The organism is Gemmobacter sp. LW-1 (assembly GCF_001303875.1).
Taxonomy (GTDB): domain Bacteria; phylum Pseudomonadota; class Alphaproteobacteria; order Rhodobacterales; family Rhodobacteraceae; genus Gemmobacter; species Gemmobacter caeni.
In genome coordinates this window covers 130,064-187,007 of record NZ_LJSC01000034.1, presented here as the reverse complement: position 1 = coordinate 187,007, position 56,944 = coordinate 130,064, and the positions used below count along the sequence as shown (strand labels likewise).

The following is a 56,944-nucleotide window of genomic DNA, read 5'->3' as shown; positions in this document are numbered from 1 at the left end:
CGCCGGTTTCCGTGATGTAAAGGCCAAAGCGGCGCGCATCCTGCGGGTCGTTGCGGCGTTCGACATGCCCGCCGCGCACAAGGCTCTGGATCAGCCGCGAGGCAAGGCTGCGTTCCAGCGCGCCATAGGTGGCGATTTCGGCAAAGCCGATGCCGGGGTTGTCGCCGATCAGCCGCAGCACCCGCACAGTTCGCACATCAAGCCCCACCAGGGCGACGAAACGATCATCAAGCGCCCTGACAGCAGCCGTACCCAGCATGTTCAGCTTGTAGACCGCGTTTCCCTGCCGAAACGCCTTTGACCAGTTCCTGTACATCGCGGCCTTTCCATCGCGTTTCGGCATGCGACCCCTGTGCAATACCGGCCCTGATCCATCAAGGCGCAAATATTCGTTAGGCACAATAGTATCAATATGAGACTATTTTAAAATGAAACAATATAGACTGATTCGGGAGGAACAGGATGGGGATGATCGAAAGCATCGTTGCGGCGCAGGACGAATTCGCCCGCATGCGCCGGGCCATGCACGAAAATCCGGGGCTCGGCTTTCAGGAGACCTTCGCAGCTGAACTGGTGGCGACCAAGCTGCGCGAATATGGGCTGGACGAGGTGCATACCGGCATCGGCGGCACTGGTATCGTGGGCGTGTTGCACGGCACGCGGCCTTCAAACCGTACCATCGGCCTGCGCGCCGATATGGATGCGCTGCCGATCACCGAGGAAACCGGCAAGCCCTACAGTTCCAAAGTGCCCGGGGTGATGCATGCCTGTGGCCATGACGGCCACACCGCCACCCTGCTGGCGACCGCCTGGCATCTGTCGCGCGACCGAGATTTCGCGGGCAAGGTGCATTTCATCTTTCAGCCGGCAGAAGAGGGCCTGGGCGGAGCACTGGCCATGCTGAAGGACGGGTTGCTGGAGCGGTTTCCCTGTGACCGGATCTATGCCTATCACAACGCGCCAGGCTATGCGAAGGACCACATCTTCACCCGCAGCGGGCGGATGATGGCGGGCAGTCGCTTCTTCACCATCCGGGTGCAGGGCCGCGGCGGCCATGCCGCCCTGCCCCAGACCACCATCGACGCCACGCAGATCGCCGCGAACATCGTGATGACGGCGCAAAGCATCGTCGCGCGCAACGTCGATCCCATCGAATCCGGCATCGTATCCTTCACCGATGTCTATGCCGGGACCAACAGCTTCAACGTGATCCCCGACAAGGCGTCGCTGAAGGGCTGCCTGCGCTATTTCAACAAGGCGGTGGGCGACCAGATGACCCAGCGCCTGACCGAGGTGGCACAGAGCGTGGCTGCCACCTATGGCGGCAGCGCCGAAATCATGTTCGAGGATATCTTCGTGCCGCTGGTCAACGACCCGGATGCGACCGCGATCGCGCTTGCCGTCGCCGCCGAAACGGTCGGCACCGAGAATGTGCATGGCGATGTGGCCCCCTTCACCGGCAGCGAGGATTTCGCCTTCATGGTCGAGGATGTGCCCGGCAATTACGTCATGGTCGGCGCCGGTCCCGGTGCCATGCCGCATAATCCGGGCTTCGATTTCAACGATGACATCCTGCCCACGGCAGCGAGCTATTTCTGCCGCCTGATCGCGGCGGAACTGGCCTGAACGAATAATCACCAACAGGGAAATCGAAATGGAACAGGTTCTTCAGGTCGCAAATGGCCCGGTCTTGTGGCTTTTTGCAACACTCGTGATCGGCGTCGTGGTGGTGCAGTCGCTGCTCTATCTGCGCATGACGCTGGATTTCTCGGACCGCTACGCCATCCTGACGGCGGAGGAACGGCGGGTGGTGTACAAGACCGCCGCGATCAATTCGGTCGGCCCCGCCATCGCGATCTTCTTCGTCGCGGTTTCGCTGATGGCCATGGTAGGCGGGCCGGTCACGCTGATGCGGGTGGGTGTCATCGGCTCGGCAGTGTTCGAGTTCCTCGCCGCCGATCAGGGCGCCAAGGCGCTTGGCGCGAAGCTGGGCGCCGACAGCTATACGCTTCAGGCCCTCGCGGCCTCAGTCTGGGTCATGACGCTGGGCGGCATGGGCTGGCTGCTTTCCGCCTTCCTGCTGACCAAGGGGCTGGACCGCGCGCAGGACAAGATGGCGGTCAGCAACCCCGGACTGATCCGCGCGGTCGGCACCGCCACCCCCATCGCCATCTTCGGTCTTCTGGGAGTCAATGCCGTGGTCGACAAGGCCTGGCTCAGCAATTTCAGTATCGAGCCGGATGACATGGCCGCCGTCATCGCCGCCGCCGTGTGCATGGTTCTGCTGCATCTGGCAGGCAAGCACCGCGCCTGGCTGCGCGAATGGGCCGTGGGCCTTTCGCTGATCGTCGGACTCGTCGCCGGTTCCGTCACCGGGCATCTGCTGGCCTGATCACAATAACATACGGGGAGACAAAACATGCCTGAACAAAACATGGAAGGTTTCTACAGAAGCAGCTTCATCCCGCGCGCCCATCGCATCGGTCGGCTGACGCTGGCTATTGCCATGGTGCTGTGCCTGATGCCCGCACTTTACCTGTCGTTCGTGCTGGGCGCCTTTCCGGGCGTCGGCCCGATCCTGACGGGCCTTCTGGCCATCGCCACCATCGTCGGCATCATGTGGGTGGTGGAGCCGGTTTCCTATTTCCCGGTTCTGGGGGTCTGCGGCACCTATATCAGCTTCCTGTCGGGCAACATCGGCAACATGCGCATGCCGGTGGTGATCTCTTGTCAAAGCGCCATCGAGGCCGAGGCGGGTACCCGCAAGGCCGAGGTCGCGGCGGTGCTGGGCATCGTGGTCTCCGTTCTGGTGAACCTTGTGTTCCTGATTGCGCTGGTGCTGATCGGCAGCGCCCTGATCGCGGTCCTGCCCGCCCCGGTGGCGGAGGCGATCAAGGCCTATACGTTGCCCGCCCTCTATGGCGCGGTCGTGATCATGTTCATCAACAGCGCCACGCGCCGCAATGCGCTGACCGGGGCTGCGGCGGGGCTCGCCATCTTCCTGTCGCCGCTGTCCGAGATCTACAGCTCTGCCGCTGCGGGTATCCTCGCCATCGTGCTGGCGGTTGCGCTGAACTGGGGCAACCGCGCCGCTGTCCCGAAAGCGGCCTGAGCCCCCTGCCCTGCCTGCGGGCCGTCCCGGTTCGGGGCGGCCCTTTCGTCATTCCCCGCCCGCCCGCAGCGCCGCGATGAGTTCGTGAAAACGGCTGCCCTGAATGACGACATGTGCATTCATTTCGGCCGCTGCCCGCACCGCCTCTCCGGCCTCAATTGCCGCGACGATGCGGCGATGTTCGTCCAGCGAACGCGTCATCCGTCCACGGAGCGTCAGCTGCCGGCGGCGATAGGGTTGCAGTATGGTTTGCAGCCGCAGAGCTTCGGCTTCGAGGAAGCGATTGCCCGAGGCGGCATAGATTGCCTGATGGAAGGCCGTATTCCGGCTGTAGTAGGCATCGGTGTCGCCAGTCTGGATCGCCGCTTCGCAGCCCGCCTGCGCGGTACGGATGCGTGCCACTTCGGACGCCGTCGCGCGGCTGGCAGCGAGGCGCGCGCACATCGCCTCCAGCTCTGCCATCACCTCGAATCGTTCGGTCAGTTCGACGAGGCCAAGCTCGGTCACGAATGTGCCGCGCTTCGGTTCGATCCGGACAAGTCCCGACGCTTCCAGGGCCTGTAACGCATCGCGGATCGGGGTGCGTGAACAGGCAAACTCAGCCGACAGCGCATCGGGGTCCAGCTTTTCACCCGGCACGAATCGGCCATCGACGATGGCATTTTCCAGCGCCTGCCGGATCTGCGCTGCGTTCATTCGGGCCGGGCGATCCAAGGCGACGTCCTGCTGAAGATTGATAACGGGTTGCAATTTAACCCTTCCTCGAAAGATGTCCAACATTCGTCATGTTATATACAACAATTATCTTAATATGTATAAGATGTCGCAGGAGGATATGCCATGCCACGCCCAAAACTCGCCTTTCTGACCGATCTGGTTCAGGCCATCACTGGCACTGAACGGATCGGACGTAAATCAGCACCACCGGATGAAAATGCCACGCGCAAGGCTCTGGCCCGGCCCGCCCCCGAACGGCTGGCAGCCGCCTGCGAGGTACTGATGGGCCGCATCGGCGATGCCGCGCGTGTCGCGGTGGCGGAACAGGCCCTTGCCGCCTATGCCGAACTGGACGCAACAGGAAAGCGCGGCTTCTTCGATCTGCTGCGTAACCGCTTTGACGCTGACCCCACCCTGATCCGTCGCGCCTTCGCGGCTTATGATGCGGCCCCTTCAGCCGCGACTCTGGTGCCGCTGTTTGACGCTGTGGAGCCGCCACGCCAGACCCTGCTCCGCCGTCTGAACACAGCGCCGGGCGCGACACGAAAGCTGGTCGATATGCGGGCCGACCTGTTGATCGCGATGCGCAACGATGCGTCCCTGCGGCCGCTGGATGCCGATTTCGCGCATCTTTTTGCCTCATGGTTCAACAGGGGTTTCCTGCGGATGGAACGGATCGACTGGTCCACTCCGGCTTCCGTCCTTGAAAAGATCATGGCCTACGAATCTGTCCACCCGATGCAGGGATGGGAGGATCTGCGCCGCAGGCTCGATCCTGCCGACCGGCGGGTCTATGCCTTCTTCCATCCCGCGACCGGGGATGAGCCACTGATCTTCGTCGAGGTGGCGCTGACCCGCGATACCCCCGACCGCATCGCCCCGATCCTGACCGCGCCCGTCGCACCTGAGGCGGAGGAAGCTACGACTGCGGTGTTCTATTCAATCAACAACACGCTGGCCGGGCTGAAGGGCGTCTCTTTCGGTAATTTTCTGATCAAGCAGGTGGTGGCCGAACTTGCCGCAGAGCTTCCCGCGCTGCGCAGGTTCGTGACCCTCTCCCCTGCCCCGGATTTTGCGGCCTGGCTTGCCAGCGGCGAAGACGCGCGCGGTCCGGCCCTGGCAAAGCGGCTGGCTGTCGACGGATGGCAGAACGATACTGCCGAAGCAGCCCGGCTGAAACCCGAGGTCGAGGCACTTGCGGCCCGCTACCTCACCGGCGCCCGCAACCGCTCCGGTGCGCCCCGCGATCCGGTGGCGCGGTTTCATCTGGGGAATGGAGCTGCCGCCTGGCGGGTGAACTGGCCTGCCGATCTGTCCGAAGGCGCACTGACGCGCGGCCATGGGCTGATGGTCAATTACCTCTACGAACCCGCCGCCATCGAAGCCCAGCATGAGGCTTTCGTACGCGATGGCACCATCGCCACCGGCGCGCCCCTCGCCGCCGCCCTGACACGCTGATTTCAGCCGGAGACATCCATGCAGACGATCTATGAAAGCTTCCTTGCCTCGACCGAAGGCGCCCCCCAAAAGACGCTGTTCGAAAGGCCGGGCGCGCCCGATATCACCTATGCGCAGGCGCGCGATCTGGTGCATCGTCTGGCCACCGTCCTGACCGGCTTTGGTGTGCAACCCGGTGATCGAGTCGCGGCGCAGACCGAAAAGAGCCCTGAGGCGATCTGCCTTTACCTTGCCACGCTTCAGGTCGGCGCGGTCTATCTGCCGCTCAACACGGCTTATACCGGCGCAGAGATCGACTATTTCCTGGAAGACGCCGCCCCGCGCCTGTTCTTATGCAGCCCTGCAACGCTGTCAGAGCACCGGAGTCACCAGTCAGCGGTGCTGCACGTCGAAAGTCTGGGCACCAAGGCGGATGGCACGCTGATGGATCAGGTCCGTATGGTCCACCCGATGACAAACCATGTTGCGCGGAAGATGGAGGATGCAGCCGCCATCCTTTACACATCTGGCACTACCGGCCGGTCAAAGGGCGCGGTGTTGACCCATGGCAATCTTGCGTCCAACACCGCCGCCTTGTCGCAGATCTGGCGCTATACCGCTGATGACCGCCTGATCCATGCGCTGCCGATCTTCCACACCCACGGCCTGTTTGTGGCCGTTAACATGACGCTAGCGGCTGGTGCCGCGATGATCTGGCTGACACGGTTTGAGACGGAGGAGGTGATCGGCCTGATGAGCCGGGCAACAGTATTGATGGGTGTGCCCACCTTCTACACACGGCTGCTGAAATCCGGCCGTCTTGATCATGCAGCGACCTCAAACATGCGGCTTTTCGTTTCCGGTTCGGCCCCGCTGCTGCCGGAAGATCACCGTGACTTCGAGGCACAGACCGGCCACGCTATTCTTGAACGCTACGGGATGACCGAAACCTGTATGATCGCATCCAACCCTTATGACGGTTCCCGCAAGCCCGGTGCGGTTGGCATGGCCTTACCCGGGGTGGAAATCCGCATCACTGATCGCGAAACCGCAGGACCTCTGCCACGAGGCGAGATAGGCGCTATTGAGGTCCGGGGGCCGAATGTTTTTGCCGGTTACTGGAACATGCCGGAAAAGACAGCGGCGGAATTTCGCGCGGATGGTTTCTTTATTACCGGCGATCTGGGGCAGATCGGCGAGGATGGCTACCTGCGCATTGTCGGGCGTGACAAGGATCTGGTGATCTCGGGCGGCTACAATGTCTACCCCAGGGAGATCGAAGCGCTGATTGATGAGATTTCCGGCGTGGGTGAGAACGCGGTGATCGGGCTGCCGCATCCCGATCTTGGCGAGGGCGTCACCGCCATTGTGGTTGGCGAAACGGAAGGCGTGATTGACGAGGCGGGCATTCTCCGCGCGATTGGCGATCAGCTTGCCCGCTACAAGCAGCCCAAGCGTGTGCTTTTTGTGCCGGAACTGCCGCGGAACGCGATGGGCAAAGTCCAGAAAGCTGAACTGCGGAGACGTTTTGCGCAGCTTTACCAGAAGGGGACGCTGCCAGACGCGTAACCGAAGCAAGGATGGCACGGAAGATGTCATTCTGTCCCGATGCATAAAATGCTGTGCAGCCAAGCCATGTTTACCCGGGTATACGTCTGATGGCCTCCTCTTGGAGGTACCAATGTTTACCGGGGTAAACATGCTCATGCCGTTTGCGGGCTTCGACGATTAACCAGCGAGCGGAACATACGCACAAGATCGAAGCCCTGTTGCCGTGCCTTGTCGGAAAGCCGGGACAGATAGCCTTGGGGGTTACGAATCCTTCCGAATGCCTCGATCAAACCCAGAACAGCGAGTGCCGCGCCAAGGGGGCCGAGACGGGTTCGGGCTGTCTCAACGACGGTTGGTGACAGACCAATCGCGGGTGCCAGAGCAGCGGAAAGGGCAACAATGTCACGCCAGCAACGTGGCTTCTCCAGCGCCATTTCTGCGGCAGTGGGGGCCAGGGCAAGACATTCATCGATGGAAAGATCAGCTGGGTTCCGATCCTCGTTCTGGGGTAAATCAGGTGTGACAGGCCCCTTGGCTATAAATTCGTCGCAGTATTCAGATTCATAAGATTCTTTTTTTGAACTCTGAATGTGCCGGTCATTTTGACTGTCGCTGGCGGTCAGATGAGATGTTGCTGAAGGCTGATCTACCGACGTTTCATCCACAGTATCGTTGATCTGGGCAAGAAGTTCGCTCAGTTGGTGGCTGTCGACCGAACGGCGCAGGGCGCGACGGGCCTCTTCGCAGGCCGTCGTTTTCGACGGATTGGTCTGGTGATACAATGCGTGGCGGATCATCGCGCGCAGAGCTTTGCGCCGCAGTTCTTCGCGGCGTTGCTCCTCCGCCAGCGCCTCAAGATCCGCGTCAAGGCGGAAGAGGGGGCCAAGGTCGATGCCATAGACCAGTTGCGCATCGCGGATCTGATAGCGCTTTCCGTTCGGGCTGAGTTTGCGGGCCAGCAACCCTTTTGACTGAAGATGAACGATCCGGCGCCGCAGGGTGCGTTCATCAATCCCGTCGCAGCGTTCCATCAGCGCGCGATTGGAGGCAAAGACAACCAGCCTCGTGGGATCGGCTGTATCCGGCACGAAGGACAACAAGCCGCGCAGGACCGTGATATCCCGGTCGCGCAGACCAAGCGGGCTGCGACAGATGCGGACAAGATCAAGCAGCCGCCAGCGCGGATCTTCGGACTTTGCAGCAGCTCGGGCAGGTTGCGGCGGACAAAAAGTACCTGCCCGCCGAACGTGCGCACGCACGGGCGATGACGAAATATGTTCCATGGCATGTTCAGTGGAACGATCCAGGCGGTCCGATGTCTCCGGACGCATACATCAGGCAGGAAAGCGATACTTTTCCCCAGAAAAAAGGACAAAAGATATCGTGTCACCGCGATGCGATGTTGCGTGTGATTCGGGCCTGCGCTAGTTTGCTCTTGCTAGAAGATGAGCATTCTCAGGGTTGGCGCCCTGTGGTTTGCGCGGGCCTTCCGGGTGGGTTCCATTCGGGAGGCCTATCCTTTTCCGGTCCTGCTCCTCTGTTGTTTTCTCTGCTTCAACGTTTGATCACCCTTGTCTTGAACGGGTGACGAACTCCTGGTGAAGTTGCGAGAACACCATTTCCGCATTCTCGTGCAGCCAGGCAGCGAAGGCAGTCTGACCCGCGGAAGGACGAAAGCCGAGCTTCCCCCGGTTCAGTTCGACTTCGCCCAGGTCTGAGCCATCCTTCGCTATGATGCTGACGGCCGTGCGCGGCGCTGCTGGCGCCTTTGGTGGCTCAGGCAGAGCCTTCACCCAGGCGGCAAACCGCTGGTCCGAGTTGGAGCCTTCAGCGAACGGGGCAGGGTGGATCGTTGAGGCGTCGATCCCCTGTTCCAGCACTTTCACCGCCAGCTCATACCAGCGTTTCCAGCCGATCGAGGGCGCGGCCCCGATACGCTCCAGCACATCACGCGGAAAGGCTTCGCGCACCTTGCGCATATGCGACGTATGGCTGCGATTCACGTTCAGCGCATCCTGAACAACCCGCGCATCATAGCCGGCCTCCTCCAGATCACCGGCGAACAGCGCCTTTTCGATGAAGGACGGGTCTTTGCGCAGGTTGTTTTCCTGCCCCTGCGCCAGCACCGCCTCTTCATCAGACAGCGTGCGGATCAGCGCCTTGACCGGCGTCCCAAGTCCCCGGATCGCCGCGAGCCTGCGGCGACCGTAGACCACCTGATAACGCCCGCTGAGCTTGGGATGCGGGCGCAGCAGGATGGGAACCTGCTGGCCATGCCTGGCAATGCTGTCGCGCAGGTCGGTTATATCTTCGTTCAGCGCGCCAATGCGGTCTTTCAGGCCCGTATCCTCGATCAGATCGGGGTCGATATCCTGAATGGACCGGCTGCCGACGCTGCGCAGATCGTTGCGGATGGCGGCAATCGGCCCGGCGCTTTGAAACACCTCGGGCATCTTTGGTGCGGGGCGGGGCAGGGGGTCTTTCCCGCCTTCTTCGGACCGGGCGGCGGGGGCGATGCCCTCGAACATGTTCTTGCGTGCCATGTCAGATCCTCCCCCATGCGTGATGGATGTCTTGCTCCAGCTCGCGCGCGACCGCATTGATCGCTTCCATCGCACGGTCGTAGGTGTTGCGGTTCATGCTGCCCCGGCCAACCTCGAAAAGCGTCTGGTGTGTCAGCCCGGCGTCGGAAATGGCGGTTGATTTCAGGAAGGTTTCGGTCATTACCCGCTTCCCGAAATTCGCTCGCAAAAGCCCGGCAACCTGTGCCTGCGGTCCGTCTGATGGCTCGAAACGCGATACCAGATAGCGCAGGAAATCGTATTCCAGCGTCATGCCTGCGTCGCGGATCGTGTCCAGCAGTGACGAGGTCATGGTCAGGAACTGGGCCAGCGATGCCACATCGATAAAGTTCGGCACGACCGGAATGATGATCGAGGAAGAGGCCACCAGCGCCGAAAGCGTCAGGAAGCCGAGCTGCGGCGGGCAGTCAATGAAAACAAGATCATAGCTTGATTCTACGGACTGGATCGCTTCGCGCAAACGCAGATAGAACGGCGGTTCGGAGCCATGCCGCAGGGCGTAGGGCGTCTCGGTTTCATATTCCGAAAGGATCAGACCGCCCGCCGCGATATCAAGCCCGTGGAAATAGGTCTTTCGCACGACCTCGCTCATCGGCAGCGGGTTTTCGTAGCGTATCGCGTCGTAAATCGTGCCCTTCTGGGTAAAGTCGATCTCGGGGCGAAGCCCGGTCATGGAGGACAGCGAGGCCTGCGGGTCCATGTCGATAATCAGCACGCGATAGCCGTGCAGGGCATACCACTGGCTCAGATAGGCCGCGGTGGTGGTCTTTGCGCTCCCACCCTTGAAAGATACGCAAGAGATGATCTGCAAAGGCTCGGTGCCGACCCGCCCCCGCAGATACAGTGACGGGTCACGCGTGGTGCGCGCCAGCGCCAGCCGGATCTGCGCCAGATCTTCGGCGGAATAGAGCTTGCGCCCGCGTTCATCCAGGGGAACGTCGGGGATCTTGTCTTCGGCATGCAGTTTGCGCAGGTGGCCCGGCGCCAACCCGAGGAATTCTGCCGCTTCGGTCGAGGAAAAGCTTCTGAGGTGCTTGCGGGCATCCGGCGCAAAATTGCGCTCCAGATGCATCCGGATCGATTCATGCAATGTGGATGCATCGCCTTGAAGCTCGGCAAATACCTGCTCTGCTGTCATGCTGCCCTCTCATATCAGGCTGGCGCGGTTGGCCCGCACTCAGCATACTCTTCCGAGCCTTTGGTTCTTTGTAGCGCAGAAATCCGAAATTCTCGCAGTTTTCCGCTACGAACAGAAATGCGCCAAGTCGGTCCGTCACGCAAGGAAATTCTACAACTGGTGTAGGGACGCTGTCGCGGACGGCGCCCCGCAGGGCATGGGTATCAATTAATTTATTGATAAATAAACACAAAGCCGGACCCTTGCGAGGGGCGACCAATCCAGATCTTGTTGGCGCCGCTGTCGCCATCATCCGGGTCGGCGTCAAAAACGGGACTCATTCGAATCGCGGGGCAGGGCGGTCGTGGTGCTAAGGCCTGTCCAAATCCGATATTGGGGCAGGCTCAGCCCAGTCGTGCCACGGTTTCAGCCAGATGCGCCACACCAGCCCTGATCCTGTCTTCGCTGATCGAGGAATAGCCCAGACGGAAGTGACGGCAGATGCCGTCAGGGGCAGCAAAGAACGGATGGCCCGGCTCGATCAGCACGCCTTTTGGCCGCAGCGCTTCGGCGAAACTGGCGCTGTCGATGGTTTCGGGGGCGGCAACCCAGAGGCTCGACCCTCCGTGACGGGCGGCGCCCACCACTTCCAGCGGGGTCTGTGACAGGGCGCTGACAAGCGTTTCGCGGCGGCGGCGGAACACCTCGCGCAGGCGCACCAGATGGGCGTCGTAATGGCCGAGCGCCAGAAAATATCCGGTCACGCGCTGCATATGTCCGGGCGCATGGCGCAGCATCATCGCGCGCAGCGCCCGCGCCTGCCGGATGAACGGCTCGGGCCCGACCAGATAGCCGATACGCAGGCCCGGAAACAAAGATTTGGAAAAACTGCCCAGATAGATCACCCGCCCCGAGGCATCCAGCGACTTGAGCGAAGGGGAGGGGGGTTCGAGAAAACTCATTTCGGTTTCGTAATCATCCTCGACCACCAGAAAGTCATGCCGGTCGGCGGCGGCCAGCAGCGCACGGCGGCGTTCCAGCGTCATGGTGATGCCGACGGGGATGGAGTGGCTGGGCGCAACCAGAACCAGCCCGGTCTGGGGCGGAAGGTCATCGGGGTTCAGCCCCTCCGCATCGGTGGGAACGAACAGCGTGGGCATGCCGTGCAGCCGGAGGCTTTCGGCGAAGTCGGGGAAACCAGGGTCTTCGACCACCGCCAGCCGGTCCGGCAAGGCCAGCAGCCCGACCGCGATCCACAGGGCGTTCTGCGCGCCCAGCGTGATCAGCACCTCTTCCGGCCGGGCGCGGATGCCGCGGCGGGGCAGGGTGTTGCGGCAGATGTAATCCACCAGCACCGGGTCATCCTGCGTCAGGCTGTCATCCGCCAGTTCGGCGAAGTCGCGCGCCCCCAATGCGCGGCGGGCACAATCGCGCCAGGCGGTGTGGTTGAACAGCTTCGGGTCCGCCTGCCCGTAGATGAACGGATAGGGATAGCTGCGCCAGTCCAGCGGCTTCACGATGCGTCGCCGCCGTGTCAGATCAGGCAGGCGCACGGCCCAGTTCACGCGGCTGACCGCTGTCTGGTCAATCGCTTCCAGACGCCGGTGCGGCACTTTCTGCGAAACCGCGAAACCGGACCGCGGCAGGCTTTCAAGATAGCCCTGCGCCACAAGCTCCTGATAAACCAGCGTGACGGTCAGGCGAGACAGGCCAAGATGCGTCGCCAGTGCGCGCGTCGAAGGCATCCGGCTGCCCGGCTGTGCCCGCGTATCCAGAAGGGCCGAGGTGATCGAGGCCGTAAGCTGCATCTGCAACGGCTCGCGCCGGTTGCGATCCACGAAGAACATGTCGGGCGAGATCTGGCCGGTCAGCGGCATGCGAAACTGGACCTAAGTTTGTGCGCATCTGGATATAAACATGCCTGACGTCGCGTGACAACCTGACGCAGCCCGACCGGGAGAGTCGGCTGAACAGGGAGTTCCACCATGACCTTTTCGTCCCGCACGCTGCGCCGTGCGACTGTCCTTGCCATGCTTCTGGCCAGCGCCGTCCCGGCTGCCGCACGCGATTTCCGCATTGCGGTCGGTGACGGGGCAGGCGGCACGCAAGAGGCGCTTGGCCTTGCCTTCATCAAGGCGCTGGAAGAAAAATCCGGCGGTGCGGACAGCGCCAGGCTGTTCCTGAACGGCCAGCTTGGCGATGAACAGGATACGGTGACGGCGGCCGCGACTGGAACGCTGGATTTCTCGATCCTCGCCATCAACAATATCACGCCCTTCTCGCCCTCGGTCGGCACGCTGACCCTGCCCTATGTCATCCTGTCGCTGGAGGATGCCGAGAAGATTACCCAAGGCGAAATCGGTCAGCAGATGGTTGACCGCACGGTCGAGGACGCGGGCGTGCGCATCATCGGCTGGGCCTATTCGGGGTTCCGTGTCCTCACCAATTCCAGGAAGCCTGTGACCACGGTGGCCGATCTTCAGGGTCTCGTCGTGCGGGTGCCGAAGAACGAGATCATGATCGAGACCTACAAGTCCTGGGGCATCAATCCGACGCCGATGGCCTGGTCGGAAACCTTTGCCGCGCTGCAACAGAAGGTCGTGGACGGGCAGGACAACCCCTACATGACCGTGCACGCGATGAAGTTCGACGAGGTGCAGAAATATGTCACCAACATCCGCTACATCTTTTCGATCGAGCCGCTGATCGTCTCGGAACAGCTGTTCCAGTCGCTCAGCCCCGAAGAGCAGGCCAATGTGCTGGCGGCGGGGCAGGAGGCAACGCTGGCCTCGGGGCAGTTCCTGCGTGATCAGGAGGCGCAGATCAAGACGGACCTGGTGGCCAAGGGCATGGAGATCAGCGACCCGGCGGATGGCGAGGCAGAGTTCATCGAACGTGCCACCACGACCGTCTGGCCAAAATTCTATGACAGCATCGGCGGCAAGGAGGTGCTGAACGGCGTCCTCGCCTCGCTCGGTCGCCCGACCGTCGAGTGATCGCCACCGGGGGCCGCCTCCTGTAGCGCGGTCCCACCCCCTGTCGTCTTGCAACAAGGGTCAGCCATGTCTTCCTTCTGGCGCCATCTCGACAAGCTGGAAAGTTATCTTTGCCAGCTTCTGCTCGCCTGCTTCGTCTGCCTGCTTTTCGTGCAGATCGTCGCGCGGTCGGTTTTCGGCAATTCGATCACCTGGATCGAAGAGCTTTCCGTCATCCTGTTCGTCTGGTTCGCCTATTTCGGGGCCAGCTATGCGGCGCGCATGTATGCGCACAACCGCGTGTCCTTCCACATCAACCGGCTGCCGCGGTCCGTGGCGCGCTGGGTCGAGGCGGTGGGGGATCTGGCCTGGATCGGTTTCAATCTGGTCTTCATCCGCTACGCCATCGAATATCTGAGCCTGATGAAGCCTTTCGTGAAGGCGCAAACGCTGGGCTGGCCGATGAAATGGGTCATGCTGGTGCTGCCCGTCGCCTTCACGCTGATGACGCTGCGCATTCTTCAGGTCAACTATCTGAAGCTTGTGCGGGGCCAGGACCCGCGCGACCCCGACGAAGTGGATATGGCCGCTCTTGCCGCCGCAACCAGGGCGGAGGCGGTGTGATGGACGGTCAGATCACGCTGGTCCTTTTTGGCACCTTCTTCTTCCTGATGATCCTCGGGGCACCGATTTCGGTCGGGCTGGGTGTCTCGGCGCTGACGACGATGTGGTTCCTCGGCGACAACCCGATCAAGATGGTACAGATCGCCTTTTCCTCGGTCGGGGCCTTCCCGCTGATGGCGCTGCCGGCCTTCATTCTTGCCGGGGCACTGATGGAGGCGGCAGGCATCTCGCGCCGTCTGATCACTGTCGCGGAAAGCCTGGCCGGCCCGTTCACCGGCGGCATCTCGGCCGCCACGGTGGTGGCCTGCCTGTTCTTCGGCGCGATTTCCGGCTCCGGCCCCGCCACGACAGCGGCGGTGGGGATGCTGATGATCCCTGCCATGGTGCGGGCGGGCTATGCCAAGGGCTATGGCGCCGCCGTCACCGCCGCCTCGGGCGGGCTGGGCATCGTCATCCCGCCGTCCATTCCGATGGTGATTTTCGGGATCTCGGCCATGGGCATGCAGCCCCCCGCCGAGGCGGTGGAGAAATTCGGCGCCTTCCAGACCGTGTCGATTTCCAAGCTGTTCATCGCGGGGTTCCTGCCGGGCTTCCTGATGGCGGCGGGCCTTCTGGTGATGAACTGGCTGCGCTGCCGCGCGGCAGGCTATTGTGGCGGGGCCGACCCGCTGTCGCCCGCCCATATCTTTGACGCCTGCCGCAAGGGATTCTGGGCGCTGATGGCCCCCTTCGTGATCCTCGGCGGCATCTATGCCGGGCTCTTCACCCCGACCGAGGCTGCCATCGTCGCCATTGCCTATACGCTGTTCGTCGGCATCTTCATTTATCGGGAGATCCGCCTGACCGAGGTGATGAAATCGCTTGAGGCGACGACCTGGCTGACGGGGCGTGTGCTGCTGGTGCTGTTCACCGCCACGATCTTCGGCCGCATTCTGGTGGAAAACCAGATCCCCGCGCATATCGCCGATGCGATGCTGGGTCTTACGCAGAATATCGCCGTGATCTGGGCACTGATCATCGTCTTCCTGCTGTTCGTCGGCATGTTCATGGAAACGCTGGCCGCCATCATGATCCTCGTGCCGGTGATGCTGCCGGTGGCCTATTCGGTGGGGATCGACCCGATCCACTTCGGTATCGTGATGATCTGCACTCTTTCGGTCGGGTTCCAGACCCCGCCGCTGGGCGAGAACCTCTTTATCGCCGCCGGGATTTCCAAGGTTTCCATCGAGGAAATTTCGGTGCGCGCCCTGCCATTCGCCGCCGCCAGCACCGCGATGATCGCCGTGATCGCGGCCTTCCCTGAAATCGCGCTCTGGCTGCCCAGGGTGATGGGCTACTGACCTCCGTTTTCCGGCCTGCCCGTTCTGGCCCGGCCACTCTTGAAAGGACCAACCATGACCCTGACCGCCGATGACCTGAAGGCTACGTTCGATGCCTTCAACCGCCATGACATTGACGCCGTGATGACCCATTTCGCCGAAGATTGCGTGTTCACCACCGTCGGCGGTTCCGAAGTGTTCGGCACGCGGATCGAAGGCCGCGACGCTATTGCCCAGGCGTTTGTCGCGGTCTGGACGGCGATGCCCGATGCAGAATGGGCTGATCACCGGCATTTCGTCTGCGGCGACCGCGCCGTGTCGGAATGGACGTTTCGCGGCACCGATGCCGAAGGCCGCCGGACCGAGGCGCAGGGGGTGGACCTGTTCACCCTGCGCGACGGCAAGCTGGTGATGAAGCAGGCTTTCCGCAAACAGCGCCCCGTCATCCAGACGCGCTGATCCCATCCCCACCATAGCAGGAATGCGTCGATGCAAGGCACGACACCAAGACGCGCACGCGCGTCATACAACCAGAAGTATGATCCGGTGACGGATAAATCCATCGGAAGTGGCTGCGACTATGCCCCGACCTACTGGATCGGCACCGCCGGGCCTGCTCCGCAGGATGACGGCCCGGTGACAGGCGACATGGATGTCGATGTCGTTGTGATTGGCTCTGGCTATACCGGGCTGTCCTGCGCGCTGCATCTGGCCAAAGAGTTTGGCATAAAGGCGCATGTGCTGGAGGCCAACGGGGTGGCTTATGGCTGCTCCACCCGCAACGGCGGACAGGCACAGATCTCGTCCGGGCGGCTCAAACGTTCGCAGTGGATCGAGCGCTGGGGCGTGGAAACCGCGAAGGGCCTGCACGCCGAGGTCACCGAAGCCTTCGATCTGTTCCGTGGCCTGATCCGCGATCATGCCATCGACTGTGAACCGCAGGACGGCGGGCATTACTATATCGCCCACAAGGGCTGGATGATGCCGAAGCTGGCGAAGGAAGCGGCTCTTCTGCGCGAAACCTTCGGTTACGGCGCCCGGATACTTAACCGCGAGGAACTGCACGAAACGGCGGTGCGCGATCAGGAAGCCCATGGCGCCATGTGGGAGCCGGACGGCACCGCGATCCATGCCGCGAAACTGGCCTTCGGCTATCTGCGCGTGGCGCGCGAGCTGGGGGCGAAGGTCCATACCGACAGCCCGGTGGAAAGCTGGCAGACGATCAATGGTGTTCACCATCTGCGTACCCCCGGCGGCACGGTGCGGGCGCGGGCGGTGGCGGTGGCAACGGCAGGCTATGCGCCGCGCGGCCTGCATCCGCGCCTGCGTGACCGGATCATGCCGATCATGTCGAACTCCATCGTCACCCGCAAGCTGACGGCGGCCGAGCGTGAGGCCTGTGGCATCAGGGTCGGGTCGCCGCTGACTGACACGCGCACCCTGCGCCATTACTATCGCCTGTTGCCCGACGGGCGGGTGCAGATCGGGTCCCGCGCGGCGATCACCGGGCAGGATGCGGACAATCCGGCGCACCTGGCAGGCCTGCGCGCAGCGCTGGCCCGCAAGTTCCCGGCGTTGCGCGGCATTGATCTGGATTACAGCTGGTGGGGCTGGGTCGATGTCAGCCATGATATGATGCCCCGCATCACCGCCATGCCCGGCCTGCCCAATGCCTTTTACGCCATGGGTTATGGCGGCAATGGTGTCATGTATTCCGCCCAGGCCGGGCGGCGCATGGCCCAGATGGTCGCCGGGCGCGCCTCGGATGTGCCGCGCCTGCCGATCTTCCATCAGGAACTGCCTCACGAGGGCTGGAAGACGCCGTTCCGGCGGCTCGGCCAGTGGGGACTCTACAAACTTTACCACTTTCAGGACGAACGCGGCTGACGGCTGCGCAGAAGGAGACACGCAATGAAAATGACCACCGAAGAAGCCTTCGTGAAAGTGCTTCAGATGCACGGGATCGAACATGCCTTCGGCATTATCGGTTCCGCCATGATGCCGGTTTCTGATCTGTTCCCCAAGGCGGGCATCACCTTCTGGGATGTGGCGCATGAAACCAATGGCGGCCTGATGTGCGACGGCTTCATCCGCGCCACCGGCAAGATGGCCATGGCGATTGCCCAGAACGGGCCGGGCGTCACCGGCTTCGTGACGGCAGTGAAAACCGCCTACTGGAACCATACCCCCATGCTGCTGGTGACGCCGCAGGCCGCCAACAAGACCATCGGTCAGGGCGGTTTTCAGGAGATGGAGCAGATGCGCCTGTTCGCCGACAGCGTCTGCTATCAGGAGGAAGTGCGCGACGCCTCGCGCATCCCCGAGGTGCTGAACCGCGTGATCCTGCGGGCATGGCGCAATTCGGCCCCGGCGCAGATCAACATCCCGCGGGACATGTGGACGCAGGTGATTGACGTCGATCTGCCGCAGATGGTGCATTTCGAACGCCCTGCGGGCGGCGAAGAAGCGGTGGCCGAGGCCGCGCGCCTGGTGTCGGAAGCGCGCTTCCCGGTGATCCTGTCGGGCGCGGGTGTCGTGCTGGGCGGGGCGATCCCCGATGTGGTGGCGCTGGCCGAACGGCTGGATGCGCCGGTCTGCTCCAACTACCAGCATAATGACAGCTTCCCCGGCACGCATCCGCTGGCCATGGGCCCCTTGGGCTACAACGGCTCGAAAGCCGCGATGGAAGTCATCGCCAAGGCCGATGTGGTGCTGGCACTGGGCACGCGGCTCAACCCGTTCTCGACCCTGCCGGGCTATGGCATCGACTATTGGCCGAAAGAGGCCAAGATCATTCAGGTCGATATCAACGCCGACCGGATTGGCCTGACCAAGAAGGTGACTGTCGGCATTCAGGGCGATGCTGGCAAGGTGGCGCGCGGCATCCTCGCGCAGCTTTCGGGCACGGCGGGCGACGAAGGCCGGGCCGATCGCCGCGCGCTGGTTTCGCAGACCAAATCCCGCTGGGCGCAGGAGCTTTCCAGCCTCGATCACGAACAGGATGATCCGGGCACCGTCTGGAACGAGGAGGCCCGCAGCCGCGACGCCGATCTGATGTCGCCGCGTCAGGCCTGGCGCGCCATTCAGGCAGCGATGCCGGACGAGGCCATCATTTCGTCCGACATCGGCAACAACTGCGCCATCGGCAACGCCTATCCCGCTTTCGAAAAGGGCCGCAAATATCTGGCACCCGGCCTGTTCGGCCCCTGCGGCTATGGCTTCCCCGCGATCCTCGGCGCCAAGATCGGCTGCCCCGATACCCCGGTGATCGGTTTTGCCGGTGACGGTGCCTTCGGTATCTCGATGAACGAGATGACGGCCTGTGGCCGCGACGACTGGCCCGCCATCACCATGGTGATCTTCCGCAACTATCAGTGGGGCGCCGAAAAGCGCAACACGACGCTGTGGTATGACAACAACTTCGTCGGCACCGAACTGGACCGCGACACAAGCTATGCCGCGATTGCGCGGGCTTGCGGGGCGCATGGCGTGCAGGTCCGCTCCACCGCCGATCTGACCGAAGAACTGCGCCGCGCGGTGGAGCGTCAGATGAAGGACCGCCAGACCACCTTCATCGAGGTTCTGCTCAATCAGGAACTGGGCGAGCCCTTCCGCCGGGATGCGATGAAAAAGCCCGTGCCGGTGGCGGGGATCAGCCGTGAGGACATGCGCCCGCAACGCGGCGCGGTCTGAGACCTTCGGCGCGGCCCCGATAATGCGGGCCGCGCCGACCCTTTCTCTTGAGGTTCGTCATGCTTGACACCGTTACCCGCGCGCCGTCGCAGATCCGGCTACTGTTTCCCGGCCTCATCACCGCCACGCTGGTGGGCGTGACGGCACAATTCCTGTCGGAACATTACGGCGCGCCCGCCATGCTGATGGCGTTGCTGCTGGGCCTCGCGCTCAATTTCCTGTCCGAAGACGGCAGCCGTACCGCTCCGGGCATCGCCTTCACCGCGCGCACCGTCCTGCGTCTGGGGGTTGCGCTGCTGGGGGTGCGGATCTCGGTCGAGATGTTGGGCGCCCTTGGCCCCGGCCTGATCGCGCTGACCGTGGCGGGGGTGGGGGCAACCATCCTGTGCGGGTTGGCGCTGGCCCGGCTGACCGGACGCGACTGGCGCTTTGGGCTGCTCACCGGCGGGTCGGTGGCGATCTGCGGCGCCTCGGCCGCCATGGCGATTTCGGCGATCCTGCCCCGGCACGAGAAATCGGAACGCGATCTTGTGTTCACCGTGCTGGCAGTGACTGTGCTGTCAACCGTGGCCATGGTGGTTTACCCCATGATTTCCAACGCGCTCGGCTTCACAGCGATCGAAAGCGGCGTGTTTCTGGGCGGCACCATCCATGATGTCGCGCAGGTCGTGGGCGCGGGCTTCTCGGTCGGGCAGGAAGCGGGTGAAACCGCGACGCTGGTCAAGCTGATCCGGGTGTCGATGCTGGCGCCGGTCGTGCTGATCGCCTCGCTCGCGATCCGGGCGAAGGGGCTGGCGGCGACCGAAGGCACGCGTCCGCCGTTGCTGCCGGGCTTCGTTCTGGGCTTCGTGGCCCTGGCCGCCCTCAATTCGATGGGTCTGATCCCGGCAGAGCTGGCCGAGGGCGCGGCACTCCTGTCCCGCTGGGCGCTGCTGATCTCGATTGCGGCGGTCGGCATCAAGACCTCGCTGGCAAAAATGCTGGAGGTCGGTCCTGTCGCCATCGGCCTGCTGGTCGTCGAAACCCTGTTTATCGGCAGCTTCGTGCTGACCGGCCTGCATCTGCTGGATTGAGCCATGAAACCGCTGGACCGCATTCTTGAAGCCTGCCACGCCACGCCGCGCCACATCCTGCTGCCCGAGGGCGAAGACCCTCGCATCCAGGCCGCTGCCGTTCAGGCGGTGGCACGGGGGCTGGCCCGTATCACCCTGTTGGGCGATCCGGCGCGTGTGGGTCCGGCGCTGGTTGCGCTGGGGGCCGCGCCCGGCGCGGTGGCGGTGATCGACCCGGCCCGCGCCCCGGATCTGGAGGCGCTGGCGGCCGAATGTCACCGCCTGCGCGCGGCGCGGGGGGTGACACCGGATCAGGCCCGTGATCTGGTGCGCGAACCACTGGTGCAGGCCGCGCTGCGGGTGCGGCTTGGTCAGGCCGATGGCACCGTGGGCGGGGCGGTCGCCACCACTGCCGATACCGTGCGGGCTGCCTTGCAGTTCATCGGGCGCGCGCCGGGCATCAATACGGTGTCCAGCTTCTTCCTGATGCTGTCCTGTGCCAAGGACGCACCAATCAAGGGCGGCATGGTCTTTGCCGATTGCGGGCTGGTCATCACCCCGACAGCGGCAGAGCTGGCCGACATTGCCCGCGCCTCCGCCGCCTCTGCCCGCGCCCTGCTGAACGAGACGCCCCGCGTGGCGCTGCTGTCCTTTTCCACCGCCGGATCGGCGGAACATGACAGTCTCGCCCGTATCCGCGAGGCGCTGGAGCGGGTGCGGGCAGCCGAGCCGGATCTGGAAATCGACGGCGAGATCCAGTTCGATGCGGCCATCGACGATGCGATCCGCAGCCGCAAGGCACCGGGCAGCCGTCTGTCGGGGCGCCCCAATGTCTTTGTCTTTCCCGATCTGGCATCGGGGAATATCGGCTACAAGATCGCGCAGCGGCTGGGCGGGCTGACCGCCATCGGGCCTGTGCTACAGGGGCTGAACCGTCCGGCAAACGACCTGTCGCGCGGATGCAGCGCCGAGGATGTGCTGGCGGTGATCGCCGTCACATCGGCCCAGTGCGGGGACGCTGCCTGATGAGCACAATGCTGCCCGCCGTGCTCGCGACCATTCTGGTCGCCGGGCTGGCGCGGGCGGTCACAGGCTTTGGCTTCGCGCTGTTGGCGGTCCCGCTGCTCAGCCTGCATCTGAGCGTGCCACAGGCCGTGGCGCTGACCATCGTTCTTCAGGTGGCGATGATGCCGCGCGATCTTCTGGCCTCGTGGCGGCGGCTGGACCGGGGCTATCTTCTGCGGCTGCTGGTCTGGGCGCTGCCTGCCATACCGCTGGGTCAGCTTACACTGCTGTCGGTGTCTGCCGACGCGGCGCGTATGGTACTGGCAGCGCTGGTGCTGACGGGCGTGGGGATGAGGGCCGCCCCGCCGCCGGTGGCCGGACTGCTGCGTCGCATGCCGGTCGGAGTAGCCGGGTTTCTGGCGGGCTTCATGGGCGGGCTGGCCGCAATGCCCGGCCCGCCCGTCGTCCTGCACGCCCTGTCGCGCCCCGACGCGCCTGATCGGACGCGGGCCACCCTGCTGCTGTTCTTCGGGGCGCTTTCCATCTGTGCGCTGCCGGTACTTGTGCAAAGCGGTGCGGCGGATGCGGGTCTTGGCCGGCTGGCGCTGATCGCGCTGCCCGTGTTGCTGCTGGCCGACAGTCTGGGCCGCCGCCTGTCGGGATATATCAGCGTCCCGGCCTATCAGGGCCTTTCCGCCGGGCTGCTGTGCCTGGCGGCCTGCCTGGCGGTTTACCCGGTGCTGCGCTGATAAAGGCCAGACAACGGGGCAGGGGGCTGGCCCCCGGTCAGACAGACCGGGGGCCCTTCCTCAGGCCACGATCACTCGGGTGCCTTTACCAGAATTTTCACCTGCGATTTTTCGGCCACCAGCGCCTCGAACCCCTGCGCGACGATATCGTCAAGCGCGATGCGCTTGGTGACCAGCTTCTCGGCGCTGAAATAGCCCTGCACCATAAGCTCCATCACCGCCGGATAGATGTGGCGATAGGCGATGGTGCCCTGAAGCTGACGCTCTTTCAGCACGACGGTGTTGGGGTGGAAAGCCGCGTCACCCTCCCAGATCGAGACGATCAGCGTCTGGCCCTCATGCCGGGTGCTGTCGATGCACTGCGGCAATACGCGCGGAACTCCGGTCACCTCGAAGGCCACATGAACACCGCCGGTCACTGCGCGGATCATCTCGACCGGATCGGCCGTCATCGGGTCAATCGCGGTGGTCGCACCCAGTTCCAGCGCCTTGCGCCGCCGCTCGGGCGAGGGTTCGACGACGTGGATCTGCGCCGCGCCCGCGACGCGCAGCGCCTCGACCACCAGAAGCCCGATGGGCCCCGCGCCAAAGACGGCAGCGGTATCCCCGGCCCGGATCGCCGACATCCGCACCGCATGCAGCGCCACGGCGGCGGGTTCGACCAGCGCGCCCTGTTCCATAGACAGTTCGTCCGGCATCTTGTGGACCATGCGTGCGGGCACCACCGAGGTTGCGGCAAAACCGCCGTGACCGCCGGAAAGCCCGACGAAACCAAGGCTGTCACAGAGGTTGTATTTCCCCTCGCGGCAGCCCGGACAGGTTCCGCAGGCAAAGATCGGCTCGATGGCCACCCGGTCGCCGGGGCGCAGGCCCGTCACGCCCTCGCCCAGCTCGGTGACGGTGCCGCAATATTCGTGGCCCATGGTGATCGGCGCCTTGTCGCGGCTCAGCGGATGGGCCTCGCTTACCGGAATGAAGATCGGCCCGGCCAGATATTCATGCAGGTCGCTGCCGCAGATCCCGGTCCAGGCAACCTTGATCGCGACCTCTCCGGGGCCGGGGGCAGGGGTGTCGATATCTTCGACGCGAATGTCCTTCACGCCATGCCAACGTGCGGCTTTCATGGAAGTCTCCTTCAGTGCAGGGAAAGGTTCCCGGCCCTCGTGAGGCCGGGGAGGATGGTGCAGTCGCGTCAGGACAGGTGATGCACCTCTTGCAGCCCGTAGACCGGGGTCTCGATCCCCTCCATCCGGGCCTTGAGCTGAAGCGCCAGATACAGCGAATAGTGTCGCGACTGGTGCAGGTTGCCGCCGTGGAACCAAAGCTGCTCCTGCTGCGTCGGCTTCCACATGTTGCGCTGCTCGCCCTCCCACGGGCCGGGGTCTTTCGTGGTGTCGGAGCCAAGTCCCCAGACCTTGCCGACCTTGTCGGCGACCTGCTGGCTGATCAGATCGGCCGCCCAGCCGTTCATCGAGCCATAGCCCGTTGCCAGCACCACCAGATCGGCGGGCAACCGTGTGCCATCGGTCAGCACAACGGCGTCTTCCTCGAAATGATCAATGCCGCCCTTGGCCAGTTTCACCTCGCCGTCGATGATCAGCTGGCTCGCGCCCACGTCGATGTAATAGCCCGAGCCGCGGCGCAGGTATTTCATGAACAGGCCCGAACCATCATCGCCCCAGTCCAGATCGAAACCCGCCTTTTCCAGCCCGGTGTAGAAGGCCGCGTCGCGTTCACGCATCTGGTCGTAAAGCGGGATCTGGAATTCGTGCATGATTTTGTAGGGCAGCGAGGCGAAGATCATGTCCGCCTTTTCGGTCGTCATGCCATTGGCCACCGCCTGTTCGGAATAAAGCGCGCCAAGACCGATCTCCATCAGGCTGTCCGAGCGCACGATATGCGTGGACGAACGCTGCACCATCGTCACATCGGCATTGCCTTCCCAAAGCGCGGCGCAGATGTCATGGGCCGAATTGTTGGAGCCGATGACCACGGCCTTCCTGCCTGCCCAGGCATCCGGCCCCTCATGCTGGGACGAATGCTGGATCGTGCCCCTGAACGTCTCCATGCCGGGGAAACGCGGCATGTTCGGTTTGCCAGACATGCCGGTCGCCAGCACCAGATGTGTGGGTTCCAGCGTAACCGCCTCGCCGTCGCGGTTGACCTCGACCCGCCATTTGCCGGTGGCCGGATCATGGCTGGCGCGCGTCACTTCAGAGCGCGTCCAGTAATTGATCTCCATGACCTTGGTATACATCTCCAGCCAGTCGCCGACCTTGTCCTTGGGCGTGAAAACCGGCCAGTTGTCGGGAAACTTGATGTAGGGCAGGTGGTCGTACCAGATCGGGTCATGCAGGCAGAGCGACTTGTAGCGGCTGCGCCACTGGTCGCCGGGCCGGTCATGCTTGTCCAGCACGATGGCGGGCACGCCAAGCTGGCGCAGCCGCGCACCAAGCGCGATGCCGCCCTGACCGCCGCCGATGATCACGACATAGGGCTGGGTGGTGTAGCCCAGGCTTGCCTCCTCCGCCTCGCGGCGTTCCTTCCAGGAACTGCGGTTCTTCTGCGCGCCGTGTTCGGCCCCCATCGGACGACGGGTGCCGCGGGGTTCCTCGAAGCCCTTCAACTCCTGAAGTGCGGTCAGCAGGGTCCAGATCCGGCCATCGCGCAACCGCATCAGGCCCCAGCCGCGCCCGGCCTTCGTCTCGAAGGTGATCCATGCCGTGATCACACCGCCCTCCTCGGCGGGGGTCTCTCCGGTCTGGATCTGGAAGTTGCCGGGCCGGGTGTGGGCAAGCTGGCTGTGCAGCAGGTCCGCCACCCCCGCAGGCCCCTCGACCGTCTTGAGGTTCCAGCTTACCGCAACTAGGTCGCGCCAGTAGCTGTCGGTCGCAAACAGCGCCGCCGCGCGGTCGACATCGCCGCCCTCCAGTGCGGCGTTGAGGCTGTCCAGCATCTCCTGTGTCTGGCTGACCACTGTCATATCAAGCATCGCGTCTCCTCCTCTGCGCGTGTCTCGCGAGGAAGTATCGGGCGATGAATCGGGCGCGATCCACTTTTGCGAGGGCTGATGCCGGGGAAAAGTGGTCGCTGCGGCGCGGCATGTTGCGCGTGCAACGTCCACGCAACAGATCACGCGGGGGGCTGCAACCCGGCGGCGCGTATCCGGCGCAGGATGGTCGAACGGTTGACCCCGAACCGTCGGGCGGCGCGCGCCATGTTCCAGTCGCAGGCGACCAGAACCTGCTCCAGCGCCGCCCACGGATCGGCTGAGCCTGCGGCGGGCGGTTCGGGTGAAGGCGCAGCCTCGACCGGGCCGGGCAGATCGGGCAGGTCGATGACCGGCCCGATGCAAAGCGCCGCCGCGACATCGAGCACCTGTTCGAGTTCGCGGATATTGCCGGGCCAGCGCCGTCCCATCAGATCGGCACGGGCGGAAGGCGACAGACGGATCGTGTCGGCCGCGTGGCGGCGCAGGTGGCGCGACATCAGCCAGTCGATATCCCGCCGCAGCCGCAAAGGCGGCACTTCCAGCACACAGCCCGCAAGCCGGTGAAACAGAGGGCGCGGCACGCCGATCCGGGCCGGATCAAGACAGGTCGTGGACAGCGGGCGCAGGTTGGGCCTGCGATCCAGCAGCCCGCTCAGCGCGACGGCGGTTTCCGGGGCCAGATCCTCGATCCGGCGCAGGACAAGCGTGGTAGGACCAACGGCCTCCAGACAGGCATCGGCCAGAGCCTCCGGCGTCAGCCCGGCGCATTCGAGGCTGATGAACCCCTGCGCCTTGCCCGTCATGTGGATCGCCCGTGCAAGCTTGGTCTTGCCGGTGCCGGTTTCACCTGTGATCAGCAGCGGCACGGTGCCGGGGGCCAGCCGCTCGGCCTGATCCAGCAGACGCGACATACCGGCGTCCCCGCCGGTCAGCCCGGCCAGCGCCCCGCCGGTGCGCATCCGCTGATGCGGCTGGCGCGGCGCCTTGGGGGCGATGGCATGCCCGAACAATGCTCCGCCGTCGCGCGTTTCGATCACGCGCTCTTCGGTCGGGCGGTCGCGCATCAGATCGGGCAGGTCATCGACGCTCATGTTCAGAACTTCGTCGATCCGGTGCCCGAGGATCGTTCCGCCGTCGGGAAACAGCCGGCGCGCGGCGCGCGTGTAGCCCAGTACACGCCCGGAGCCATCCAGCCGCACCGCCGCCTCGGGATCGACGTCCAGAAATTCCGGGCTGGACGAAAGCCGCAGCACCCAGTCGCGCGGGCTTTCGGCCATCAGGTTCGCCATTTCGACCCGCCGCGCCGCCGTGGTCACAAGGCTCATCGCAAGGTTCTGGCTGGTCTTGGGCGCAGGAGATCGCAGCAGCGAGATATCCAGCACCGCCGCAAGCTGACCAAGGCTGTCGAAGATCGGCGCCGCCGTGCAGGACAGGGCGGTATGCGCATTGCCGAAATGATCATCCTGATGCACCGTCACCGGCTCCTGCAGGACGATGCAGGCACCGACCCCGCAGGTTCCCGCCAGATTCTCCGACCAGTTCGACCCGAGATAAAGGCCCGAGCGGCGCAGATCCTCGGTGAAAAGATCGTCGCCGAAAAAGTCGACGCAGACGCCCTTGGCATCGGTCAGCAGCAGCACATAGTTCTGCCCCGCAACCTGCCGGAACAACGACTGCAACCCTGATCTTGCCGTGGCGATCAGCCATTCGGCCTGCTTGCGGTGATCACGCAGTTCCGCCTCGGTCACGATATGGGCGGGGTCAGAGCGGGTCGGGTCCATGCCGTAAAGCTCGACACAGCGCCGCCAGGACGCAGAGACAAAGCTGTCCCGCCCGGTCTGGCTGCCGTCCAGCACCCGCCCGATCTCCTCGACATGCCGCAGGTCTTTCATGGCGCATCGCCTCCCGTGGGGACTGTAGCACAGACCGCCGCCATCGGAGATGGAACATTGGTCGGAGACAGCGGGCATCCGCCAGCGGCCCTCTCAACCCTGCCGGCAATCGCGCGAGTGCGCCCGCATTGCTTCTGGACGAGGCTGTTCGATGCGGGATATGTTTCAATGAACATATCGAATCCACAGGTGACAACATGAAACTGAGCGCGAGGAACATGCTTTCCGGGACGGTGGTGGATATCACCACAGGCGCTGTCACCAGCCATGTCAGGATCGACATTGGCGGCAGCGTGCTGACCGCCTCGATCACCAACAGCGCGGTGCAGGATCTGGGTCTGGTGGTGGGCGGCCAGGCCATTGCCGTCATCAAGGCCAGCGATGTCATGGTCGGAACCGTTGAATGATGCCGCAGGCTCCGCTTGACTGGAACGGCCTGCGCCCCGGCGAGATTGTGACCGAATCGCAGATGGCTCAGGACGCGACAGTTCAGTTCATCGGCACGATCTACACCCCCTGGGCCGACCCGCATGCCTGCCCGAAATGGGGCGACGAGGTCGATGGCCCCGTCTGCTGGATCAACCTCCACCCCCGCTGGCAGCCCGCGCTGAAGGGTATTCTCGCGAAAGACCGGCTTCAGTTGCTGTACTGGCTGCATCTGGCGCGGCGGGACCTGTTGCAGCAAAGCCCGAGGTCGGATGGAGAAACCCTTGGCACATTCGCCATAAGATCCCCGCTTCGCCCCAATCCGATCGCCTCGAGCCATGTCCGGGTCATTGCGATTGAAGGGCCTCTGCTTTCGGTGCGGGGACTTGATTGCGTCAATGGCACGCCCCTGCTCGACATCAAGCCGGAAGGCGCTGCCCTGAAAGGAGACCTGTCATGTCCCTGCGCATAGCCAAGAGCCTGTCAGAGCCGGGGGATACCCGCCGCCCCGTCCGGGTCAGGATGCTGGCCGTTCTGGTTGCAGCGGTCCTGCTGGTCTTCGCCGGCGCTTTCACGGCTTCGGCGCGTGAAATCCTTGACGCGACGGGTCGCAAGGTCACCGTGCCGGATCAGCCGATGCGCGTTTTCGCGGCAGGCCCCCCGGCGTCGGTGCTGTTGTACGCCCTGAAGCCGGAGGCGATGATCGGCTGGGTGCGCGCGCCGCGCGACCGGGATCTGCCCTATCTTCAGACCGCGACCCACGCGCTGCCCGAACTCGGGCGGTTATCCGGCAAGGGCGGAACGCTGAACCTTGAGGTGCTGCTGGCGGCGAAACCGGATCTCATCGTCGATTTCGGAACCGTCAACGAAACCTATCTGACGCTGGCCACCAAGGTGCAGGAACAGACGGGTGTGCCCTATGTGCTGATTGACGGGTCATTTGCCAATACGCCGGCGGCGATCCGCCAGATGGCCGAAATCCTTGGCGTGCCCGAACGGGGCGAGGCGCTGGCAAGCTATGCCGAGGCGACCTTTGCCATGGTGACGCGGGTGCTTGAGGCCGTGCCGCCCGAGGACCGGCCGACTGTCTATCTGGCGCGCGGGCCGGAGGGACTTGAAAGCGCCGCCAGAGGCGCGATCAACGCGGAAATCATCGACTGGGCAGGTGGGCTCAATGTGGTGGGCGGCCCCGACCGCGGATTGGTGACAACCTCGGTCGAGCAGATTCTGGCCTGGGCGCCCGCCACTGTCGTGACCATTGACCGCGACTTTGCGAGGGATGTGGCCACCCTGCCGGGCTGGAGCGATGTTCCGGCCGTGCGGGACGCGCGGGTTCTGCTGGCCCCCGCCGAACCCTTCGGCTTCATCGACAGTCCGCCCTCGGTGAACCGGCTGATCGGCCTGCACTGGTTGATGCACAGCTTCTACCCAGAGGTCGCGGAAGGTGATCTGGGGGCCGAGGTCGCCCGTTTCTACAAGCTGTTTTATCATGTGACTCTGGATGATGCGGCAGTGGCCGGACTTCTTGAAAACTAGGTCGCGACGGGGTGCGGTCCCGGTGGGGCGGCTGCCGCAGACCGGGGTTGCAGCAGCGGTTTTGCTGATGTGCCTTGCGCTGTCCCTGATGGTCGGCCCTTACGGTCTCTCCCTGCGGCAGATCGGCGGGCTGATGCTGGCGGCGCTTTCGGGGCGACTGCCAGACGGACCCGAAGCCTCGGTTCTGTTCCAGATCCGTTTGCCGCGTGTGCTGGCTGCGGGGCTGGTTGGTGCCGCGCTGTCGGCGGCTGGGGCGGCCTATCAGGTGACTTTCCGCAATCCGCTGGTCTCGCCCGATATTCTGGGTGTTTCCGCCGGGGCGGGGTTTGGCGCGGTTCTGGGGATTCTTCTGGGCCTGCCGATCCTTGCCATCCAGGGGCTGAGCTTCACGGGCGGCATGGCCACCGTCGGGCTGGTGATGGCCCTGGCCGTGGCCTTCGGCAACCGGGGTGAGGCGCTGTCGCTGATCCTGACCGGCATCGCCATCGGGGCGCTGGCCGGGGCCGGAACCGCCATGGTGAAAACGCTGGCCGATCCCGATGACCAGCTTCCCGCCATGACGTTCTGGCTGCTGGGCAGCCTTGCGGGAACCCGGACTGCCGATGTGGCCTTCCTTTTACCCGCCCTTCTGCTGGGGGCGGGGCCGCTGATCCTGATGCGCTGGCGCATCGGCCTGCTGGCGCTTGGCGAAGAGGAAGCCCGCGCCCTTGGCGTGGAAACCACGCGGCTGCGCCTTGTCGTGATTGTCTGTGCCACGTTGATGACGGCGGCAGCGGTTGCCACGGCGGGCACGATCGGCTGGGTCGGTCTGATGGTGCCCCATATGGCACGCCTGCTGGCTGGTGCGCGCTTTGACCGGGTCTTGCCGCTGGCGGCGCTGCTGGGCGCGGCCTTCATGGTGCTGATCGACACCGCTGCGCGCAGCCTTGCCGTGACCGAAGTGCCGCTTGGCGTGCTGACCGCCATTCTGGGTGCGCCGGTCTTTCTGACCCTGCTGGCGCGCGGAGGCCGGAGATGGAGCTGATCCATGCCAGCGGGCTGGCCATCGCCGCCGGGCGGCGCGTGCTGGTGCGCGACATTTCCTTCACCCTGCACCCCGGTCAGGTTCTGGCCCTTCTCGGTCCGAACGGAACCGGCAAGAGCACGCTGTTCCGAACCCTTCTTGGCCTGACCCCGGCAGCGGCGGGAACGATCAGGCTGCAAGGTGCCTCCCTGCCCTTGCCGCGCCGGGCCATTGCGGCCCGGCTGGCCCTGGTGCCACAGGCCATGCAGGCGGCTTTTCCGTGGACTGTGCGCGATTTTGTCCTGATGGGGCGGACGATGCACCTCTCCGGTTTTGCCGCCCCCGGCAAGGCCGATCACGCGGCTGCCACTGCTGCGCTGGAGGAGATCGGCCTGCTGTCCCATGCCGAGCGGCTGGTGACGCGGCTTTCCGGCGGCGAGCGCCAGTTGGTCCTGATCGCGCGGGCGCTGGCGCAGAATGCACCGGCCCTGTTGATGGATGAACCCTCCTCCGCGCTGGATTTTGCCAATCGGGAACGGCTGGCCGATCTGATGGAGCGGCTGGCCCGCCGCGGGCTCGGTCTCATGTTCAGCACACATGACCCGGCGCAGGCGGCAAGGCTGGCGTCCGAGGTGCTGACCATCGACCGGAGCGGTACCGCGCGGTTGGGCCCTGTGGCAGATCAGCTTGCCCCCGCCCGTCTGGCCGCCCTTTACGAAATGCCTGAAGAGGCGGTGCGGCGCGGTCTGGGGAATCTGCCGCGCTGAATGCCTTATTCCGCAGCCTGAGGTCGGGCCAGTTGTGCCAGCATCGCCGCAATTTCGGGCCGGCAGGCGCCGCAGTTGGTGCCTGCCCCTGTCGCATTCCCGATGGCAGCCAGATCGCAGGCTCCGTCGCGGAAGGCCGATTGCAGACGGTTGCGGCCGACACCTGTGCAGGCGCAAACCAGTGGCCCGTTATCGGCCCAGTCCGAGCCGCCTGCACAGGGGGCGAGGGTCGCGGCGCCGCGCGGCGTGCCGATCCGTGCGATAGCGGCATCCCGCGCGATCATCACAGGGGAGGGGGCCGCGAACAACAGCGCCACCACGCGCCCCGACAGGATCAGCGCGATGGAAACCTGACCGCGCGCCGCATCTTCCGTCTGCATGACTTCTGCATCCGGCAGGTCAAACAGTGCGCGCGCAAAGGCTAAGGGATCATCCGGGGCTTCCAGTAAGGCGAGTTCGGCGGCAAGGCCGGTTTCGGTGACCCGCCGCGCCCAGTAGCCCCCGTCAGGCGCGATGCTTCCGGCGGCGCAGGCAAAAGCAAACCAGCGAGCAGGCCAGGGTCGCAGAGATACTGCCGCAGCTTTCGATTCGGGCTGACCTGACAGAGGGTCCGTCACGGCGCTGACCACGGCGTCTATCCGGCCGGTGGGCGCCGTCTCGCCGGTCCAGTGCATCGGGGCGAAAATCTGCCGGGGGCGCACGCGATCGGTGACCACCACGCGCAGCACCGCCTTGCCGGAGACAGAGCGGACCTCGGCCAGTGACCAGGGCGACAGACTCGAGCGCAGCGCGTCAGAGGGGTGAACCTCGACAAAGGGTTCGCCAAGATGCTGGTTGAGCCGGGGCGCCTGTCCGGTTCGCGTCATGGTGTGCCACTGGTCGCGAATGCGTCCGGTGTTCAGCCGGAACGGATGCTCCGGGGTAAGCATCGCCTGCGGTGGGGTGCTTGTCACCGCAATCATGCTCGGCCTGCCGTCGGGGGTGAAATACCGGCTGTCGCCAAAGAACCGGCCCCCTTGCCGCAACGCAGTGCTGGGCCAGCGAAAGGGTTCCATTCTGTCATAGTCGGCATCACTGATCGCGGCCTTGCCCGAAATATCGAAATCGCGCCCCAGCGCCCCCGCAATTCCAGACAAAGCGGCATGTTCGCGGAAGATCGCGGCTGGGCCGGGCCAGTCGAACCTGTCAAAGCCCATGCGCCGCGCCACCCCGGCGAGCATCCACCAGTCGGGGCGGGCGGCGCCGGGTGGCGCCAGCACCGCACGCTGGCGGCTGATCGTGCGGTCGGAATTGGTGACGGTGCCCGATTTCTCGGCCCATGCGGCGGCGGGCAGCAGAACATGGGCCAGCCGCGCGGTATCTGTGGCGCCGGTCACGTCGCTGACAGCAACGAATTCGCAGGCTGCGATGGCGGCGCGCACTGCATCGGCCTCGGGCAGGGTGACGGCGGGGTTGGTGTGGATGATCCACAGCGCCTTGACCCGCCCGTCACCCACGGCGCGGAACAGGTCCACCGCCCTCAGCCCCGGTCGTTCGGCCATGCGAGGGGCGCGCCAGAATTGTGCGACCGCCGCGCGATGGGCCGGGTTTTCCAGCGACAGGTGACAGGCCAGTTGATTGGCCAGCCCGCCCACCTCGCGCCCGCCCATGGCATTGGGCTGGCCGGTCACGCTGAACGGCCCCATGCCGGGGCGGCCGATGCGCCCCGTTGCCAGATGGCAGTTCAGGATCGCATTCACCTTGTCGGTGCCCGAACTGGACTGGTTCACGCCCTGCGAAAACACCGTCACCACCTTTTCCGTGCGGCACCACAGATCAAGGAACCGTGCCAGATCCGCAGGGCCAAGGCCGGTTTCACCGCTGTCGGCGCGGGCGGATTGCACCGCCGCCTCCAGCCCGGTGGCATCGCTGGTCAGAAGCTCCCGGTCTGCCAGTGCGGCCAGCAGCCGGTTGAACAGCGCCACATCCGCGCCGGAGGCAATGGGCAGATGCAGGTCGGCCGCCCCTGCGGTGACGCTGCGGCGTGGGTCGATGACTACGATCTTCGTGCCCCGCGTGGCCCGTGCCGCCTCGATCCGCTGCCACAGGACCGGATGGCACCAGGCGAGGTTCGACCCGACAAGGACGATCAGATCCGCCTCCTCCAGATCGTCATAGATGCCGGGCACGGTATCGGCACCGAAGGCCCGGACATGCCCCGCCACGGTCGAGGCCATGCAGAGCCGCGAGTTGGTATCGACATTGGCGCTGCCGATGAACCCCTTCATCAGCTTGTTGGCGACATAGTAATCCTCGGTCAACATCTGTCCGGACAGATAAAGCGCCACCGACTCCGGCCCGTGTGCGGCAATTGTCTGGCGAAAGCGGGTGGCGATCAGGCTCAGCGCCTGATCCCAGTCTGCGGGCCTGCCGTGGATCTCGGGCGTCGTCAGGCGGCCGGAGCGCCCGACCGTCTCGCCAAGTGCGGTGCCCTTGGAACACAGACGCCCGCGATTGGCCGGATGGTCCGGGTCGCCCCGCACGATCAGCCCGCTTTCACCCGCAGGGGCCAGCAGGACACCACAACCGACACCGCAATAGGGACAGGTCGAGCGGATCATGCGACGCGCTTTCCGGCCAGCCGATCCACGTCGATCAGCACGCGGCCCGCCATAACCTGCGCGGGATAGGTGGCCACCGCGCCCTCATCCGCGCCCTGTGCCCGGCCGGTTTCCAGATCGAAGACCCAGGCATGCAGCGGGCAGGTCACGGCATGGCCGTGCACGATGCCATCGGACAGCGGCCCGCCCTTGTGCGGGCAGCGGTCATCCAGCGCGAAAACCCGGTTGTCATGTGTGCGGAACACCGCGACACAGCCTTCGGGCGTGCGCAGGGTGCGGGCGCCCCGCAGCGGAATATCTTCCAGCGCGGCAATGTCGATCCAGCGCGTCATTCTGCGGCCTCCTGCATCAGCGTGGCAAGGGGGTGGAACCGCCGCGCCGCCTCGGGCGTGGCGCGTTCGGCCCAGGGGTCTTTCTGGTAGACGGATTGTGACAGGTCGAAGCGTTCGATCAGCCCGACGCGGATTTCCGGGTCCAGCACCCGATCCTTTACCCAGTCCAGACCGACCTTCTTCAGCCATTTGTAGGGCCGGTCCAGATAGCGGGCATTCTCGCGGTAAAGCTGGATGAAGGCGACGGTGAGGGCAATGGCCTCGTCCTCGGTGGCGACGGCGGCAAGACGCTCGGTTTCCTTCAGATCCATGCCCGCCGCGCCGCCGACACCGATCTGATAGCCGCTGTCAACGCAGATGATCCCCACATCCTTGCAGGTCGCTTCGGCGCAGTTGCGCGGGCAGCCCGACACCGCAAGCTTGACCTTGTGAGGCGTCCATGAACCCCAGAGCCGTTGTTCCAGCCTGATGCCCAGCCCCGTCGAATCCTGCGTGCCGAAGCGGCAGAATTCCGACCCCACACAGGTTTTCACCGTGCGCAAGCCCTTGGAATAGGCATGACCGGAAACCAGACCGGCGGCATTCAGATCGGCCCAGATCGCGGGCAGATCCTCTTTCCGCACACCCAGCAGGTCGATCCGCTGTCCGCCTGTGACCTTGACCATGGGCACGTCATATTTGTCAGCAGCATCGGCAATGGCGCGCAGCTCGGCGGCATTGGTGACGCCGCCCCACATGCGCGGCACGACGCTGAAGCTGCCATCCTTCTGGATATTGGCATGCAGGCGTTCGTTGACGAAACGGCTCTGGCCGTCGTCGCGGTAGTCCAGCGGCCAGTCGGCCAGAAGGTAGAAGTTCAGCGCCGGGCGGCAGGTTGCGCAACCGCACGAGCTGTTCCAGCCCAGCTCCTGCATCACAGCGGGCATGGATTTCAAGGCATTGGCCTTGATCAGGCGGCGCACCTCGTCATGTGTGAGGCTGGTGCATCTGCACATCGGCTGCGCAGCGGGCCGGGAGAAGGCATCGCCCAGCGTCGCGGCCAGAACCTGTTCCACCAGCCCCGTGCATGTCCCGCAGGAGGCGCTGGCCTTGGTGCGGGCGCGCACCAGCCCCAGATCGGTTGCCCCCTCGCCGATCGCCCGGACGATCTGTCCCTTGCAGACGCCGTTGCAGCCACAGATCTCTGCCTCAGGCGGCAAGGCTGCAACGGCTGCAAGAGGGTCCGACTGGACACCCCCTTCAAACGCGGGGCCGAAGATCAGTGTCTCGCGCCGGGCCGAGATATCGGCGCCCTCCCTGATCTGCTGGAAGAACCAGTTGCCATCTGCCGTGTCGCCATACATCACCGCACCGATCAGCCGGTCATCCGCGATCACCAGCCGTTTGTAGATGCCGCGCGCCGGGTCGCGGAACACGATTTCCTCGCGCCCCGGAGCCTCGGCGAAATCGCCTGCGCTGAACAGGTCGCAGCCGGTGACCTTCAGCTTGGTGGCGGTCTGCACCAGGGCAAAGGCTGCCACACGGCCGTTCAGCACCCTGGCCAGCACCTTTGCCTGATCGTAAAGCGGGGCGACGAGGCCGAACAACTGGCTGTCGAACTCGACGCATTCGCCAAGCGCGAAGATCGCAGGGTCCGATGTGGTCAGCTGTGCATCGACCACGATGCCGCGCCCGACCTCAAGCTGCGCGTCATTGGCAAGGCGCACCTCGGGGCGGATGCCGACCGCCATGCACACCAGATCGGCGCCGTAGACGGTGCCATCCTCCAGCAGCACGGCTTCAACCTGGTCGGTGCCGAGGATCGCCTTGGTCGCCCCCCGGCAATGGACACGGATGCCGCGCCGTTCCAGGTCTTTTTGCAAAAGGTAACTGGCGGTGGGGTCAAGCTGACGCTCCATCAGGTGGCCCATCAGGTGAATCACCGTCACATCGGCACCGCGCGCGGCCATGCCCGCAGCGGCCTCCAGACCCAGAAGCCCGCCGCCGATCACCACGGCCCGCGCGCCGGGACGGCTGGCCGCGATCATGGCATTGGTATCCTCCAGATCGCGGTAGGTCACGACGCCCGGCAGATCCTTGCCCGGCACCGGAAGGATGAAGGGCGCCGAGCCGGTGGCAATGACCAGCCGGTCATAAGGCACCGGGCCGCCTGCGCCGTGAACCACCTTCGCCGCGCGGTCGATCCGGGTCACGCTTTCCCCGAAGCGGCAATCGATGCCATGCGCGGCATAGAAGGCGTCGTCATGGGTAACGATCTCGGCGTAAGTCTTTTCGCCTGACAGCACCGGGGACAGCATGAGGCGGTTGTAGTTGCCGCGCGGTTCGGCGTTGAACAGGGTGATGTGCCAGGCGTCCGGGGCGGTGTCGCGCAGATGCTCGATCAGCCGGCCAGAGGCCATTCCGGCACCGATGATGACAAGTCGCTGGGTCATGGGGTGTCCTCGCGGGTTCAGGCAGGTTGACCATCGGGAAGGCGGCGGATCGCGGACTGCATCCAGACGAGGCTGGCCAGCACGATCACGAACAGGGCGGCAAAGCAGCTTGACCAGTCGCCGGTCACATCGCGCAGCCAGCCGAACAGCAGCGGCAGGACGAAGCCGCCAAGCCCGCCGATCATGCCGACCATGCCGCCGACGGCCCCCACATTCTGCGGATAATAGACGGGGATGTGCTTGTAGACCGCCGCCTTGCCAAGCGCCATGAACAGGCCCAGAACGAAGACAATGGCGATGAAGCCCGCGGGTCCGATACCCAGCGGCAGCGCCAGCAGGAGGGTCGCCACAGCCGAGACGCCGAAGGTCCAGTACAGGATTGCCCGCGCGCCGTATTTGTCGGACAGCGCGCCGCCCCAGGCCCGGAACACTGAACCGGGCAGCGAATAGGCCGCGCCGATCATGCCTGCCGTGGCCACATCGAAGTGGTAAACCCCGATCAGGTAGCGCGGCAGCCACAGTGCCAGCGCGACGAAGCCACCAAAGACGAAGAAGTAGTAAAGCGAGAAGCGCAGCACGCGGATGTCGGCCATGACGGCAAATTCTGCCTTCAGCCTGCGGGGAGTGGCGGTGGCCTGCTGCGGGTCATCCTCGGACATGAGCCAGAACAGGATGGCGGTCACGGCCAGCACGGCGGCATAGACCTGCGCCGCGCCTTGCCAACCCAAGGCGATCATCAGGAACGGCGCGCCGAACTTGGTCAGCGCGGCGCCGACATTCCCGACGCCGAAAATGCCAAGCGCCGTGCCTTGCCGTCCGGCGGGGTAGAACCGCGAGACATAGGCGACGCCCACCGCAAAGGTGCCGCCTGCCAGACCGACGCCAAGCGCCGCGACAAGGAATTGTGCATAAGTGGTCGCAAAGCTGAGCAGCAGGGTCGCCAGCGCGGCGGCCAGCATGGTCAGTGTAAAGACTGATCTGCCGCCGATACGGTCTGTCCAGATGCCAAGCACGACGCGCACCAGCGATCCGGTCAACACCGGCATGCCGACCAGCAGGCCGAACTGGGTGTCGGTGAGTTGAAGCAATTCACGGATTTGCAGGCCGATGATCGCAAAGATCGTCCAGACGGCAAAGCAAATGGTGAAGGCGAAGGTGGACAGGGTCAGCGCCCTGGTCGGGGAGGAAAGGGAAATCTGGGCCATGGGCTCGGGCTCCGGTTTCGTCAGAGAATGAGGAGGGACGAGGCGGCGGCAACATGGCTGCCGCTGGGGCGGGCGCCCTTTCGGGCGAGCGGGCCGGGCCATCGGATCAGCAGGATGGCCGGATTGGTCATGTCGGCGGCTGCGGCGGCCATGCCGCGCAGCACAGTTGTCAGGATGCGCTCTGCCGCAGTTCCGGCCTGCTGAACGATTTCGACCGTGCAGGTTTCGGGGGCGCCGGTGGCCAGCAGTTCCGCCTCGACGGCGGGCAGGCGGTGCATCGCCATGTAAAGCGCCAGCGTGGTGCCGGGACGGAAGCTGCCTGCCAGATCGGCGGTTTCGCCGGGACGGCAGGTGGCAGTGGCGAGCACCAGCCGCTCGGTCTGGCCTCGCTCGGTCAGCGGGCGGGTCAGCGCGGCGGCAGCGGCGCTGGCCGCCGTGATGCCGGGCACGATCTCGACCGGCACGCCTGCAAGTCGGGCGGCCGCGATCTCTTCGCAGGCGCGGCCGAAGACCGAAGGATCGCCGGATTTCAGCCGCACGACCCGCAGTCCCGACAGGGCGGCCGCGATTACAACGCAATTGATGCGGGGCTGGGGCCAGTGGTTCGCACCGACCGCCTTGCCGACATCGACCTTGCGCGCCGGGGTCAGGGCCAGCACCTCGGGGCTGACCAGCCGGTCATGGAACACGACATCGGCCTCGCGCAGCCGGTTCAGCGCCCGCGTGGTCAGCAGATCGGCCGCGCCGGGCCCGGCGCCGACAAGCGCAATCCTGCCCAGCGGGTGCCCGTGGGGTGGGTCGGGGGGCAGCAGGCTCATGTCTTCACCGCAGTCGGGATCATGGGGTGTCCCTTTCTGGAAATGAAAAAGCCGCACGACAGCAGGGAACGGACCCTGCGGTCGAGCGGCTTTGCTCGGATGATGTTCGGGGGGTGTCTTGCGGGAACGCCATTGTTCCCGAAGTCTCCTTCACGCTGCGCCCCGCTGCCGGTCTGGTCAAGCGATCCGCCGGGTCAGCCGGTGAAGGCGCGGAAAATGCCTATAATATGTGCGGATCAGGCGGTGTCTGGATCAAAAACCGCACCGTCGAAGAACCTGTCTGGCAACAGAAGCACCCGTCCCGCGGCTGCCGGATGCAGGCCGGGCTCGCTGACCGCGCCTTCCAGCCGGGAGGAGGCGGCGGGCAGGTCTGCCCCTGCCGGTCTCAGATGGAGACGGTAAAGATCGCTGCGAAACACTGCCTGCGCGGCATGGCGGGCCTGCGTGACATCCAGCCCGTGTCTGCGGGCCAGCCGTGCGCCGATCCATTCGGCCTGACTGCGCCAGGGAAAGGTCGCGCAGCCTTCGAAGAACTCCACACCGCTGTCCATCGCGCGCTCGATCAGGTCGGGCGGCAGGTCGAGATAGGGGCTGCGGGCCATGATCTCGGCGGCCGTGATCCGGTTCTCGCGCAGCCGCAGCCAGCGGCAGGCCCGCCAGACGGCCCGCATCAGACGGCCGGTCAGGTCAGGGTCGGCCTCGGCCCGGTCGCGCCGCATCGCCAGCACCTTGTCGGGCGGCGCCCGCCAGATCGCGGTGCCAGGCAGCAGAAGGCTTGCGATGCCCCGGTCTGCCGCCCCGGTTGCCCAGGGTTCGCCCACGATGAACAGATCCAGCTCGCCTGCCGCCATGGCATCGGGCAACAGCGGCGGCGGTACGGTCTGCACCGTGATCTCCTCTCCCAGCCAGCGATACAGAAGCTCGGCATGGATCGAGAAGGGAAAGGGCACCCCGATCCGCAGCGGCATCGGCAGCGCAGAGCGAAGAGCCACCGGATCGGTGCGATCCGCCCCGCCCAGGTGCCGGACGATATGATCAGGAAAGGCGATCATCTCGCCCCCCAGCGATGTGACCATCAACGCATCCAGCGCCGCAGCCCCGCCGCCCAGCCCAAGCGCCTGAGCCACCGGAATGGGTGACAGCATCGAGGCCGCATCGACCTGACCAAAGGTCAGCAGATCCCGCAGCGCCGACCACGAGGGCGCGCGGCGCAAGGTCAGGTTCAGCCCCTCCTCCTCGGCGAAGGCCAGTTCACGCGCCACGATCAGCGGTGCGGCGTCGATCAGTGGCAGAAACCCGGCGGTGACGGACAGATGGCTCATTTCAGCAGGTCCGCTGCCGTGAGGATGGCTTGCGCGATTTCGACGATCTTCTTCTTCTGATCCATCGCAGTGCGGCGCAGCAGGGCATAGGCCTCGTCCTCGCCGATGCCGCGCGCCTTCATCAGAATGCCCTTGGCGCGGTCGACGATCTTGCGTTCCTCCAGCGCCGCGCGCGTGGCGGCCAGTTCGGCGCGCATCCGCTGGAACAGGTGAAAGCGCGCGATGGCGGCATCCAGCACCGGGCGCAGACGCTCGGCCCTGAGGCCGTTCACCACATAGGCCGAAAGCCCCGCCTCGATGGCCGCGCGCGTCAGATCGCGGTCAGAGCGGTCGACGAACATTGCCACCGGGCGTTCCATGGGCGAGGAGGCGAGGCTGAGTTCCTCCAGCGTATCGCGCGAGGGGTTGGCCACGTCGATCAGCACCAGATCGGGGGCGATTTCGGCAATCCGCCGGGCCAGCCCCTGCTCACTGTCGATCACCGTCACTTCACATTCTGCACGCAAGGCCTCGGTGATCAGCACGGCGCGTTCTGGGATTTTTTCGATCAGGACGATGGACAGGGGTTTCATCAGGCCGGTCAGTCAGCAGGACAGGGTGAGCCACAGGATGCGGCGCACCCCGCGACATGGCAATCCCGCAGCCCCCGGCGCTGCCGGCCGGCCCCCCGATCCGCCCGCCGTTTCAGCACCAGCGCCTCAAAGGTCATCATCACAGGGCAGTTTGAAACCCCGGCTCAGGCCGGGCGCCATGGCGTGGCGGTGGGCCCTGCGAGGCGCAGCAGATCTACCGCGCGGGCAGCGATCTGCGCACTGGCCTCTGCCAGCGAGGCCGGCCGGAGGTAGAAGGCCGGCACCGGTGGCAGGATCACCGCCCCCATTTCGGTGGCGGCGGTCATGTTGCGCAGATGCGCCAGCGTCAGCGGAGCCTCGCGTGCCAGCAGGACCAGCGGGCGGCGCTCTTTCAGTTGCACACCCGCCGCGCGGGTCAGCAGCGTGTCGTCCAGCCCCTGCGCGATCGCGGCAAGGCTGCGCATCGAACAGGGGGCGACGATCATCCCCGCCACGGGATACGACCCCGAGGCGATGCTGGCGCCAAGGTCGCGGATCTCATGGCAGCGGTTGGCAAGGGCGCAAAGCTCCGCCTCGGCGCCGGGCCCAAGTTCCTCGGCCAGTGTGCGGCGCGCCATGGGTGAGATGACCAGATCGACCCCGGCCCCAAGTCGGTGCAACAGCCGCGCGCAGTCCCGCGCCAGCATGGCGCCTGAAGCTCCCGAAACCCCCAGAACCACCCGCGCGCTCATCGAAGAACTTCTGCCAGAAGCGTGGCGGCGCGGGCTTCATGGGCCGGGTCCAGCGCCATTATGCGGCCCCAGTCGCGCGTGGTCTCCGTCCCGGTCTTGGTGGTTGCATCCAGCCCTATCTTGCCTGCAAGGGCCTCTGTCGGGCTGGCGAAATCCAGATAGTCCATCGGCGTGCCGGTCACCTGCATAATATCGCGACCGGGATCCATCCGGGTCGAGATCGCCCAGAGCACATCGTCCCAGTTGCGGGCGTCGATGTCCTCGTCCACCACGACGATCATCTTGGTATAGCTGAACTGCGGCAACATGCCCCAAAGCGCCATCATCACGCGGCGCGCCTGACCGGGATAGCTTTTGGCGATCCTGACCACGGCGATCCGGTAGGAACAGGCGGCGGGCGGCAACCAGAGGTCCAGCACCTCGGGGATTTGTGCGCGGATCACCGGCAGCGCCAGATCATTGAACACCTCGCCAATGACGGAGGGTTCGTCGGGCGGGCGCCCGGTGATGGTGGACAGATACAGCGGATCATCCCGGCAGGTGATGGCGCTGACCCGCATGACGGGGAAAGGCTCGGCTGCATTGTAATAGCCGGTATGGTCGCCGAACGGGCCTTCGGGCGCAAATTCGCCGGGGTGAACCCAGCCCTCGATCACGATTTCGGCGCGTGCGGGTACCATCAACGGCACGCTGACGGCAGCCGCTACCTCGGCTCGCGCTCCGCGCAACACGCCGGAAAAGGTGAGCTCCGACACCGTTTCGGGCAGCGGCAGCGCGGCTGACAGCAACAACGCCGGATCGCAGCCCAGGGCGATGGCTACCGGCATCGGCTCGGACCGGGCAGCCCAGGCACGGTAATGCGCCGCGCCGCCACGATGGGCGAGCCAGCGCAGGATCAGCCGGTCCGGCCCGATCACCTGCGCGCGGTAAACCCCGAGGTTCAAGGCATTCAGATCTCCGGGCCCGGCGCCGGGCGGGCGGGTGATGACCACCGGCCAGGTGATCAGCGGCCCTGCATCTTCGGGCCATGGCACCTGTACGGGCAGCGCAGAAAGATCGGCCAGCCGCGCTGCCTGCACCGGAGGGCGGGCCAGAACTTTCGCACGCGCAGACAGCGCCGCGCGCATCATCGGCCAGCGTGACAATGCGTCCCGCAGACCGGCAACCGGGGCCGGCGCGCGCAGGGCGGCCAGAAATGCGCCCAGGTCCGGCACCCGGTCAGGCGTGATCCCCAGCCCGGCCGCGACGCGCGCCTGGGTGCCGAACAGATTGCCGATGACCGGCAGCGCAGCAGCCCGGCCCTGCACCATGGCCGCGTCAAAGCGCAGGGCGGGCCCTCCGGCCCGAAGGGCCGCCAGCATCACGGCTGTCATCTCGTGTCTTGTGTCCACCGGCGCGGCGACTTTCGCCAGACCGCCCGTCCGCGCCAGATGGTCGAGGAAGGCGCGCAGATCGGGAAAGACAGGCAGGTCACGCATCACGGGGGTCCGGTTCTCTTTTGTCGCGTGATAGACCCGGAGGCGGCTGCCAATCTTGATCATAGTCAAGTCCTGCCCGGCGCAGAGGCGTTATGCCCCGGTCATGCAACCTGACTTTCCGTTCCCGGCGTTTGTGCTGCCCGGCCCGCTGAACCTGATCCTGACCCGCCTGATGCGCGGCATGGCGCGCCGCCATCCGGCGATCCTGCGCCGTCTGGGTGACAAGGCAGGCGCCCGCATTCTGATCGACGTCACCGACGCACCCTTTCCGCTGCTGATGGAGCCTGCCGCCCTGCGCCTGACCGCCGTGCGACGCGATGTGGCCTGCGATGCGGTGATCCGGGGGCGGCTGGCAGCTTTTCTGGACATGCTGCATGGCGGGGCGGACGGCGATGCGCTGTTCTTCTCGGGCGCGCTGGAAATCTCGGGCGATACTGCGGCGGTGCTGGCCATCCGTAATGCGCTGGATGATGCCGAACTGGATCTGACCGACGAACTGGCGGCCGAGGGCGGCCCGCTGGCACCGATCCTGCGGCGGGGCGCGGCCCTGCTGGCACGGCGGTCAGGTCTGATGCTGACCCGTCATACCGGAGGAATGCGATGATGGAGCTGGTCTGTCCGGCGGGTACTCCCGCTGCTCTGCGGGCGGCTGTAGAGGCGGGGGCCCATGCCGTCTACTGTGGCTTTGCCGACGAGACGAATGCCCGCAACTTTCCCGGCCTGAATTTCAGCCGCGCCGAACTGGCCGCAGGCATGGCCTTCGCCCATGCGCGTCATGCGAAGGTTCTGGTGGCGATCAACACCTTTCCCCGCGCGGGGGAACAGACGCTCTGGCACCGTGCGGTGGCCGACGCGGCGGCGGCGGGCGCGGATGCGGTGATCCTTGCCGATCCTGGTCTTCTGGCACATGCCGTCGAGCATCATCCCGGTCTGCGGCTGCATCTTTCGGTGCAGGCGGCTGCCGCCAATCCCGACGCGATCAACCTTTATGCCGAGGCTTTTGGTGTGAGGCGTGTCGTGTTGCCCCGCGTGCTGACCGTGGCCGAAATTGCCGCCATCACCCGCGAAGTGACTGTGGAGACCGAGGTATTCGTCTTCGGCGGGCTTTGCGTCATGGCCGAAGGGCGCTGTTCGCTGTCGTCCTGGGCGACGGGGCTGTCGCCGAACATGAACGGGGTCTGCTCTCCGGCCAGCCATGTGGCCTATGCCGATGTCGCTGGCCGGAACGAGGCGCGGCTGGGCGGCTATCTGATCCACCGGACCGCCAAAGAGGCGCCGGTGCCCTATCCGACGCTGTGCAAGGGCTGTTTCAGCGCGCCTGACGGCAGGGGAGGGGGGCAGACCGGCCACATCTTTGAAGATCCCGCAAGTCTGGATGCCACCCGTCTGATCCCCGCGCTGGCGCGAGCCGGTGTTCGTGCGCTGAAGATCGAGGGGCGGCAGCGCAGCCGCGCCTATGTGGCGCAGGTTGTCCGCACCTTCCGCGCGGCAGTGGATGCGGCGGCCAGCGGGGCGCCGATGCCGGACAGCCTGTTGGCCGGCCTGACCGAAGGACAGGCCGCCACGACAGGTGCCTATGCGAAGACATGGAGGTAAGCCCTTGGACCTGACGATCGGCGCCATCCCGTTCTTCTGGCCCGCCGAAACCGTGCGCGCCTTCTATACAACTCTCGCCAGGACGCCCGCCACGCGGGTTTCGGTCGGGGAATGGGTCTGTTCAAAGCGTCTGCCGTTCTGGCAGCACGAAATCCCCGCTGCTGTCGATTGCTTGCAGGAGGCGGGCAAGGAGGTGGCACTTGCCAGTCTTGCGCTGATTACGCTGCCGCGTGAAAGGCGCCAGACCGCCGAACTGGCAGAAGCCGGGCTGCCGGTCGAGGTGAATGACCTGAGTGTGCTGCGCCACCTGCCGCAAGGTGCGGCCTTCTGGGTTGGCCCGGTGGTCAATGTCTACAACGAGGGCACGCTGGACTGGCTGGCACGATGGGGCGCCACCCGCATCTGCCTGCCGCCGGAGCTGCCCTTGCCCTCGGTCGCGCGTCTGGCTGCGGCTGGCCGTTCGGCTGGCGTCGCGGTCGAGGTCTGGGGGCATGGTCGTGTGCCGCTGGCGATCTCGGGCCGGTGCTATCACGCGCGGCTGCATGACCGCGCCAAGGACAGTTGCCAGTTTGTCTGCGGCGATGACCCGGACGGTCGCGATATCGACACGCTGGACGGCCAGCCCTTCCTGACCGTGAATGGTGTGCAGACGCTGGGGCGGGCGATCACCACGGCGGCCAGCCATCTGGAGGCGCTGCAAGCCGCCGGGGTGGCGGCGCTGCGGCTGTCGCCGCATGCCGGGGATTTCGCCGGAGTGGTGCATCTGTGGGCGTCGGCGCTCGCAGGCGGTCGCCCTCTGTCGCTTGGCGACCTTGCCCGCCTGATGCCGGGACAGAGTTTCTGCAATGGCTTTCTGTCCGCCGCGCCGGGCGCCCGGCCAGCGGCAACGCTCTGACTCGGCTGTCTTGACTATGGTCAAGGCTGTGGCGGCCCTGCGGACCTAGACCTGCCGCATGCGCCGCCTTTTCCAAGCCCTTCTCTGCCTTTCGCTGACGCTGGCCTTCGTGCTGTCAGGCGCGCTGCGCGGTGATGCGGCCCTTGGCGGCGTCACCGAAATGGTGATCTGCGGAGAAGGCGGGGCCTCTACAATCCTGCTGGATGCGCAAGGCAACCCCGTTGACGGCAAGCGTTGCTGCGATTGTGTGAAGTGCCTGCCAGTCCTGACGTTTCTGCCCGAACCTGCTGTCGTCGTTCGCCCCGCGCCGGTCGGCTTTGTCCGGCTGGGCAGGGTGTTGTCCGGTGTGACCGCCGTGCGGCGCCAGCACCTTCGCCCGATGCCGCGCGGTCCACCGCTGGCATCGCACATACGCCATCGCCGGCGCAGCGGCCTGCCGCAGCCCCGACGTTTCGCCACGGGTCTTGAGTTTGGTCAAGTCCTCTTGCGCAGCGCCGGGGCAGAAACCGGGCACCTGAACGAGGTTGCCCGATGATTCTGCTTGTCCGCCTGATCCTTGTCTGCCTTGCGCTGCTGCTGCCACGGCTCGCACTGGCCGAGCCGCTTTTGCCCGGCCTCCTGGCCAAGTTGCCCGCCGCTGAACTGGTGCCACAGGCCGATGGCTATGGCCCGATGCGCGACGACCTGCCGGTTGTTCCCGTCCTCAGGGGCGGCGAAACCATCGGCTGGGCTTTCGCGACCAGCGATTTTGTCGGCACCACCGGCTATTCCGGCAAGCCGATCCACACGCTTGTCGCGCTGGACCCGCAGGCGCGCATTCTGGGGGTCGCGCTGGTCAAGCATTCCGAACCCATCGTGCTGATCGGCATTCCCGATGCGAAAATCAAGGCGATGGTCGCGGGCTATGTCGGGCTGGATCTGGTGGCCGAGGTCAATGCCGGCGGCACCGGACATGATGTCGACATCATTTCCGGCGCCACGGTCACGGTCATGGTGATCGACGATTCCATCGTGCGGTCGGGGCTGAAGGTGGCGCGGGCCCTGAGGCTTGGCGGTCTTCACCCCGAGGCCCCTGCGCAGGGGCCGGTGTTGCAGGTCGATCCCGATGCCGCCGCCCCTGCCGACTGGACCACGATGGAAGGCGATGGCACGCTGCGCCGCCTGTCGCTGGATGTGGCGCAGGTGAACGAGGCTTTCGCCGCGCTGGAGGACAAGCGGGCGGGCGAACGCGCGCTGAAGGATGCGCCTGACACCCGCTATATCGAGATGCAGGCGGCGCTGGTGTCCGTGCCGGGGATCGGCCGCGCGCTGCTGGGCGAGGCGGAATACGCCAATCTGCAAGGCTGGCTGCAACCGGGCGATCATGCGCTGATGCTGGCGGGGCGCGGCCTCTACAGCTTCAAGGGGTCTGGCTATGTGCGCGGCGGCATCTTTGACCGCATCGTGCTGATTCAGGACGATGTCTCGGTGCGCTTCCGCGACCGGATGCACCGCAGGCTTGTCAGCCTCGCCCCTGCCGATGCGCCGGATTTCACCGAGAAAGACCTGTTCCGCATTCCCGCCGACAGCGGCTTTGATCCGGCGAAACCCTTCCGCATCCAGTTGCTCGTGCAGCGCGAGATCGGGCCGATCGAAAAGGCATTTACCACCTTTGATCTGGGCTACCAGTTGCCCGCCGCCTATCTGCGCAAGGTAACGCCCGTCCCGGCCCCTGCCGAAGCGATGGCTACGCAGGAGGAAGGCAGCGCGCAGGCCGATCTGTGGAAGAAGATCTGGCGCGGCTCGAAGGCCGACATCATCGCGCTTGGCGGGATGCTGCTGGTGCTGACCGGGGTGTTCTTCTTCCAGACCTTCGCGGCCCGTAATGCGCGGCTTTTCTTCTGGTTCCGCATGGGCTTTCTGACCGTCACGCTGGTCTGGCTGGGCTGGATCGCCAATGCGCAACTGTCGGTCGTGAACCTGATGGCGCTGTTCGGCGCGCTGGTGAACGGGTTTTCCTGGCAGGCGTTCCTCCTGGACCCGCTGACCTTCATCTTGTGGTTCGCCGTAGCGGCGGCGCTGCTGTTCTGGGGGCGCGGGGCCTATTGCGGCTGGCTTTGCCCCTTCGGCGCGCTTCAGGAAATCACCAACCGCATCGCGCGGGCGCTCCATGTGCCGCAATGGACACTGCCCTGGGGCCTGCATGAACGGCTCTGGCCGGTGAAATACATGATCTTCCTCGGCCTGTTCGGGGTCAGCCTCATGTCCATCGAACAGGCTGAGCATCTGGCAGAGGTAGAGCCGTTCAAGACCGCGATCATCCTGAAATTCATCCGCGCCTGGCCCTTCGTCGCCTATGCGGCGGCGTTGCTGATGGCCGGGCTGTTCGTGGAGCGGTTCTATTGCCGCTATCTCTGCCCGCTGGGGGCGGCGCTGGCGATCCCCGCGCGCATCCGCATGTTCGACTGGCTGAAACGCTACAAGGAATGCGGCAGCCCCTGTCAGAGCTGCGCGAACCAGTGCCCGGTGCAAGCTATTCATCCGACAGGGGAAATCAACCCCAATGAATGTGTGAACTGCCTGCATTGCCAGGTTCTGTACCAGTCAAAAACCATCTGCCCGGTGGTCATCAAAAAGATGAAGCGGCGCGAGGCGATTGGCACGCCACCCGCCGGGCATCCCAACGCAAAACCCGTCGCCTCTGAAGGAGTGACCCCATGACCACCGAACCGAAATCCGGCCTGAGCCGCCGTTCCCTTCTGGGCGCCACCGCAGGCGGGGCCGCCCTTGCCAGCACCCTTGGTGGACGGCTGGCGCTTGGCGCCGGTGCCTCGGGCCTTGCCACCATGGCCGCGACAAGCGCCGCCCGCGCCGCGGGCATCGAGGTCGCGCCGGGGCAGCTTGATGAATACTATGGCTTCTGGTCTTCGGGCCAGACCGGCGAGATGCGCATTCTGGGCATCCCCTCGATGCGCGAACTGATGCGCGTGCCGGTGTTCAACCGCTGCTCCGCAACCGGCTGGGGCCAGACGAATGAATCCCTCCGCATCCACCAGCGTACGATGAGCGACAGCACAAGGAAATTGCTGGAGGCAAATGGCAAGAAGATCCACGACAATGGCGACCTGCACCATGTCCACATGTCCTATACCGAGGGCAAGTATGACGGCCGCTACCTCTATATGAACGACAAGGCCAATACCCGTGTGGCGCGGGTGCGTGGCGATGTGATGAAATGCGACGCCATTCTGGAAATCCCGAATGCCAAGGGCATTCACGGCATGCGTCCGCAGAAATGGCCGCGTTCCAACTATGTCTTCTGCAACGGCGAGGATGAAGCGCCGCTGGTGAACGACGGTTCCACCATGAAGGATGTCAGCACTTATGTGAACATTTTCACCGCTGTGGATGCCGACAAGTGGGATGTCGCATGGCAGGTGATGGTGTCGGGCAACCTTGACAACTGCGATGCCGACTACGAGGGCAAATGGGCCTTCTCGACGAGCTACAACAGTGAAATGGGCATGAATCTGGCCGATATGACGGCCAGCGAGATGGACCATGTGGTCGTCTTCAACCTCGCCGAGATCGAGAAGGCCATCGCGGCCGGGCAGTATCAGGAGGTGAACGGCGTCAAGGTTCTGGATGGCCGGAAAGAGGCGAACAGCCAGTTCACCCGGTATATCCCGGTCGCCAACAACCCGCATGGCTGCAACATGGCGCCCGACAAGCGCCACCTCTGCATCGGTGGCAAGCTGTCGCCCACCGTTACGGTGATCGACGTGACACTGCTGGATGCGGTGTTTGCCGGGGCCGAACCGCGCTCCTGTGTGGTGGCCGAGCCCGAACTGGGTCTTGGTCCGCTGCACAACGCCTTTGACGGGCAGGGTAACGTCTTTACCTCGCTGTTCCTCGACAGCCAGGTGGTGAAGTGGAACATCGACAAGGCGATTGCCGCCTACAAGGGCGAGAAGGTCGATCCGATCCTCGACAAGGTGGATGTGCAGTATCAGCCCGGCCACCTGAAGACCTCGATGGGCGAAACGCTGGAGGCCGACGGAAAATGGATGGTCTGTCTCTGCAAGTTCTCGAAAGACCGCTTCCTGAACGTCGGTCCGCTGAAGCCCGAGAATGACCAGCTGATCGACATTTCGGGCGACAGGATGGTGGTGGTGCATGACGGTCCCACCTTCGCCGAACCCCATGATGCGATTGCGGTTCATGCCAGCAAGATGACCAACATCAAATCAGTCTGGGATCGCAATGATCCGATGTGGGCAGAAACCCGCAGGCAGGCCGAGGCCGATGGCGTGGATCTTGACGGCTGGCAGGATCAGGTGATCCGCGACGGCAACAAGGTGCGGGTCTACATGTCCAGCCAGGCGCCGCAGTTCGCGTTGGAAGAGTTCACCGTCAAGCAGGGCGACGAGGTCACGGTGACCATTACCAACCTCGATGACATCGACGATCTGACCCACGGCTTCACCATGGGCAATCACGGCGTCGCCATGGAGATCGGGCCGCAGCAGACTTCGTCGGTGACCTTCGTCGCGGCCAATCCGGGGGTTTACTGGTATTACTGCCAGTGGTTCTGCCACGCGCTGCACATGGAAATGCGCGGTCGCATGTTCGTGGAGCCGAAATGACCCTCCGGCTGGCCCTTGCCCTGTGCCTTCTGGCACTGCCCGCTTTGGCGGACCAGCGCGCCGTGGCGCCGGGGACGGGGCTGGCCGCCGCCATCGCCGGGGCAGCCCCCGGCGATGTGCTGCTGTTGCAGGAGGGGGACTACCCTGGTCCCGTCCGCATCGACCGCCCGCTGACCCTGCGCGGCCCGCGCGGGGCGCGGGTTGACGGGCTGGGACAGGGCACCGTCATCACCATCGCCGCGCCTGATGTGACGCTGGAAGGGTTCAGCGTCACCGGATCGGGCAATGCCAATGCCGATCTGGACTCAGGGGTGAAGATCCTCAAGGGCGCCGACCGCGCCCGCATCTCGGGTCTGCTGCTGCAGGACAACATGCACGGGATCGACGTGCATGGCGGGCGCGATGCACAGGTCACCGGCAATGTGATCGAGGGCCGCCGGAACCCCCGCATGAATGACCGGGGCAACGGTATCTACATCTGGAACAGCCCCGGCACGGTCGTCACCGACAATTCCGTGCGCTGGGGACGCGACGGCATCTTCTCCAACACCTCGCGCAAGGGGCTGTATCGCGGCAACCTGTTTCGCGACCTGCGCTTCGCCGTCCATTACATGTATACCCATGACAGCGAGGTGTCGGACAACATCAGCATCGGCAACCATCTTGGCTTTGCCATCATGTTCTCCGACCGGGTGAAGGTGCAGGGCAACCGCAGCTTCGGCGACCGCGAGCATGGCGTGATGCTGAACTTCGCCAACAGCGCCGATGTCTCGGGCAATCTGGTGCGGGGCGGCACGAAGAAATGCCTGTTCATCTACAATGCCCACAAGAACCTGATCTGGGACAACAGGTTCGAGGGCTGCGGCATCGGCATCCACTTCACCGCCGGATCGGAACGTAATGTGCTGACCGGGAATGCCTTCATCGGCAATGCCGAGCAGGTGAAATATGTCGGCACCCGGCTTCTGGAATGGAGCTTCAAGGGGCGCGGCAATTACTGGTCGGATCATCCGGCCTTCGACCTGAATGGTGATGGCATCGCTGATTCAGTGTTCCGCCCGAACGATCTGATGGACCATATCCTCTGGTCGCAGCCCGCGGCCCGGCTGCTGACCGGCGCGCCATCGGTGCAGCTGATCCGCTGGTCGCAATCCAACTTCCCTGCCACGCTGCCCGGTGGCGTGGTGGACAGTGCGCCGCTGATGGCGCCGCTCTCCCTTCCCGTATCCGCAGACATCGCCGCGATGGAGGCCGAAGTGGCCGGCCGTTGGGCGAAAGGCAAATTCGATGACTTCAACCCTGACGATCTCGGGTCTCACTAAGCAATTCGCGGGGGTGACGGCCCTGTCGGACGTGACGCTTTCCGTCGCGCCGGGCGAGCGTGTCGCGCTGCTGGGCCATAATGGTGCGGGCAAGTCGACGATGATGAAGATCATCCTCGGGCTGATCCCGCAAACGGCGGGGCAGGTTACGGTCTGCGGCGCCGCGCCGGGGTCGGCTGCGGCACGGGCGCAGGTGGCCTATCTGCCGGAAAACGCGGCCTTCCACCCGGCGTTGACCGGGCTGGAACAGATGCGCCACTACCTCGCGCTGCGCGGTGAGCCTGCAACGTCAGCACTGCCACTGCTGGAGCAGGTGGGGCTGGGCGCAGCCGCGCGACGGCGGATCGGCACCTATTCCAAGGGGATGCGGCAGCGTGTCGGCCTTGCGCAGGCGTTGATCGGCAGCCCGCGCCTTCTGGTGCTGGACGAACCGACTTCGGGCCTTGATCCGGTGTCGCGGCGCGATTTCTATGCGCTGCTGGACGGGCTGGCGGCGCGCGGGGCTTCGATCCTGCTCTCCTCGCATGCGCTGACCGAGGTGGAGGCGCGGACGGATCGTATCCTGATCCTCTCGAAAGGGCGGCTCGTGGCCGAAGGCCCGCTGGCCGATCTGCGGCGGCAGGCAGCGCTGCCCGTCGCGCTGCATGTGACGCCGCGCGCGGGCGCAGAACTGGATCTGCCGGGCGCGGTGGCAGTGGGCGGTGCGCTGCATCTGACCTGTGCGCAGGACGAGAAGCTGGCGCTGTTGGCGCGGATCACCGCGATGGGCGATGCGGTTGCCGATCTGGAGGTGCTGCCCCCCAGCCTTGAAGACATCTACAGCCATTTCAGCCAGAGGGCCGGGCAATGATCCGACGCATTCTTGCCACCGCCGCCTGCGAGTTCCGCATCTCGCTGCGCAATCGCTGGGTTTCCATTGCCGTTGCGCTGATGGGCCTGTTCTCGCTGGTGCTGGTCGCCGCCGGATCGGCGCCTACCGGAGGGCTGGGGGTGGACCGGCTGTCAGTCATCGTGGCCTCCCTCACCTCGCTGGGTGTCTATCTTGTGCCGCTTCTGGCGCTGCTGATGAGCTTTGATGCCATCGCGGGCGAGGCGGAGCGCGGCACATTGCCCCTGCTGCTGACCTATCCGGTCGCGCGGACCGAGGTGCTGGTGGGCAAGATGCTGGCGCATCTGGCGGTACTGGCCCTGGCTTGCGGCACGGGCTACGGGCTGGCCGCTGTTGCGGCGCTCTCGTCCGATCCGGGGGCGGTTGCCGGGCTGCCTGCGCTGGTCCGATTGTTCTGTACCTCGGTTCTGCTGGGCGCGACCTTCATCAGCGCGGGCTATGCGCTGTCGTCCCTGTCACGGCGGCCCTCGGGGGCGGCCGGGCTGGCAATCGGGCTGTGGCTCGGGTTGGTGGTTCTTTATGACCTTGGCCTGCTGGCCGCAGTGGTGGCCGACAATGGCGGGTGGTTCACGCTCAATGCCTTTCCGCTGGCCTTGCTGGCGAACCCGGCCGATGCGTTCCGGCTCTACAACCTCGCGGCATCCGAGGCGACGGCTGCGGCGGCGGGCGTGGCGGGTGCGTCCGCAACCATCCCGCCGTGGCAGTCACTGGCCTCTGTGCTGCTGTGGCCAATGCTGGCGCTGGCGCTTGCCGTGCTCGGGTTTCGCAGGGTGACGCCATGAAACGCCTGTTCCTCATGCTGCTGCTGGCCGCCTGTCAGGAACAGGCCGCGCAAGTCACCGATCCGGTGGCGCTGACCCCCGATGCGGTGGGCTACTACTGCCAGATGAACCTGCTGGAGCATCCGGGCCCCAAGGCGCAGGCCCATCTGGAGGGGCTGCCCGGCGCACCGCTGTTCTTCAGCCAGGTTCGCGATCTGGTCGCCTATCTGCGCGCGCCGGAACAAAGCCACCGCGTGCTGGCGGTCTGGGTCAATGATATGGCCGCGCCCGGCGCCACATGGGAAACCCCCGGCGCGACCAACTGGATCGACGCGCGGACGGCGCATTACGTTGTCGGAGCCGAAATTGAAGGCGGCATGGGGGCACCGGAATTCGTGCCCTTTTCCGATATCGCCGCCGCCCGCGCCTTTGCCGCGCGCCATGGCGGGCAGGTCATGTCCTTGCAGGCGATCCCCGATGCGCTTGTGACCCTTGCCGCCCCCGATACCGCAGAAGACGCCGACTGGCAGCGCCGCCTGCAAGACCTGTCCCCCCAGACCGGAGGTTGATCCGATGCTGACCCGTCGCCGCTTTCTTGCCATTTCCGCCGTGATGGCGCTGCCCGCAGCCGCCTGCGCCGCGCCGCCCTTGCATATCGCCACCGGGCAGGCACTCGGCGCGCAGGTGACGCTGCGGCTGGCGCATCCCGAAGCCCCTGCGATTGCCGCCCGCGCCATGGCCGAGATTGCCCGGCTGGAGGATGTGTTCAGCTTGTACCGCCCGTCATCGGCGCTGATGCGGCTGAATGTGGCGGGTGTGCTGGAGGCACCGCCATTCGACCTGCTGGAGTGCCTGACGCTGGCGGGACGGGTGCATGCGGCAAGCGGGGGCCGCTTCGATCCGACAGTGCAACCGATCTGGTCCTTGCAGGCCGAAACGGCGAGCCGGGGTCGGGTTCCTGATGTCGGCGAACTGGCCGCCGCCCGCGCCCGGACCGGCTGGTACCGGCTGCGGATCGAGGCGGGGCAGGTCCGGATCGACCCCGGCATGGCGCTGACACTGAACGGTATCGCACAGGGCTATATCGCTGACCGGGTGACGGATCTGCTGCGGGCAGAGGGGCTGGGCGACATCCTGATCGACACGGGCGAGATGCGTGCGCTCGGCGGCGATCCGCGCGGCGGTGACTGGCCGGTGCAGTTGCAGGACGGCAGAACCGTGCCGTTGCGCGACCGGGCACTGGCGACCTCTGGCACGCTGGGCACGACTTTCGATGCGGCAGGGATGCGGGGCCATATCCTTGACCCGGTGACGGGCAACCCCGCGCGGCCGGTCTGGCGCGCGGTGACCATCGCCGCGCCTTCGGCGGCGCTGGCCGATGCGCTGTCAACCGCCGCCTGCCTGATGCAGGACCGCGCCGACATCACCGCGCTCTGTGATCGGTTTGCCGAAACCGCTGCCCTGTCGCTTGTGCCATTGTGACCCTGCCCTGCCGGGGTGTCCGGCAGGGCAGCCATTGTGCTTACTGCATGGCGCCGATGGCGCTCAGGCCCGTCACCGCGCAAGCCGCGTCGATGTCGCCCGAGGGCGCGCCGCCGACACCGATGCCGCCCACCAGGGCCTCGCCCATGCGGATCGGCAGGCCGCCCGCCTGAATGACCATCCGCGCATCCATATCGCGCAGACCATCATTGGCAGGTTTTCCGGCGATGAACTCGGCCAGACCGGCGGTATCGCGGCCCATTGCCGCCGCAGTGAAGGCCTTGCCGGTGGCGCTGCTGCCTGTATGCGGGCCAGAGCCATCGGCCTTCAGCATTACCTTGGTGGCACCGTCGCGGGCCACGATGGCCACGCTGACCTTGTGCCCTTCTGCGGCGCAGGCCTGTACGGCGGCATCGGCGGCTTTCACCGCCATGTCCAGCGGCAGATAGGGTGCGGTCGGCAGATCCTGCGCGGTGGCGGCAAAGGGCGCCAGCAGGACAGCGGCCAGAACGGGAATGCGGATCATCGGTATCTCCTGTCATGGGTGATGACAGAAACCTAAACCCGCGACGCCGGGGCCGGTATTCGTAGGCCTTGCTCGCTGGCTCCGTAGAACTACGGAGTGGCGCGGCCTTCCAGCCAGAGCCGCGTCATCTCTGCCTGCGAGATTGTCCCGAGCTTGGCTGCGATGGAGGCGCGATGGCTTTCCACCGTGCGGGGGGACAGGCCCAGCCCCCCGGCGATCTGGCGCGTGGTGAAACCTGCTGCGATGCGCTCCAGCACCTCCGCCTCGCGCGGGGTCAGGGCTGCCAGCAGAGCGAGCGTTTCCGCGAGTTCGGCCCGACGGTCCAGTTGGCGGTCCAGAATGCCCTGCGCCTTCTGGATCGCGTCGATCAGATCCTGTTCGTCTACGGGCTTTGACAGGAAGTCGATGGCCCCGTTGCGAAAGGCGCGGCGGCAGGCCTCGATATCACCATGACCGGACATCACGATGGTGGGCCAGTCGACTGCAAGTTCCGCCAGACGTTCCTGCAACTTCAGGCCGGAAATCACCGGCATGCGGATATCCAGGATCAGGCAGCCGGGCGTCAGCTGCGGCAGGCGGGCCAGAAAGGCTTGCGGATCGGCAAATCCAGTCACGGGAATATCGACCGTCGACAACAGCAGCGTCAGCGCCTGACGCACCGCCGCATCATCATCGACCAGATAGACAGGGCGGGTCATGCGGCGCCCTCCAGCGGCAGGGTGATGCGAAAGCTGGCACCTTCGGCGCTGTCTTCCAGCCCGATTTCGCCCCCGGCGCGTTCGATCAGCCGCTGGCTGAGCGCGAGGCCCAGCCCGGTGCCTTCCGGGCGGGTGGTGGTGAAGGGCGTGAACAGCCGGGGCCGCAGATCGGGCGCGATGCCGGGGCCGGTGTCGCGCACCGTAAGTTCCGCACGGCCGGCCCCGGCCCGCAAGGTGACACGGATCTGCCCGTCGGGCCGGTCTTGCAATGCTTCCAGCGCATTCCTCAGCAGGTTGAAGCAAACCTGCTCCATCTCGATCGGATCGGCACGGACGCGAACCGCCTCGGCGGGCAGATCGAAGGTCAGTCTCACCCCCTGCGCCGCCGCCTGCGGCGCCAGCAGGGCTGCGACATTGTTCAGCGCCTCACGCAGCTCGAAAGCTTGCACCGGCGCAGCTTGCGGCCGCGACCAGTTGCGAAAGCGTTCCAGTATGGCCGAGGCGCGACGGGCCTGCGTCACGGTATCTTCCAGCACGGGGGCAAGCCGGTCCCGGTCGTCGCGCGCGAGCAAGCGCCGCCCGGCCTGTGCCTGCGCCAGAATGGCGGTCAGCGGCTGCGTCAGCTCGTGCGTCAGTCCGCTGGCCAGCTCGCCCAATGCGTTCACCCGTGCCGCATGGGCCAGCCGCGAGTCGAGTGCGCTGAGCCGCGCCTGTTCCAGGGCCTGCCGTGCGCGTTGCCGTTGACGCAGAAGAGCCAGCGCCGCCCCGGCCAGAAGCATGGCGACCAGCAGGATCAGGCCGGTGCGTAACGGCGGAAACAGATCGGAAGGGGTGACGCTGCGGGTGGTTTCCAGCACCAGAGGCTGCGAGACGCTGCCAAGGGTCCGGGTTTCGTGCGCCGCGCCGGACGCACCATGGTGAAGTAGCGGGGTGCCATCGGGCAGTGACAGGGTCACGCCCACGCTGGGCTGGCGCCAGTAATCCCCGGCCTCGTCCAGCAGACCGGCGGCGTCGATGGACAGGCTGAGCCCATAGCGCGCGGCAGCGGAATTGGGGCTACGCTTGACCATGATGTAGTGGCCCTCCCGCCCCGGATCAGGCAGCAGCGCGATCCCGCCCCCGGACGCCAGTGCAGCCGCCCGGATATTCGCGGCAAGGGTCGGGTTTATCGCGGCACCGACCGTGCGGCCTTCCGCGATCAGCGGCACCAGCGTGACGGCGCTGATGCGCGGATAAAAGCGGGTGATCGTTGCCGCCACCTCCAGAAACAGCCGTTGATCCGGTTCGTCGCTGGCCACTGCAATGGCAGAAAGTGCGGTCAGATGCGCGTCATGCTGATCGGCCCGCTGCGAGGCCAGACGGTGCAGCACAGCGGTTTGCTGCGCAAGTTCCGTGGTCAGCGTCCGGTGTTGCCAGAGGCCAAGGCCCGTCAGCAGGGCAAGGCCAAGCCCGACGCCAAGGGCAGCAAGCTTCACCGGGCTTTCCAGAAGAGGCAGGCGGCGGGTCATTGGATCAGTCTGCCAGCTTGCGGCGGCAAGGGAAATGGCCGGATCATCGGGGGAAGCTGCAAAGGGCCGCGCCGTAATCGCGGATTTCCGCGCCCTTACCCCTGCGGGGCTGGGCTTCGCTTTTTGCGGACATAAAGCTCCAGCCGGTGATGGACGATTTCGTAGCCCATCGCATCGGCGATCTCGGCCTGAAGCCGCTCGATCCGTTCGTTCGCAAATTCCACCACCTCGCCGGTTTCCACGTCGATCATATGGTCGTGGTGATGCGTTTCGGTATGTTCAAAGCGTGCGGGCGTGCCTTCGAACTGATGGCGCAGGATCACACCCTGCATCTCCAGCTCGGTCAGGGTGCGATAGACGGTCGAGAGGGAAATGCCCGGCACCACTTCTTCGGCGCGGCGGTGAAGCTCGGTGGCTTCGGGGTGGTCTTCGGCATCGGCAAGCACCGACAGCAGCGCCGCCCGCTGGCGGGTGATGCGCACGCCTGCCTGACGCAGCGCGTCTGTCAGCTTTTCGGTTCTGTGGTCGTGGTCGGTCATACTTTCTCTTCGCGCATTTTCCCGTGCGGATGCAAGTCTCAGATGCAAATGACTCGCATCTGGC

At 65.3% G+C, this 56,944-nt stretch carries 52 protein-coding genes (1 of these 52 only partly in view); 29 read left to right on the top strand and 23 right to left on the bottom strand.

The genetic code is table 11. The features are described 5' to 3' along the window. Positions 1-343: the 5' portion of a MarR family winged helix-turn-helix transcriptional regulator gene (locus tag AO684_RS07855; protein WP_054302182.1), read on the bottom strand. It extends 194 nt beyond the left edge of the window; the window shows 343 of its 537 coding nt (coding positions 1-343); the start codon lies at positions 341-343; its stop codon lies off the left edge, out of view. Positions 344-462: 119 nt separating this feature from the next. Here AO684_RS07855 and AO684_RS07850 point away from each other — a divergent pair, with 119 nt between their 5' ends. The 3 genes from AO684_RS07850 to AO684_RS07840 are packed head-to-tail and all read left to right on the top strand — an operon-like array spanning position 463 to position 3,112. After that, positions 463-1,626 carry an amidohydrolase gene (locus AO684_RS07850; RefSeq protein ID WP_054302181.1) on the top strand — a complete coding sequence of 388 codons (1,164 nt, stop codon included), beginning with the start codon at positions 463-465 and terminating at the stop codon, positions 1,624-1,626. A 28-nt stretch (positions 1,627-1,654) separates the two neighbouring features. Next, complete coding sequence (locus AO684_RS07845) at positions 1,655-2,392, top strand: DUF5058 family protein (RefSeq protein WP_054302180.1); 738 nt, start codon at positions 1,655-1,657, stop codon at positions 2,390-2,392. Positions 2,393-2,419: 27 nt separating this feature from the next. Then, a complete protein-coding gene (locus AO684_RS07840) occupies positions 2,420-3,112 on the top strand; it encodes a hypothetical protein (RefSeq protein ID WP_054302179.1) in 693 nt (230 codons plus the stop codon). A 48-nt stretch (positions 3,113-3,160) separates the two neighbouring features. Here the strand turns inward: AO684_RS07840 and AO684_RS07835 are convergent, their stop codons facing one another. Then, positions 3,161-3,892, bottom strand: coding sequence for a GntR family transcriptional regulator (locus tag AO684_RS07835; RefSeq protein WP_235451240.1), 732 nt, complete (start codon positions 3,890-3,892; stop codon positions 3,161-3,163). Positions 3,893-3,952: 60 nt separating this feature from the next. Here AO684_RS07835 and AO684_RS07830 point away from each other — a divergent pair, with 60 nt between their 5' ends. Beyond that, entirely contained in the window at positions 3,953-5,287 is a 1,335-nt protein-coding gene (locus tag AO684_RS07830; RefSeq protein WP_054302177.1) for a malonyl-CoA decarboxylase domain-containing protein, read from the top strand. An 18-nt stretch (positions 5,288-5,305) separates the two neighbouring features. Next, positions 5,306-6,835, top strand: a complete 1,530-nt coding sequence (locus AO684_RS07825; RefSeq protein WP_054302176.1) for a malonyl-CoA synthase — start codon at positions 5,306-5,308, stop codon at positions 6,833-6,835. A gap of 134 nt (positions 6,836-6,969) precedes the next feature. Here the strand turns inward: AO684_RS07825 and repC are convergent, their stop codons facing one another. The 4 genes from repC to AO684_RS07800 all read right to left on the bottom strand — a co-directional run bounded on the left by repC (position 6,970) and on the right by AO684_RS07800 (position 12,393). Further along, positions 6,970-8,100 (bottom strand): plasmid replication protein RepC, encoded by a 1,131-nt coding sequence (repC, locus tag AO684_RS07820; RefSeq protein ID WP_161806000.1) that lies wholly within the window; start codon positions 8,098-8,100, stop codon positions 6,970-6,972. A 282-nt stretch (positions 8,101-8,382) separates the two neighbouring features. Beyond that, positions 8,383-9,360: a plasmid partitioning protein RepB gene (repB, locus tag AO684_RS07815; protein WP_054302174.1), complete on the bottom strand. Its 978-nt coding sequence runs from the start codon at positions 9,358-9,360 to the stop codon at positions 8,383-8,385. 1 nt (position 9,361) lies between these two features. Further along, entirely contained in the window at positions 9,362-10,537 is a 1,176-nt protein-coding gene (gene repA / locus AO684_RS07810; protein WP_054302173.1) for a plasmid partitioning protein RepA, read from the bottom strand. Between the two features lie 383 nt (positions 10,538-10,920). Further along, the gene (locus AO684_RS07800; protein WP_152968379.1) at positions 10,921-12,393 is read right to left on the bottom strand and encodes a PLP-dependent aminotransferase family protein; all 1,473 of its coding nucleotides are present in this window, start codon (positions 12,391-12,393) and stop codon (positions 10,921-10,923) included. A gap of 108 nt (positions 12,394-12,501) precedes the next feature. Here AO684_RS07800 and AO684_RS07795 point away from each other — a divergent pair, with 108 nt between their 5' ends. From AO684_RS07795 to AO684_RS07755, 9 genes are all read left to right on the top strand, one after another. Next, positions 12,502-13,512: a TRAP transporter substrate-binding protein gene (locus AO684_RS07795; RefSeq protein WP_054302171.1), complete on the top strand. Its 1,011-nt coding sequence runs from the start codon at positions 12,502-12,504 to the stop codon at positions 13,510-13,512. A 66-nt stretch (positions 13,513-13,578) separates the two neighbouring features. Continuing rightward, a complete protein-coding gene (locus AO684_RS07790; protein WP_054302170.1) occupies positions 13,579-14,115 on the top strand; it encodes a TRAP transporter small permease in 537 nt (178 codons plus the stop codon). Then, a complete protein-coding gene (locus AO684_RS07785) occupies positions 14,115-15,455 on the top strand; it encodes a TRAP transporter large permease (protein WP_054302169.1) in 1,341 nt (446 codons plus the stop codon). The genes AO684_RS07790 and AO684_RS07785 overlap by 1 nt, the downstream gene beginning before the upstream one ends. Before the next feature lie 54 nt (positions 15,456-15,509). After that, positions 15,510-15,893 carry a nuclear transport factor 2 family protein gene (locus AO684_RS07780; protein ID WP_054302168.1) on the top strand — a complete coding sequence of 128 codons (384 nt, stop codon included), beginning with the start codon at positions 15,510-15,512 and terminating at the stop codon, positions 15,891-15,893. Positions 15,894-15,923: 30 nt separating this feature from the next. Next, complete coding sequence (locus tag AO684_RS07775) at positions 15,924-17,321, top strand: FAD-binding oxidoreductase (RefSeq protein ID WP_054302167.1); 1,398 nt, start codon at positions 15,924-15,926, stop codon at positions 17,319-17,321. Between the two features lie 24 nt (positions 17,322-17,345). Continuing rightward, positions 17,346-19,127 (top strand): sulfoacetaldehyde acetyltransferase, encoded by a 1,782-nt coding sequence (gene xsc, locus AO684_RS07770; protein ID WP_054302166.1) that lies wholly within the window; start codon positions 17,346-17,348, stop codon positions 19,125-19,127. A 59-nt stretch (positions 19,128-19,186) separates the two neighbouring features. Then, positions 19,187-20,200: a YeiH family protein gene (locus AO684_RS07765; RefSeq protein ID WP_054302165.1), complete on the top strand. Its 1,014-nt coding sequence runs from the start codon at positions 19,187-19,189 to the stop codon at positions 20,198-20,200. A 3-nt stretch (positions 20,201-20,203) separates the two neighbouring features. Further along, positions 20,204-21,205, top strand: coding sequence for a phosphate acetyltransferase (gene pta, locus AO684_RS07760; RefSeq protein ID WP_054302164.1), 1,002 nt, complete (start codon positions 20,204-20,206; stop codon positions 21,203-21,205). Then, the gene (locus tag AO684_RS07755) at positions 21,205-21,933 is read left to right on the top strand and encodes a sulfite exporter TauE/SafE family protein (protein WP_161805999.1); all 729 of its coding nucleotides are present in this window, start codon (positions 21,205-21,207) and stop codon (positions 21,931-21,933) included. Before pta ends, AO684_RS07755 begins: the two co-directional genes overlap by 1 nt. A 71-nt stretch (positions 21,934-22,004) precedes the next feature. Here the strand turns inward: AO684_RS07755 and AO684_RS07750 are convergent, their stop codons facing one another. The 3 genes from AO684_RS07750 to AO684_RS07740 form a co-directional block, all read right to left on the bottom strand. Then, on the bottom strand, positions 22,005-23,057 hold the full coding sequence (locus AO684_RS07750; RefSeq protein WP_054302162.1) for a 2,3-butanediol dehydrogenase: 1,053 nt from the start codon (positions 23,055-23,057) through the stop codon (positions 22,005-22,007). A gap of 68 nt (positions 23,058-23,125) precedes the next feature. Beyond that, positions 23,126-24,925, bottom strand: a complete 1,800-nt coding sequence (locus tag AO684_RS07745) for an NAD(P)/FAD-dependent oxidoreductase (RefSeq protein ID WP_054302161.1) — start codon at positions 24,923-24,925, stop codon at positions 23,126-23,128. A gap of 140 nt (positions 24,926-25,065) precedes the next feature. Then, positions 25,066-26,817 (bottom strand): sigma-54-dependent Fis family transcriptional regulator, encoded by a 1,752-nt coding sequence (locus AO684_RS07740; protein WP_054302160.1) that lies wholly within the window; start codon positions 26,815-26,817, stop codon positions 25,066-25,068. Between the two features lie 197 nt (positions 26,818-27,014). On the opposite strand from AO684_RS07740, the gene AO684_RS07735 reads away from it, so the two are divergent. The 5 genes from AO684_RS07735 to AO684_RS07715 are packed head-to-tail and all read left to right on the top strand — an operon-like array spanning position 27,015 to position 30,549. Further along, complete coding sequence (locus AO684_RS07735; protein WP_054302159.1) at positions 27,015-27,224, top strand: molybdopterin-binding protein; 210 nt, start codon at positions 27,015-27,017, stop codon at positions 27,222-27,224. Further along, on the top strand, positions 27,221-27,715 hold the full coding sequence (locus AO684_RS07730) for an SAM-dependent methyltransferase (RefSeq protein WP_235451239.1): 495 nt from the start codon (positions 27,221-27,223) through the stop codon (positions 27,713-27,715). The genes AO684_RS07735 and AO684_RS07730 overlap by 4 nt, the downstream gene beginning before the upstream one ends. After that, a complete protein-coding gene (locus AO684_RS07725; RefSeq protein ID WP_235451238.1) occupies positions 27,700-28,779 on the top strand; it encodes an ABC transporter substrate-binding protein in 1,080 nt (359 codons plus the stop codon). The genes AO684_RS07730 and AO684_RS07725 overlap by 16 nt, the downstream gene beginning before the upstream one ends. 22 nt (positions 28,780-28,801) lie before the next feature. Continuing rightward, entirely contained in the window at positions 28,802-29,803 is a 1,002-nt protein-coding gene (locus tag AO684_RS07720; protein ID WP_369814580.1) for a FecCD family ABC transporter permease, read from the top strand. After that, positions 29,794-30,549, top strand: coding sequence for an ABC transporter ATP-binding protein (locus AO684_RS07715; RefSeq protein ID WP_054302158.1), 756 nt, complete (start codon positions 29,794-29,796; stop codon positions 30,547-30,549). Before AO684_RS07720 ends, AO684_RS07715 begins: the two co-directional genes overlap by 10 nt. A gap of 5 nt (positions 30,550-30,554) precedes the next feature. On the opposite strand, the gene AO684_RS07710 is transcribed toward AO684_RS07715, so the two are convergent. From AO684_RS07710 to AO684_RS07670, 9 genes are all read right to left on the bottom strand, one after another. Further along, on the bottom strand, positions 30,555-33,149 hold the full coding sequence (locus AO684_RS07710) for a nitrate reductase (RefSeq protein ID WP_054302157.1): 2,595 nt from the start codon (positions 33,147-33,149) through the stop codon (positions 30,555-30,557). Further along, positions 33,146-33,481 (bottom strand): nitrite reductase small subunit NirD, encoded by a 336-nt coding sequence (gene nirD, locus AO684_RS07705; protein ID WP_054302156.1) that lies wholly within the window; start codon positions 33,479-33,481, stop codon positions 33,146-33,148. Before nirD ends, AO684_RS07710 begins: the two co-directional genes overlap by 4 nt. After that, positions 33,478-35,913 (bottom strand): nitrite reductase large subunit NirB, encoded by a 2,436-nt coding sequence (gene nirB / locus AO684_RS07700; protein ID WP_054302155.1) that lies wholly within the window; start codon positions 35,911-35,913, stop codon positions 33,478-33,480. The genes nirD and nirB overlap by 4 nt, the downstream gene beginning before the upstream one ends. A 17-nt stretch (positions 35,914-35,930) precedes the next feature. Continuing rightward, positions 35,931-37,118 (bottom strand): nitrate/nitrite transporter, encoded by a 1,188-nt coding sequence (locus AO684_RS07695; RefSeq protein ID WP_054302154.1) that lies wholly within the window; start codon positions 37,116-37,118, stop codon positions 35,931-35,933. 20 nt (positions 37,119-37,138) lie between these two features. Continuing rightward, positions 37,139-37,936 (bottom strand): uroporphyrinogen-III C-methyltransferase, encoded by a 798-nt coding sequence (gene cobA / locus AO684_RS07690; protein ID WP_054302153.1) that lies wholly within the window; start codon positions 37,934-37,936, stop codon positions 37,139-37,141. 236 nt (positions 37,937-38,172) lie between these two features. Beyond that, positions 38,173-39,258 carry an ABC transporter substrate-binding protein gene (locus AO684_RS07685; RefSeq protein ID WP_054302152.1) on the bottom strand — a complete coding sequence of 362 codons (1,086 nt, stop codon included), beginning with the start codon at positions 39,256-39,258 and terminating at the stop codon, positions 38,173-38,175. Continuing rightward, a complete protein-coding gene (locus AO684_RS07680; protein ID WP_152968378.1) occupies positions 39,255-39,833 on the bottom strand; it encodes an ANTAR domain-containing response regulator in 579 nt (192 codons plus the stop codon). Before AO684_RS07680 ends, AO684_RS07685 begins: the two co-directional genes overlap by 4 nt. A gap of 161 nt (positions 39,834-39,994) precedes the next feature. After that, a complete protein-coding gene (locus AO684_RS07675) occupies positions 39,995-40,561 on the bottom strand; it encodes a UbiX family flavin prenyltransferase (RefSeq protein WP_054302150.1) in 567 nt (188 codons plus the stop codon). Then, positions 40,558-42,039 (bottom strand): UbiD family decarboxylase, encoded by a 1,482-nt coding sequence (locus AO684_RS07670; protein WP_054302213.1) that lies wholly within the window; start codon positions 42,037-42,039, stop codon positions 40,558-40,560. Before AO684_RS07670 ends, AO684_RS07675 begins: the two co-directional genes overlap by 4 nt. A gap of 103 nt (positions 42,040-42,142) precedes the next feature. On the opposite strand from AO684_RS07670, the gene AO684_RS07665 reads away from it, so the two are divergent. The 3 genes from AO684_RS07665 to AO684_RS07655 are packed head-to-tail and all read left to right on the top strand — an operon-like array spanning position 42,143 to position 44,530. After that, positions 42,143-42,643, top strand: coding sequence for an SCP2 domain-containing protein (locus AO684_RS07665; RefSeq protein ID WP_054302149.1), 501 nt, complete (start codon positions 42,143-42,145; stop codon positions 42,641-42,643). Next, the gene (locus tag AO684_RS07660; protein ID WP_054302148.1) at positions 42,643-43,635 is read left to right on the top strand and encodes a peptidase U32 family protein; all 993 of its coding nucleotides are present in this window, start codon (positions 42,643-42,645) and stop codon (positions 43,633-43,635) included. Before AO684_RS07665 ends, AO684_RS07660 begins: the two co-directional genes overlap by 1 nt. Before the next feature lie 4 nt (positions 43,636-43,639). Next, a complete protein-coding gene (locus AO684_RS07655; protein WP_054302147.1) occupies positions 43,640-44,530 on the top strand; it encodes a U32 family peptidase in 891 nt (296 codons plus the stop codon). A gap of 115 nt (positions 44,531-44,645) precedes the next feature. Here AO684_RS07655 and AO684_RS21560 read toward each other — a convergent pair whose 3' ends face one another. Continuing rightward, positions 44,646-45,008: a hypothetical protein gene (locus tag AO684_RS21560; RefSeq protein WP_152968377.1), complete on the bottom strand. Its 363-nt coding sequence runs from the start codon at positions 45,006-45,008 to the stop codon at positions 44,646-44,648. A gap of 53 nt (positions 45,009-45,061) precedes the next feature. On the opposite strand from AO684_RS21560, the gene AO684_RS07645 reads away from it, so the two are divergent. From AO684_RS07645 to AO684_RS07615, 7 genes are read left to right on the top strand one after another with little or no spacing between them, the layout of a single operon-like run. Then, entirely contained in the window at positions 45,062-47,230 is a 2,169-nt protein-coding gene (locus AO684_RS07645) for a NosR/NirI family protein (RefSeq protein WP_054302145.1), read from the top strand. After that, positions 47,227-49,155 carry a TAT-dependent nitrous-oxide reductase gene (nosZ, locus tag AO684_RS07640; RefSeq protein ID WP_054302144.1) on the top strand — a complete coding sequence of 643 codons (1,929 nt, stop codon included), beginning with the start codon at positions 47,227-47,229 and terminating at the stop codon, positions 49,153-49,155. The genes AO684_RS07645 and nosZ overlap by 4 nt, the downstream gene beginning before the upstream one ends. Next, positions 49,152-50,477, top strand: a complete 1,326-nt coding sequence (locus AO684_RS07635; RefSeq protein WP_054302143.1) for a nitrous oxide reductase family maturation protein NosD — start codon at positions 49,152-49,154, stop codon at positions 50,475-50,477. The genes nosZ and AO684_RS07635 overlap by 4 nt, the downstream gene beginning before the upstream one ends. After that, complete coding sequence (locus AO684_RS07630; protein ID WP_054302142.1) at positions 50,443-51,327, top strand: ABC transporter ATP-binding protein; 885 nt, start codon at positions 50,443-50,445, stop codon at positions 51,325-51,327. The genes AO684_RS07635 and AO684_RS07630 overlap by 35 nt, the downstream gene beginning before the upstream one ends. Continuing rightward, the gene (locus AO684_RS07625; RefSeq protein WP_054302141.1) at positions 51,324-52,148 is read left to right on the top strand and encodes an ABC transporter permease; all 825 of its coding nucleotides are present in this window, start codon (positions 51,324-51,326) and stop codon (positions 52,146-52,148) included. Before AO684_RS07630 ends, AO684_RS07625 begins: the two co-directional genes overlap by 4 nt. Continuing rightward, positions 52,145-52,696, top strand: coding sequence for a nitrous oxide reductase accessory protein NosL (locus AO684_RS07620; RefSeq protein WP_054302140.1), 552 nt, complete (start codon positions 52,145-52,147; stop codon positions 52,694-52,696). Before AO684_RS07625 ends, AO684_RS07620 begins: the two co-directional genes overlap by 4 nt. A gap of 4 nt (positions 52,697-52,700) precedes the next feature. Then, positions 52,701-53,609, top strand: a complete 909-nt coding sequence (locus AO684_RS07615) for an FAD:protein FMN transferase (protein ID WP_200907796.1) — start codon at positions 52,701-52,703, stop codon at positions 53,607-53,609. Positions 53,610-53,649: 40 nt separating this feature from the next. Here AO684_RS07615 and AO684_RS07610 read toward each other — a convergent pair whose 3' ends face one another. From AO684_RS07610 to AO684_RS07595, 4 genes are all read right to left on the bottom strand, one after another. Next, positions 53,650-54,135: a heme-binding protein gene (locus AO684_RS07610; protein ID WP_054302139.1), complete on the bottom strand. Its 486-nt coding sequence runs from the start codon at positions 54,133-54,135 to the stop codon at positions 53,650-53,652. Between the two features lie 89 nt (positions 54,136-54,224). Further along, the gene (locus AO684_RS07605) at positions 54,225-54,833 is read right to left on the bottom strand and encodes a response regulator transcription factor (RefSeq protein WP_054302138.1); all 609 of its coding nucleotides are present in this window, start codon (positions 54,831-54,833) and stop codon (positions 54,225-54,227) included. Then, on the bottom strand, positions 54,830-56,341 hold the full coding sequence (locus tag AO684_RS07600) for a sensor histidine kinase (RefSeq protein WP_082400819.1): 1,512 nt from the start codon (positions 56,339-56,341) through the stop codon (positions 54,830-54,832). The genes AO684_RS07605 and AO684_RS07600 overlap by 4 nt, the downstream gene beginning before the upstream one ends. A gap of 95 nt (positions 56,342-56,436) precedes the next feature. Next, positions 56,437-56,880: a Fur family transcriptional regulator gene (locus tag AO684_RS07595; protein ID WP_054302137.1), complete on the bottom strand. Its 444-nt coding sequence runs from the start codon at positions 56,878-56,880 to the stop codon at positions 56,437-56,439. Positions 56,881-56,944 lie beyond the last annotated feature (64 nt).

Coding starts and splice junctions, on each gene's coding strand:
- AO684_RS07850 (WP_054302181.1), top strand. CDS start 463: ATGGGGATGATCGAAAGCATCGTTGCGGCGCAGGACGAATTCGCCCGC.
- AO684_RS07845 (WP_054302180.1), top strand. CDS start 1,655: ATGGAACAGGTTCTTCAGGTCGCAAATGGCCCGGTCTTGTGGCTTTTT.
- AO684_RS07840 (WP_054302179.1), top strand. CDS start 2,420: ATGCCTGAACAAAACATGGAAGGTTTCTACAGAAGCAGCTTCATCCCG.
- AO684_RS07835 (WP_235451240.1), bottom strand. CDS start 3,892: ATGTTGGACATCTTTCGAGGAAGGGTTAAATTGCAACCCGTTATCAAT.
- AO684_RS07830 (WP_054302177.1), top strand. CDS start 3,953: ATGCCACGCCCAAAACTCGCCTTTCTGACCGATCTGGTTCAGGCCATC.
- AO684_RS07825 (WP_054302176.1), top strand. CDS start 5,306: ATGCAGACGATCTATGAAAGCTTCCTTGCCTCGACCGAAGGCGCCCCC.
- repC (WP_161806000.1), bottom strand. CDS start 8,100: ATGGAACATATTTCGTCATCGCCCGTGCGTGCGCACGTTCGGCGGGCA.
- repB (WP_054302174.1), bottom strand. CDS start 9,360: ATGGCACGCAAGAACATGTTCGAGGGCATCGCCCCCGCCGCCCGGTCC.
- repA (WP_054302173.1), bottom strand. CDS start 10,537: ATGACAGCAGAGCAGGTATTTGCCGAGCTTCAAGGCGATGCATCCACA.
- AO684_RS07800 (WP_152968379.1), bottom strand. CDS start 12,393: ATGCCGCTGACCGGCCAGATCTCGCCCGACATGTTCTTCGTGGATCGC.
- AO684_RS07795 (WP_054302171.1), top strand. CDS start 12,502: ATGACCTTTTCGTCCCGCACGCTGCGCCGTGCGACTGTCCTTGCCATG.
- AO684_RS07790 (WP_054302170.1), top strand. CDS start 13,579: ATGTCTTCCTTCTGGCGCCATCTCGACAAGCTGGAAAGTTATCTTTGC.
- AO684_RS07785 (WP_054302169.1), top strand. CDS start 14,115: ATGGACGGTCAGATCACGCTGGTCCTTTTTGGCACCTTCTTCTTCCTG.
- AO684_RS07780 (WP_054302168.1), top strand. CDS start 15,510: ATGACCCTGACCGCCGATGACCTGAAGGCTACGTTCGATGCCTTCAAC.
- AO684_RS07775 (WP_054302167.1), top strand. CDS start 15,924: ATGCAAGGCACGACACCAAGACGCGCACGCGCGTCATACAACCAGAAG.
- xsc (WP_054302166.1), top strand. CDS start 17,346: ATGAAAATGACCACCGAAGAAGCCTTCGTGAAAGTGCTTCAGATGCAC.
- AO684_RS07765 (WP_054302165.1), top strand. CDS start 19,187: ATGCTTGACACCGTTACCCGCGCGCCGTCGCAGATCCGGCTACTGTTT.
- pta (WP_054302164.1), top strand. CDS start 20,204: ATGAAACCGCTGGACCGCATTCTTGAAGCCTGCCACGCCACGCCGCGC.
- AO684_RS07755 (WP_161805999.1), top strand. CDS start 21,205: ATGAGCACAATGCTGCCCGCCGTGCTCGCGACCATTCTGGTCGCCGGG.
- AO684_RS07750 (WP_054302162.1), bottom strand. CDS start 23,057: ATGAAAGCCGCACGTTGGCATGGCGTGAAGGACATTCGCGTCGAAGAT.
- AO684_RS07745 (WP_054302161.1), bottom strand. CDS start 24,925: ATGCTTGATATGACAGTGGTCAGCCAGACACAGGAGATGCTGGACAGC.
- AO684_RS07740 (WP_054302160.1), bottom strand. CDS start 26,817: ATGAAAGACCTGCGGCATGTCGAGGAGATCGGGCGGGTGCTGGACGGC.
- AO684_RS07735 (WP_054302159.1), top strand. CDS start 27,015: ATGAAACTGAGCGCGAGGAACATGCTTTCCGGGACGGTGGTGGATATC.
- AO684_RS07730 (WP_235451239.1), top strand. CDS start 27,221: ATGATGCCGCAGGCTCCGCTTGACTGGAACGGCCTGCGCCCCGGCGAG.
- AO684_RS07725 (WP_235451238.1), top strand. CDS start 27,700: ATGTCCCTGCGCATAGCCAAGAGCCTGTCAGAGCCGGGGGATACCCGC.
- AO684_RS07715 (WP_054302158.1), top strand. CDS start 29,794: ATGGAGCTGATCCATGCCAGCGGGCTGGCCATCGCCGCCGGGCGGCGC.
- AO684_RS07710 (WP_054302157.1), bottom strand. CDS start 33,149: ATGATCCGCTCGACCTGTCCCTATTGCGGTGTCGGTTGTGGTGTCCTG.
- nirD (WP_054302156.1), bottom strand. CDS start 33,481: ATGACGCGCTGGATCGACATTGCCGCGCTGGAAGATATTCCGCTGCGG.
- nirB (WP_054302155.1), bottom strand. CDS start 35,913: ATGACCCAGCGACTTGTCATCATCGGTGCCGGAATGGCCTCTGGCCGG.
- AO684_RS07695 (WP_054302154.1), bottom strand. CDS start 37,118: ATGGCCCAGATTTCCCTTTCCTCCCCGACCAGGGCGCTGACCCTGTCC.
- cobA (WP_054302153.1), bottom strand. CDS start 37,936: ATGAGCCTGCTGCCCCCCGACCCACCCCACGGGCACCCGCTGGGCAGG.
- AO684_RS07685 (WP_054302152.1), bottom strand. CDS start 39,258: ATGAGCCATCTGTCCGTCACCGCCGGGTTTCTGCCACTGATCGACGCC.
- AO684_RS07675 (WP_054302150.1), bottom strand. CDS start 40,561: ATGAGCGCGCGGGTGGTTCTGGGGGTTTCGGGAGCTTCAGGCGCCATG.
- AO684_RS07670 (WP_054302213.1), bottom strand. CDS start 42,039: ATGCGTGACCTGCCTGTCTTTCCCGATCTGCGCGCCTTCCTCGACCAT.
- AO684_RS07665 (WP_054302149.1), top strand. CDS start 42,143: ATGCAACCTGACTTTCCGTTCCCGGCGTTTGTGCTGCCCGGCCCGCTG.
- AO684_RS07660 (WP_054302148.1), top strand. CDS start 42,643: ATGGAGCTGGTCTGTCCGGCGGGTACTCCCGCTGCTCTGCGGGCGGCT.
- AO684_RS07645 (WP_054302145.1), top strand. CDS start 45,062: ATGATTCTGCTTGTCCGCCTGATCCTTGTCTGCCTTGCGCTGCTGCTG.
- nosZ (WP_054302144.1), top strand. CDS start 47,227: ATGACCACCGAACCGAAATCCGGCCTGAGCCGCCGTTCCCTTCTGGGC.
- AO684_RS07635 (WP_054302143.1), top strand. CDS start 49,152: ATGACCCTCCGGCTGGCCCTTGCCCTGTGCCTTCTGGCACTGCCCGCT.
- AO684_RS07630 (WP_054302142.1), top strand. CDS start 50,443: ATGACTTCAACCCTGACGATCTCGGGTCTCACTAAGCAATTCGCGGGG.
- AO684_RS07625 (WP_054302141.1), top strand. CDS start 51,324: ATGATCCGACGCATTCTTGCCACCGCCGCCTGCGAGTTCCGCATCTCG.
- AO684_RS07620 (WP_054302140.1), top strand. CDS start 52,145: ATGAAACGCCTGTTCCTCATGCTGCTGCTGGCCGCCTGTCAGGAACAG.
- AO684_RS07615 (WP_200907796.1), top strand. CDS start 52,701: ATGCTGACCCGTCGCCGCTTTCTTGCCATTTCCGCCGTGATGGCGCTG.
- AO684_RS07610 (WP_054302139.1), bottom strand. CDS start 54,135: ATGATCCGCATTCCCGTTCTGGCCGCTGTCCTGCTGGCGCCCTTTGCC.
- AO684_RS07605 (WP_054302138.1), bottom strand. CDS start 54,833: ATGACCCGCCCTGTCTATCTGGTCGATGATGATGCGGCGGTGCGTCAG.
- AO684_RS07600 (WP_082400819.1), bottom strand. CDS start 56,341: ATGACCCGCCGCCTGCCTCTTCTGGAAAGCCCGGTGAAGCTTGCTGCC.
- AO684_RS07595 (WP_054302137.1), bottom strand. CDS start 56,880: ATGACCGACCACGACCACAGAACCGAAAAGCTGACAGACGCGCTGCGT.